Source organism: Aeromonas sp. PrichA-15 (genome assembly GCF_017939245.1).
Classification (GTDB): domain Bacteria; phylum Pseudomonadota; class Gammaproteobacteria; order Enterobacterales; family Aeromonadaceae; genus Aeromonas; species Aeromonas caviae.
In genome coordinates this window covers 1-46,210 of record NZ_JAGKRH010000058.1, presented here as the reverse complement: position 1 = coordinate 46,210, position 46,210 = coordinate 1, and the positions used below count along the sequence as shown (strand labels likewise).

General features: G+C 61.9%; 51 protein-coding genes, 1 pseudogene and 1 riboswitch. Of the genes and pseudogenes, 24 read left to right on the top strand and 28 right to left on the bottom strand.

Going from position 1 to position 46,210, the window contains the following annotated elements:
* Positions 1-224 precede the first annotated feature (224 nt).
* Together J9889_RS09895 and J9889_RS09890 are read right to left on the bottom strand one after the other, a co-directional pair.
* On the bottom strand, positions 225-599 hold the full coding sequence (locus J9889_RS09895; protein ID WP_210556563.1) for a hypothetical protein: 375 nt from the start codon (positions 597-599) through the stop codon (positions 225-227).
* Positions 600-747: 148 nt separating this feature from the next.
* Complete coding sequence (locus tag J9889_RS09890; protein ID WP_039039818.1) at positions 748-999, bottom strand: hypothetical protein; 252 nt, start codon at positions 997-999, stop codon at positions 748-750.
* 245 nt (positions 1,000-1,244) lie between these two features.
* Between J9889_RS09890 and J9889_RS09885 the strand changes: the two genes are divergently transcribed.
* Positions 1,245-1,568 carry a hypothetical protein gene (locus tag J9889_RS09885; protein ID WP_103858499.1) on the top strand — a complete coding sequence of 108 codons (324 nt, stop codon included), beginning with the start codon at positions 1,245-1,247 and terminating at the stop codon, positions 1,566-1,568.
* A gap of 85 nt (positions 1,569-1,653) precedes the next feature.
* On the opposite strand, the gene J9889_RS09880 is transcribed toward J9889_RS09885, so the two are convergent.
* The 4 genes from J9889_RS09880 to J9889_RS09865 are packed head-to-tail and all read right to left on the bottom strand — an operon-like array spanning position 1,654 to position 4,198.
* Positions 1,654-2,556 carry a hypothetical protein gene (locus J9889_RS09880; protein ID WP_210556561.1) on the bottom strand — a complete coding sequence of 301 codons (903 nt, stop codon included), beginning with the start codon at positions 2,554-2,556 and terminating at the stop codon, positions 1,654-1,656.
* An 11-nt stretch (positions 2,557-2,567) separates the two neighbouring features.
* Positions 2,568-3,335: a hypothetical protein gene (locus tag J9889_RS09875; RefSeq protein WP_210556559.1), complete on the bottom strand. Its 768-nt coding sequence runs from the start codon at positions 3,333-3,335 to the stop codon at positions 2,568-2,570.
* 12 nt (positions 3,336-3,347) lie between these two features.
* A complete protein-coding gene (locus tag J9889_RS09870; protein WP_042864495.1) occupies positions 3,348-3,890 on the bottom strand; it encodes a hypothetical protein in 543 nt (180 codons plus the stop codon).
* A 23-nt stretch (positions 3,891-3,913) separates the two neighbouring features.
* On the bottom strand, positions 3,914-4,198 hold the full coding sequence (locus J9889_RS09865; protein ID WP_024943298.1) for a DnaJ domain-containing protein: 285 nt from the start codon (positions 4,196-4,198) through the stop codon (positions 3,914-3,916).
* A gap of 267 nt (positions 4,199-4,465) precedes the next feature.
* Between J9889_RS09865 and J9889_RS09860 the strand changes: the two genes are divergently transcribed.
* Positions 4,466-4,876 (top strand): EF-hand domain-containing protein, encoded by a 411-nt coding sequence (locus J9889_RS09860; protein WP_041212307.1) that lies wholly within the window; start codon positions 4,466-4,468, stop codon positions 4,874-4,876.
* A 76-nt stretch (positions 4,877-4,952) separates the two neighbouring features.
* On the opposite strand, the gene J9889_RS09855 is transcribed toward J9889_RS09860, so the two are convergent.
* Genes J9889_RS09855 through J9889_RS09840 form a run of 4 tightly spaced genes read right to left on the bottom strand, consistent with a single transcriptional unit; the run spans position 4,953 to position 8,709 of the window.
* Positions 4,953-5,477 (bottom strand): protein disulfide oxidoreductase, encoded by a 525-nt coding sequence (locus tag J9889_RS09855; RefSeq protein WP_210556557.1) that lies wholly within the window; start codon positions 5,475-5,477, stop codon positions 4,953-4,955.
* Positions 5,478-5,480: 3 nt separating this feature from the next.
* Positions 5,481-6,221, bottom strand: a complete 741-nt coding sequence (locus J9889_RS09850) for a DsbA family protein (protein ID WP_210556555.1) — start codon at positions 6,219-6,221, stop codon at positions 5,481-5,483.
* Between the two features lie 10 nt (positions 6,222-6,231).
* The gene (locus J9889_RS09845; protein ID WP_210556553.1) at positions 6,232-8,274 is read right to left on the bottom strand and encodes a protein-disulfide reductase DsbD domain-containing protein; all 2,043 of its coding nucleotides are present in this window, start codon (positions 8,272-8,274) and stop codon (positions 6,232-6,234) included.
* A gap of 54 nt (positions 8,275-8,328) precedes the next feature.
* Positions 8,329-8,709: a hypothetical protein gene (locus J9889_RS09840; RefSeq protein WP_210556551.1), complete on the bottom strand. Its 381-nt coding sequence runs from the start codon at positions 8,707-8,709 to the stop codon at positions 8,329-8,331.
* Between the two features lie 163 nt (positions 8,710-8,872).
* Between J9889_RS09840 and J9889_RS09835 the strand changes: the two genes are divergently transcribed.
* From J9889_RS09835 to pspG, 4 genes are all read left to right on the top strand, one after another.
* Positions 8,873-9,601, top strand: coding sequence for a 1-acylglycerol-3-phosphate O-acyltransferase (locus J9889_RS09835; RefSeq protein WP_210556549.1), 729 nt, complete (start codon positions 8,873-8,875; stop codon positions 9,599-9,601).
* A 206-nt stretch (positions 9,602-9,807) separates the two neighbouring features.
* On the top strand, positions 9,808-10,470 hold the full coding sequence (pspA, locus tag J9889_RS09830; RefSeq protein WP_042864494.1) for a phage shock protein PspA: 663 nt from the start codon (positions 9,808-9,810) through the stop codon (positions 10,468-10,470).
* Between the two features lies 1 nt (position 10,471).
* On the top strand, positions 10,472-10,678 hold the full coding sequence (locus tag J9889_RS09825; protein WP_128272301.1) for a PspC domain-containing protein: 207 nt from the start codon (positions 10,472-10,474) through the stop codon (positions 10,676-10,678).
* A 47-nt stretch (positions 10,679-10,725) separates the two neighbouring features.
* Positions 10,726-10,944 (top strand): envelope stress response protein PspG, encoded by a 219-nt coding sequence (gene pspG / locus J9889_RS09820; protein WP_010672797.1) that lies wholly within the window; start codon positions 10,726-10,728, stop codon positions 10,942-10,944.
* A gap of 50 nt (positions 10,945-10,994) precedes the next feature.
* Here the strand turns inward: pspG and J9889_RS09815 are convergent, their stop codons facing one another.
* Both J9889_RS09815 and rarD read right to left on the bottom strand, forming a co-directional pair.
* Positions 10,995-11,330 (bottom strand): GIY-YIG nuclease family protein, encoded by a 336-nt coding sequence (locus J9889_RS09815; protein WP_202016060.1) that lies wholly within the window; start codon positions 11,328-11,330, stop codon positions 10,995-10,997.
* A complete protein-coding gene (gene rarD / locus J9889_RS09810) occupies positions 11,327-12,220 on the bottom strand; it encodes an EamA family transporter RarD (RefSeq protein ID WP_210556547.1) in 894 nt (297 codons plus the stop codon). Before rarD ends, J9889_RS09815 begins: the two co-directional genes overlap by 4 nt.
* 102 nt (positions 12,221-12,322) lie before the next feature.
* On the opposite strand from rarD, the gene J9889_RS09805 reads away from it, so the two are divergent.
* A complete protein-coding gene (locus tag J9889_RS09805) occupies positions 12,323-12,913 on the top strand; it encodes a uracil-DNA glycosylase family protein (protein WP_103858504.1) in 591 nt (196 codons plus the stop codon).
* Here J9889_RS09805 and J9889_RS09800 read toward each other — a convergent pair.
* Positions 12,910-13,767, bottom strand: a complete 858-nt coding sequence (locus J9889_RS09800; RefSeq protein WP_103858505.1) for a DMT family transporter — start codon at positions 13,765-13,767, stop codon at positions 12,910-12,912. The genes J9889_RS09805 and J9889_RS09800 overlap by 4 nt on opposite strands.
* Positions 13,768-13,858: 91 nt before the next feature.
* On the opposite strand from J9889_RS09800, the gene J9889_RS09795 reads away from it, so the two are divergent.
* Positions 13,859-14,776 (top strand): LysR substrate-binding domain-containing protein, encoded by a 918-nt coding sequence (locus J9889_RS09795; RefSeq protein ID WP_042079379.1) that lies wholly within the window; start codon positions 13,859-13,861, stop codon positions 14,774-14,776.
* 96 nt (positions 14,777-14,872) lie between these two features.
* Here J9889_RS09795 and znuB read toward each other — a convergent pair whose 3' ends face one another.
* Both znuB and znuC read right to left on the bottom strand, forming a co-directional pair.
* Positions 14,873-15,652, bottom strand: a complete 780-nt coding sequence (gene znuB, locus J9889_RS09790) for a zinc ABC transporter permease subunit ZnuB (RefSeq protein ID WP_103858506.1) — start codon at positions 15,650-15,652, stop codon at positions 14,873-14,875.
* A gap of 9 nt (positions 15,653-15,661) precedes the next feature.
* Complete coding sequence (znuC, locus tag J9889_RS09785; RefSeq protein ID WP_039039733.1) at positions 15,662-16,426, bottom strand: zinc ABC transporter ATP-binding protein ZnuC; 765 nt, start codon at positions 16,424-16,426, stop codon at positions 15,662-15,664.
* A 94-nt stretch (positions 16,427-16,520) separates the two neighbouring features.
* On the opposite strand from znuC, the gene znuA reads away from it, so the two are divergent.
* Positions 16,521-17,459: a zinc ABC transporter substrate-binding protein ZnuA gene (gene znuA / locus J9889_RS09780; protein WP_103858507.1), complete on the top strand. Its 939-nt coding sequence runs from the start codon at positions 16,521-16,523 to the stop codon at positions 17,457-17,459.
* A gap of 76 nt (positions 17,460-17,535) precedes the next feature.
* Positions 17,536-18,210, top strand: a complete 675-nt coding sequence (locus tag J9889_RS09775; protein WP_041212317.1) for a transglutaminase-like cysteine peptidase — start codon at positions 17,536-17,538, stop codon at positions 18,208-18,210.
* Here J9889_RS09775 and J9889_RS09770 read toward each other — a convergent pair.
* Both J9889_RS09770 and J9889_RS09765 read right to left on the bottom strand, forming a co-directional pair.
* Entirely contained in the window at positions 18,205-19,146 is a 942-nt protein-coding gene (locus J9889_RS09770) for a TAXI family TRAP transporter solute-binding subunit (protein ID WP_042014953.1), read from the bottom strand. The two genes, J9889_RS09775 and J9889_RS09770, sit on opposite strands and share 6 nt — an antisense overlap.
* Entirely contained in the window at positions 19,143-20,444 is a 1,302-nt protein-coding gene (locus J9889_RS09765) for a LapD/MoxY N-terminal periplasmic domain-containing protein (RefSeq protein WP_103858509.1), read from the bottom strand. The genes J9889_RS09770 and J9889_RS09765 overlap by 4 nt, the downstream gene beginning before the upstream one ends.
* Before the next feature lie 270 nt (positions 20,445-20,714).
* Here J9889_RS09765 and mepM point away from each other — a divergent pair, with 270 nt between their 5' ends.
* The gene (gene mepM, locus J9889_RS09760; RefSeq protein WP_041212320.1) at positions 20,715-22,052 is read left to right on the top strand and encodes a murein DD-endopeptidase MepM; all 1,338 of its coding nucleotides are present in this window, start codon (positions 20,715-20,717) and stop codon (positions 22,050-22,052) included.
* A 63-nt stretch (positions 22,053-22,115) separates the two neighbouring features.
* On the opposite strand, the gene J9889_RS09755 is transcribed toward mepM, so the two are convergent.
* Positions 22,116-23,060, bottom strand: coding sequence for a D-2-hydroxyacid dehydrogenase (locus J9889_RS09755; protein WP_043152907.1), 945 nt, complete (start codon positions 23,058-23,060; stop codon positions 22,116-22,118).
* Between the two features lie 161 nt (positions 23,061-23,221).
* Between J9889_RS09755 and J9889_RS09750 the strand changes: the two genes are divergently transcribed.
* The 3 genes and pseudogenes from J9889_RS09750 to J9889_RS09740 all read left to right on the top strand — a co-directional run bounded on the left by J9889_RS09750 (position 23,222) and on the right by J9889_RS09740 (position 26,209).
* On the top strand, positions 23,222-23,803 hold the full coding sequence (locus tag J9889_RS09750) for a YjaG family protein (protein ID WP_042864483.1): 582 nt from the start codon (positions 23,222-23,224) through the stop codon (positions 23,801-23,803).
* 225 nt (positions 23,804-24,028) lie between these two features.
* A pseudogene (locus J9889_RS09745) lies at positions 24,029-25,372 on the top strand (potassium channel family protein).
* 237 nt (positions 25,373-25,609) lie between these two features.
* Positions 25,610-26,209 (top strand): Yip1 family protein, encoded by a 600-nt coding sequence (locus tag J9889_RS09740; RefSeq protein ID WP_029314835.1) that lies wholly within the window; start codon positions 25,610-25,612, stop codon positions 26,207-26,209.
* Between the two features lie 114 nt (positions 26,210-26,323).
* Here the strand turns inward: J9889_RS09740 and J9889_RS09735 are convergent, their stop codons facing one another.
* Entirely contained in the window at positions 26,324-26,656 is a 333-nt protein-coding gene (locus J9889_RS09735; protein WP_039039727.1) for a hypothetical protein, read from the bottom strand.
* Between the two features lie 383 nt (positions 26,657-27,039).
* Between J9889_RS09735 and J9889_RS09730 the strand changes: the two genes are divergently transcribed.
* Positions 27,040-28,533 (top strand): histidine-type phosphatase, encoded by a 1,494-nt coding sequence (locus J9889_RS09730; RefSeq protein WP_103858510.1) that lies wholly within the window; start codon positions 27,040-27,042, stop codon positions 28,531-28,533.
* A gap of 52 nt (positions 28,534-28,585) precedes the next feature.
* On the opposite strand, the gene J9889_RS09725 is transcribed toward J9889_RS09730, so the two are convergent.
* Entirely contained in the window at positions 28,586-29,461 is an 876-nt protein-coding gene (locus J9889_RS09725; RefSeq protein WP_103858511.1) for an EamA family transporter, read from the bottom strand.
* 96 nt (positions 29,462-29,557) lie between these two features.
* On the opposite strand from J9889_RS09725, the gene J9889_RS09720 reads away from it, so the two are divergent.
* Positions 29,558-30,016, top strand: a complete 459-nt coding sequence (locus tag J9889_RS09720) for an Lrp/AsnC family transcriptional regulator (protein ID WP_210556545.1) — start codon at positions 29,558-29,560, stop codon at positions 30,014-30,016.
* An 81-nt stretch (positions 30,017-30,097) separates the two neighbouring features.
* On the opposite strand, the gene J9889_RS09715 is transcribed toward J9889_RS09720, so the two are convergent.
* The 4 genes from J9889_RS09715 to treR form a co-directional block, all read right to left on the bottom strand.
* Positions 30,098-30,718, bottom strand: coding sequence for a sugar O-acetyltransferase (locus tag J9889_RS09715; RefSeq protein ID WP_043152895.1), 621 nt, complete (start codon positions 30,716-30,718; stop codon positions 30,098-30,100).
* Positions 30,718-32,382, bottom strand: a complete 1,665-nt coding sequence (gene treC, locus J9889_RS09710) for an alpha,alpha-phosphotrehalase (RefSeq protein ID WP_103858513.1) — start codon at positions 32,380-32,382, stop codon at positions 30,718-30,720. Before treC ends, J9889_RS09715 begins: the two co-directional genes overlap by 1 nt.
* A gap of 88 nt (positions 32,383-32,470) precedes the next feature.
* Entirely contained in the window at positions 32,471-33,901 is a 1,431-nt protein-coding gene (gene treB, locus J9889_RS09705; protein WP_113978228.1) for a PTS trehalose transporter subunit IIBC, read from the bottom strand.
* A 186-nt stretch (positions 33,902-34,087) separates the two neighbouring features.
* Positions 34,088-35,035 carry a trehalose operon repressor TreR gene (treR, locus tag J9889_RS09700; protein WP_041211765.1) on the bottom strand — a complete coding sequence of 316 codons (948 nt, stop codon included), beginning with the start codon at positions 35,033-35,035 and terminating at the stop codon, positions 34,088-34,090.
* A 134-nt stretch (positions 35,036-35,169) separates the two neighbouring features.
* On the opposite strand from treR, the gene J9889_RS09695 reads away from it, so the two are divergent.
* The 3 genes from J9889_RS09695 to ansB all read left to right on the top strand — a co-directional run bounded on the left by J9889_RS09695 (position 35,170) and on the right by ansB (position 37,614).
* Positions 35,170-36,120 (top strand): AEC family transporter, encoded by a 951-nt coding sequence (locus J9889_RS09695; protein WP_113978225.1) that lies wholly within the window; start codon positions 35,170-35,172, stop codon positions 36,118-36,120.
* A 111-nt stretch (positions 36,121-36,231) separates the two neighbouring features.
* Positions 36,232-36,426, top strand: a complete 195-nt coding sequence (locus J9889_RS09690) for a heavy metal-associated domain-containing protein (RefSeq protein ID WP_042864882.1) — start codon at positions 36,232-36,234, stop codon at positions 36,424-36,426.
* A 129-nt stretch (positions 36,427-36,555) separates the two neighbouring features.
* The gene (ansB, locus tag J9889_RS09685) at positions 36,556-37,614 is read left to right on the top strand and encodes an L-asparaginase 2 (RefSeq protein ID WP_210556543.1); all 1,059 of its coding nucleotides are present in this window, start codon (positions 36,556-36,558) and stop codon (positions 37,612-37,614) included.
* Positions 37,615-37,708: 94 nt separating this feature from the next.
* On the opposite strand, the gene J9889_RS09680 is transcribed toward ansB, so the two are convergent.
* Positions 37,709-38,695 (bottom strand): sodium:calcium antiporter, encoded by a 987-nt coding sequence (locus J9889_RS09680; RefSeq protein WP_246878069.1) that lies wholly within the window; start codon positions 38,693-38,695, stop codon positions 37,709-37,711.
* Between the two features lie 89 nt (positions 38,696-38,784).
* A riboswitch (yybP-ykoY riboswitch) is annotated at positions 38,785-38,891 on the bottom strand.
* A 189-nt stretch (positions 38,892-39,080) separates the two neighbouring features.
* Between J9889_RS09680 and J9889_RS09675 the strand changes: the two genes are divergently transcribed.
* Positions 39,081-39,668 carry a superinfection exclusion B family protein gene (locus J9889_RS09675; RefSeq protein ID WP_041213974.1) on the top strand — a complete coding sequence of 196 codons (588 nt, stop codon included), beginning with the start codon at positions 39,081-39,083 and terminating at the stop codon, positions 39,666-39,668.
* A 64-nt stretch (positions 39,669-39,732) separates the two neighbouring features.
* Here J9889_RS09675 and J9889_RS09670 read toward each other — a convergent pair whose 3' ends face one another.
* From J9889_RS09670 to J9889_RS09660, 3 genes are all read right to left on the bottom strand, one after another.
* On the bottom strand, positions 39,733-40,191 hold the full coding sequence (locus J9889_RS09670; protein WP_041211864.1) for a methylglyoxal synthase: 459 nt from the start codon (positions 40,189-40,191) through the stop codon (positions 39,733-39,735).
* 250 nt (positions 40,192-40,441) lie between these two features.
* The gene (gene bfr, locus J9889_RS09665; protein WP_010675778.1) at positions 40,442-40,921 is read right to left on the bottom strand and encodes a bacterioferritin; all 480 of its coding nucleotides are present in this window, start codon (positions 40,919-40,921) and stop codon (positions 40,442-40,444) included.
* A 131-nt stretch (positions 40,922-41,052) separates the two neighbouring features.
* The gene (locus J9889_RS09660; RefSeq protein ID WP_039039715.1) at positions 41,053-41,259 is read right to left on the bottom strand and encodes a bacterioferritin-associated ferredoxin; all 207 of its coding nucleotides are present in this window, start codon (positions 41,257-41,259) and stop codon (positions 41,053-41,055) included.
* Positions 41,260-41,397: 138 nt separating this feature from the next.
* Here J9889_RS09660 and J9889_RS09655 point away from each other — a divergent pair, with 138 nt between their 5' ends.
* The 4 genes from J9889_RS09655 to J9889_RS09640 all read left to right on the top strand — a co-directional run bounded on the left by J9889_RS09655 (position 41,398) and on the right by J9889_RS09640 (position 46,086).
* Positions 41,398-41,712, top strand: coding sequence for an HlyU family transcriptional regulator (locus J9889_RS09655; RefSeq protein ID WP_041211748.1), 315 nt, complete (start codon positions 41,398-41,400; stop codon positions 41,710-41,712).
* Positions 41,709-43,781 (top strand): GNAT family N-acetyltransferase, encoded by a 2,073-nt coding sequence (locus J9889_RS09650; protein ID WP_113978222.1) that lies wholly within the window; start codon positions 41,709-41,711, stop codon positions 43,779-43,781. The genes J9889_RS09655 and J9889_RS09650 overlap by 4 nt, the downstream gene beginning before the upstream one ends.
* Positions 43,782-44,148: 367 nt before the next feature.
* Entirely contained in the window at positions 44,149-45,279 is a 1,131-nt protein-coding gene (gene coxB / locus J9889_RS09645; protein WP_223933336.1) for a cytochrome c oxidase subunit II, read from the top strand.
* A 9-nt stretch (positions 45,280-45,288) separates the two neighbouring features.
* Complete coding sequence (locus J9889_RS09640; RefSeq protein ID WP_246878068.1) at positions 45,289-46,086, top strand: cbb3-type cytochrome c oxidase subunit I; 798 nt, start codon at positions 45,289-45,291, stop codon at positions 46,084-46,086.
* The last annotated feature ends 124 nt before the right edge of the window (positions 46,087-46,210 follow it).

Genomic DNA, 46,210 nt, shown 5'->3' with positions numbered 1-46,210 from the left:
AACGCCCAGGTGGGCGAAATCCTGGCTGGCGTGAAGGTGATGAACAAGCTGATAGGGCTTGGTATGCCTGTTCGCCAGCCAGTGAATTGAGTGGTATCAACGGGTTGGGGAACGGCCATCCAGCGACGGATTTGATCAACAACGCCGTGAATCAGTGAAAAAGGAGCCGGCAAGGCTCCTTTTTTGTGATGGGCAGGTTGCTGAGCGAAGGCGGGGGAGTAGCCCTAGTTGTCGAAATTCCACTGTATGGGCAGCTCAAGATCGAAAACAAGCTGATCCCCGTCGAGGTGAAAGGCCACGCTGGTCTGGTGCTGGTCGTATTCGTCGATAAGGCGGCAGCTCTCGGAAAAGTTGGATTCGTAGCCAAGGCGGGCAGTGCCGCCGGTGCGAGCCTCGTCGAGTTCCACCCCCAGCACCCGCAGGGGATCCTTCTGGCTGAGCTTGACCCGGCTGTCACCCACATCCACCAGCCGCTCCAGCAGGGGGAAGAAGTCCTGCTTGTTGGCCTCGATGGCCTGGGCGATGGCTTGCTCCAGCTCGGTGGCGCTGGCAAGGGCGGGATCCAGCGTATAGCGGGTCTGGATACTTTCCTGAGTCATATAGTGCTCCTTGGGGCAATGAACCTGCGTCGGCCATCAGCACGGTAGGCGGTGAACAAGGTGTGCTGCGCCATTAAATGAGGTGGTGATTCATTCTGGTGGATAAAACCATCATAAAAAACCGATGAAGGCAGCATATTGCTTTTTGTCAGGCGGGAATGCGGCCATTGCGCACCAGGGCCCGGCGGATATTTTTGCACATCTTGCCGAAGCGGTTGAGCTCGTCGAAGCTGGGCGGGATGCCGCGATCGATCTGATATTGCCAGTAGCAGAGGTCCGTATCCACCAGCTCCATCAGCTTCTTGGGGCAGCCGATGCAGGTGTTGTCCGGCCCGCATTTGAAGGTATCCGGTTGATAGAGCGGAAATTCCGCCTTCACGGCGTCGATGATCTGCTGCATGGCGGTCATGCGGTCCGGCTTTCTGCTCACGGCTCGTTCCCCGGCGGCTTGTATGGGGGAGTCATTATATCCCTGACAAAATGTGGGCCAATGACGCTTAGGAGGTAGTCCGCCTTGCGTGCACGCCACCGCGCACCGGATCCTGCGCCTGCTTCCCCCTGGTGGCCTCTTCTGTCTGGCGCCGTTTCGGGTCATGATGAAAGCCCCGAACGAACCACTTTTTGACTGACCCCTCTGGAGGTGTGATGAGACCCTGTGCCCTGCTGTTGCTTTTTCCCCTGGTGTGCCAGGCCGAGGTCAGCCCGAGTGAACCCGTGCAGGAAGGTACCCTGGCCAATCAGCAGCTGATCCGGGATGCCATGGTGGGGGTCGCATCCTGGGTGGCCACCAAGGGGTGTGACGCGCCGGAGCGCTTCGTGCCCGTGGTGCTGCAACTTCCCGAGGGGGAGCCGGGCAGTCGCCACTGGCAGGAGCGCTGGACGGTGACGGGCTGTGGCAACGACTATCCCGTGGTGATCGATTTTCGGGAGACCGGGATGCAAAGCGCCATGTGGACCATTGCCCGATAGGGTCGGCGCCGCCATCTGCGAGCTGCAAAAATGACAACGCCCGGCAAGCCGGGCGTTGGAACAGAGTGAAGGGGAAAGCCCGTCATCAGAAGTCGTGGTAGAGGGGCCAGCCGAGCAGGGGGTGGCGGATCCCGGCGCGCATCTCCATGTTGTCGAGCTTCTCCGGCGAGGCGTCCTCTTTTTGCAACTGCTGGTACTGACGCACAAACCCCAGGGTATGCAGCAGGTTGGGCACAAAGCCAGGGCTCAGCTCCTGTCGCAGGGCGGCGGCCATGTCGGCGGGGAGCGCGCTAAGCATCAGGGTGAGCTGGGCGGCGAGGTAGTCGGTGTCGTACCAGCCCTCGTCGAGCTCAATCTCCCGCGCCAGCTTGCGCTTGAGATCCTGCTTCACCTTGAGGGGGGCTGCACCGCTGCCCTTGCCGCAGAGGATGCGGTAGAGCAGCGCCTCGGCCAGCTTGTCCTCCATGGTGGGGTGGTCGCTCTCACAGGCGAAGAAGTGCTGGTCGATGAGCGCCATCAGGCGGCTCTTGTTGTGCTCGGTCAGCGCCTTCTCGTACTCCTGCCACCCTTGCCACTCCTCCACATCGGGGGGGCTGGAGATCTTGTCCAGCAGGCGCGCATCCACGTCACCGTAGAGGCTGTTGCCAGCCTGCTTGGGGCTGACGGTGATGAGCATGGACCAGCCCTTCTGGAACGGCTTGATGGGGCCTTCCGGCGCCTGCAACAGGGCCAGTGCCTTGGCCGGATCCCGTTGGGAGAGCTCCTGCAGACCGAGGCTCACCACGCCGATGACGTCGTGGGCGGCCTGCTCCAGCAGGTGCATCTTGTACTTGTTGTAGTACTTGTCGGCGAATTTGAGGCTCATCAGCACCGCCTTGCCTTTGATGGCGGCGAGCTGCTGCTGACTCAAGAGTTCGTTGTCGCGGCCAAAGCGCAGCACCTGGGTCAGAAAGGGGCCCTGGTTGGCATCGCGAATGACTAACTGCATGAATGGGCTCCTTAATCCAGAAAGCTGAACATGTCGTCGACGTCGCCGTACTCGTCTTCCTCGACCTTGTTCTTCTCTTTGGCCTGCATCACCAGCTCGGCGGCAAACTTGTTGATGATGCCGTCCCAGGTGGAGTGCTCGTTGAGCAGCAGCGACTTGATGGATTTTTCCACCTCGGGGGCCAGCTCGCGAATGAGCATCAAGAGGCTGCGCGGGTCGTCCAGCGCATAGTCGTGGCTGTCTTCGGCCTGCTGGCGCTCGCTGTAGCGCAGGGACTCTTCGAGATCTTCCTCTTCGGCGTGCAGCACGTCGCGATAGCCCTCGTCCTCTTCATAGCGATCGCCGCGATAGAACTCGATAAAGGGGATGGCGAGGTAGAAGAGACCGGCCGGATCTTCGGCCACGCACTCGAGGATCTCCCGCTGCTTGGCTTCGCTCTCCTGGGTGCGGATCAAGTAGTTGAGGAAGTCGAAGGTGTGCTGTTGCAGCTCGTCGGCGTTGTTCTTGATCGCCTCTTCCCAGTAGAGGGGCTGCTGGCAGACTATGTCGCGGATCCGCTCCGGGGTCATCAGCTCGGAGATGATGGAGGGGAAGGAGATGTCGTGCTGGCCGTTGATCTGGGTCAGGGTAACGATATCAATGTTTTCAATCACTTCTGCCAGCTGGTCGTCAGACATGGTCTTGGCGATCAGCTCGAACTTCTCGCTGGCCTGCTTCGGCTCGATGACGGCCAGCTCTTTGATCTCGATGGCGGTAATTTCTATCAGACTGTTGCTCATGCCTTGCCCCAATTAGAAACGGACTTCGTCGTACATATCCTGATCGCCGTCGTCATCACCATAGCGGTCACTGCCGCCGTGGTAGTCGGCGTCGGCATCTTCCCCGTCTTCCTCTTCTTCGTCCCGCAGCTCGTAATCGTCATCAGCGCGGTGGCTGCCGCGGGGCAGCGGGTTGTCCAGCAGGAACAGCACGGCGCAGGCTTCCATCAGCTGATCTTCGCTCTGGGCCCGCACCGCCTTGACCAGCGGCAGGATGGCATTGTTGAAGCCGACACTCACCTTGAACTCGTCCCAAGAGGGCTGCTCGCCGCTGGCGAGCCACTTGTTCCACTGCGACTTGGCCTTGGGCGGGAACTGCACCCGGCCATAGAGGGCAAGCGGCAGGTATTCGGGCATGAACTCCAGCATGCTCATGTCGGCCAGCAGCAGGGCCTTCATCTTGTCGGTGAACTGCTCGAGCCCCTTGGGGTCGTCCTGATCCCGGTAGGATTCGATGTTCTCGCTGGCATCGCTTTGCAGGGCCTTGAGCCGTGCCTGGTCCCATTTTTTTTGCATAGTCGCTCTTCTTGCCTGGTGGCTCAGGGGTAGAACTGGTCCCACATCTCCTGCATGGCAGCAGCGGGATCGGTCACGATGACGTTGTTGAAATCCTTGATAAAGGCGGCCCGCTGTTTCGGATCGGACAGCACTTCATAGGCCTGCTTTACCTGGTGCAGCCGGGCGGCTGCCTGCTCTTTCTCTTCTTCGCTCGCCCCGTGCAGCTTGTCGGGGTGGTACTGGTTCGACAGCCGTCGATAGGCTTTTTTGATGTCGTTTTCACTGGCGTTGGACTTGACGCCCAACACCCGGAAGTAGTTGTTCATGACGGATCCTGCCTCACTGGCATGGTGGAATTCATCCTGTGTCGACCTGGTGGCGCAACGTCGGCAAACCAGGCTCGGCAAAAACCGGAGATTTTAACGGAAAGCCGGCGCCTCTGCCATGAAAGTGCGGTCTTTCTGTACGAAAAGAGCGGGCGGTGCGAGATGGCGGCGGGGCTACACTGGCAGAGGGGGGCGGCAGGCCCCGGCGTTGCCCGACCCCCTCTTGTCCGAACCATCCGGATTCTGCCGTCACAAGGAGTCATCGCCATGGTCAAGTCCGCGTTTTTCGTGCTCGCGCTGGCAGGCAGTGCCGCCTCTGCCAGCGACATATTGCCCGTCTCGCCGCTGATGGGGGATGTCACCAGGGCCCAGTTCATGGAGCGCGCCGCCCAGCGCTTCGCCTTGCAGGACAAAAACGGTGACGGCGTGCTGTCGGTTGCCGAGAAAGAGGCCAACCTGGCAAAGCTGGCTGGCGTGATGCAGCAGGCAGGCAAGCCGGTCCCGGAGCGGATGAGCCAGCTCAAGCCGTCGCGGGAGACCACCAGGGCCCAGTTCATGGCGCGGCAGGAGGCGCTCTTCTCTCGCCTGGACAAAAACGGTGACGGGGTGATCGGGGAGTCTGAGCGTCTCGACATCAAGGCCAATCTGGAGAAGCGGGCGATGGAGGCCGCCCAATAGGGCGGGTTGTCAGCCCTCTGATGAAAAAGAGCCCGGTAGCGATACCGGGCTCTTTGCATCTCTGGCATGAAGGGGACTACCAGCTTGCCCAGAGCAGCCGCAACCTGAGCCCCCAGGCGCTACTCCAGCCGGTGGTGCTGCTCACCAGAGCCCCATCCTTGATGACGAGGAAGGTTGGTGTCACCCCCACCTGCCAGCGGGCGGCCAGATCCCCGGACTCGTCGTTGTGGGTGGGGAAGGTCAGCCCCTTCTTCGCCATCCCGGCGCGCAACGGCTCATCGCTGCCGGAGCGCAGGGCCACCGTCAGCACATTTTCGCCCTCCTGCCAGAGCTGCTCCACCGTGGGAGTGGTGAAGCGGCACACCCCGCACCAGCTGGCCCAGTAGTAAACCAGCAGGGGCTTGCCGCGGCTCTGCTCGGCCAGAGTGGTGGTGGTGCCGTCCTGCAGGGTGAAGGGGGCCTCCATGGCCCCCGTCGGCAGGGTGGGGCTGCGCCACAGATCCACCAGGGTGGTGATGACGAGCGCCATCAGCAGCAGCCAGAGCGCCTCCTTGCCCCAGCGGCGCCAGCGGGGGGCCTTTATGCCTGCATCCTCGGCCATGGCTTAGCTCCGCTTGGCCAGCTCGGCTTTCACCAGCTGCTCCAGCTCGTCATAGGGAATGGCACCCGGTACCAGCTGGTTGCCGATAAGGGTCGCCGGGGTGCCTTGCACGCCGAGCAGGGTGCCGATGCGCAGGCTGTTGCGCAACTCTTCGGTGGCCTTGCCTGCGGGCTTGAGGGTCAGGTTGTCGGTGGCGGCCAGCGCCTTGTTGATGTCCGTCTCGGTCAGCATCCCCTGCTTGCTCATGAGCTTGTCGTGCAGGGGGAGGAAGCGGGCAGGATCCTGTTGCCACAGGGTCAGGCTGTACTGGGCTGCCTTGGCGGAGGTCTGCCCCTTGAACGGCAGCAACTTGATCACCAGCCCCAGATCGTCCGGATAGGCCGCGAGCAGCTTGGCGACCGCCGGGTCGAACTGCTTGCAGTAGGGGCAGTTGTAGTCGGTGAACAGCACCAGGGTCAGCTTGGGATGCTTGGCGCCGAGGCGCGGGCTGGTGGGGCTGTTGAACAGCACATCCTGGTTGCCCTTGATGAAGTCACCCATCTGGGCCTGCTGGGTCGCGGCGTTCTGTTTCTCCCAGGATTCGGCTGCCTCGTCGAGGATCCCGGGGTTGGCGATCAGGGTCTCGCGAATGAGCTCCTTGATGCGGGCCTCCTGCTCCGGGGTGAAGGGGGCGGCGTGCAGCGTGGGGGTGCCCGGGGTGGCGGCGACCAGGGCGGTGCAGAGGGTCAGGGTTCGCAGTCTCATGGCATTCTCCTTAGAAATGGGTGGCATCGGCCTGAACGAGGCCGGCCTTGTGCAAGCTGTCGAGCAAGTCGGCCTTGTCCAGCAGGGGAGAGAGGACCTCCCCTTCCGGCAGGCCGGGCCCGTAGATCTGGTTGAAGGGAACGGCGGCTGCGCCACGCTGGCGCAGGAAGGCGGAGATGGCATCGCTCGGCCGGCTCCAGTCGCCGCGAAGGGCCATCACGTCCGGGGCCGACAGGGCGCGCTGCACCTCGTCACGCAGCAGCACGTTGTATTTGTTGGCCTTGCAGGTGACGCACCAGTCGGCGGTGACATCCACGAAGACCCGCTTGTTCTGGGCCAGGGCGTCGGCGATGGCCTGTTCGGAGAGCGGCTGCCAGGCGATGCGATCGACGCTGCCACCCCCTTTCACCGTGAGGGCGCCCCCCAGCAGCAGGGCGCCGCCGATGAGTGCCGAGAGGGAGAGGGCCAGCGTGAAGCCGCGCAGGCCATAACGCCAGAGGATGCCCATCAGCAGCGCCAGCACCATGGCGGCCATCAGCCAGCCGGTGGCCGTGCTGCCCAGATGGTTGCCGAGCAGGCTCGCCAGCCAGAGGCTGGAGCCCAGCATCATCAGCCCGAGCAGGATGCGCAGTTGCCCCATCCAGCGCCCCGGTTTGGGCAGCCAGAGGGCGAGGCGCGGCAGGGCCGCCACCAGCAGCCAGGGCAGGCTCATGCCAATGCCGAGGGCCGTGAATATGAGCCAGAGCTGGCCGAGCGGCGCCGCCAGGGCAAAGGCCACCGCGGTGCCGAGGAAGGGGGCCGAGCAGGGGGTCGCGAGCAGGGTGGCGAAACTCCCTTGCAGGAAGTGGCCACCGAGCCCCTCGCCGCCGCGGGTGGCGAGGCGAGTGCTGAGACTGCTGGGCAACCTTATCTCGAACAAGCCCAGCAGGTTGGCGCAAAACAGCAGGGTGACCAGCACCATGAAGCCGATGAAACCGGCGCTCTGGAACTGGATCCCCCAGCCGACCGCCCCTTGTGTGGCGCGCAGCAGGCTGCTCATGGCCGCCAGCACCCAGAAGGAGGTGATTATCCCGGCGCTGGCGGCGAGGAACTGCTTGCGCACGCCTCCTTGTTCGCTCTCTTGCTGCTGCAGCACGGTGCCGAGTTTCAGAGCCAGCACCGGCAGCACGCAGGGCATCAGGTTGAGGATGAGACCGCCGAGCAGTGCTGCCCCCAGCAGCCAGAGAAGTGGCTGCTCCGGGGCCGGCAGGGCGAGGGGATCGGCGATGGTGGCGCGGGTCTGCCAGGCCTGCTCGCCGCTACCGAGCAGCAGGCCGAGGGATTGACCGCGCAAGTCTGGGGCATCCCCCTGCCAGCCATCGCTGACCGGCACCCGGGCAATCAGGGTGTTGCCGCTTACCTCGAGCGCGGGCTTGCCGAACTCGGCCCCCTCCAGCGCATCGAGGAAGAGCGCAGGCGCCTGCCACCCCTCGACCCGCTCGGCCCGCAGTTGCAGCTGGTTGTGCTGGTAGCCGAGCTCGACCCGGGTGTCGGCGGGCAGCGTCTGTGGCAGGGTGCTCATGGCCCGGGCCCAGGCGAAGTCGAAACCGGCCGGCGCCTGCCCATCCGCCGCCAGGGTGAAGGGGTAGTCGGTCAGGATGCAGACATTGCTGCAGGTGGAGAGGCGCAAGGTGCCCTTGAGCGGCTGCCCGGCCGGGTAGCCCAGGCTCAGGGGGAAGCGTACCTGCTCCTGATAGCCCTGGGTGTTGAGCCCGGCCACCTCGAAGGGGCGCGGCGTGGGCCAGTGCCACTGGAAGTCGCCGACCGGCTCATCCCACAGTATCTGGGGCGCTATGCCCCCTTCACCCGGGCTGTGCCAGTAGGTCTTCCAGCCTGACGCCAGCTGGACATCGAGCAGGATGCGGGTTTGATCCGGGACGCTGCGGTCGGCTTGCAGCCTGACCTTGGCGTGACTGTTCTGGGGGCGGGTGAGCCACCCCGTATCGCTGGTCAATCCGCTGGATTGCCACAGCAGGCTGCCCAGTAGCAGGGCCGCCTTGAAGAGATTCGACATGTGTTGGGTCTCGCAAAAAATGAGTGACAGCAGGCTGAAGAAGCGCGGCTGAACTCATTCCCGCCAGATGCAGAGGGTGAGGTGCAGTCGCCGCTCCGGCGGCGAGACATTGATGGGGGGAGGCAGTGCCGGCGCGCGCCGTGACAGGGGCACCAGCAGGGCAATCACGAAGGCGATGGCGAAGAAGAGTTGCTCCACGCACAGCAGACTGGCGGCGCTCAGCCACTTGCCGTTGAGCTGGCAGCTGTTGGGCTGCACACTGGCGGGCGTGCCCTTGTCAGCCTGGTCGTCGGCTGAGGCGAACTGGGGCAGGGTCTGGCAACTCACGGCGTGATCGAGCAGGGCGAGGGGGGCCAGCGGCTGGGCCGCGCAATTGAGCACCAGCAGGCAGACCAGCAGCAGGAGTCGTGTCGCCGCGCGTTGTTGCAAAATCATGCTCGCCCCGTTCATCAAGATGGCCACATCCTAGCGGGCAATGGCGGGTGGGGCAAGCCGGGGTGGTCGGTGACGTCCGGGGCTGGTCGGTTCTGTCTGGCGAACGCTTGTTCGCTAAAAGGGGGACCAGTATACTGCGCCGAGTCAAATTCCGAGGTGTTCGATGCTCAAACTTGCCCGTGTGCTGCTGCTGGCACTGCTGCTCGTCTTCTGGTTCCTGTTCGGCCTGTTGCTTTGTCTGGTGCGCCCGCGCCACCCGAACAATGTCTATGTCTTCGCCCGCATGTATCATGCTGTCTGCCCGCTGATCGGCCTCAAGGTCCGGGTGACGGTGGCCGACGAGGTCAAATCGGTGGGACCGGCGGTCTATGTCTGCAATCACCAGAGCAACTACGACATCTTCACCGTGACCGGTGCCGTGCAGCCCGGCGTGGTGGCGGTGGGCAAGAAGAGCCTGCTGTGGCTCCCCTTCTTCGGTCTCATCTTCTGGCTCTCCGGCAACGTGCTGATCGACCGCTCCAACCGCTCCCGCGCCATCGGCACCATCGGCCAGGTGGTGAATCGCATCAAGCATCGCGGCACCTCCATCTGGATGTTCCCGGAGGGGACCCGCTCCCAGGGGCGTGGTCTGCTGCCGTTCAAGGCGGGGGCCTTCCACACTGCCGTCCAGGCCGAGGTGCCCGTGGTGCCCATCGTCTGCTCCAGCTACTTCGGTCAGGTCGATCTCAACCGCTGGGACAACGGCGAGGTGCTGCTGGAGGTGATGGCCCCGGTGTGCAGCAAGGAGCACGGCGCCGCCGGCATCCGCGAGCTCTCCGACACCTGCCGGGAGAAGATGGAAGCCAAGCTGGCGGAGCTGGATGGCAAGCTCGGCCATCGGCCGGCGGCCTGAGCCCGGTTGCAGAGAAGAGAGGGAGCCGCTGGCTCCCTTTTTTATTGGTGAAAATCACCATCTTGTTGGTTTTTTTCACCACGTTGTATCCAATGGACATCCATCGTTAACTTTCATCTAATTGTAAATAAAGGAAAAAATATTCTGGCACGGCTCTTGTAATGTCATGGGAAGAGAGTGACACCCCATCAACAAGGAGCCAGACCATGAGCGTATTCAGCCGCCTGACCGACGTGATCAATGCCAACCTGCACAGCCTGCTCGACAAGAGCGAAGAGCCGGAGAAGATGCTGCGGCTGATGATCGAGGAGATGGAGCAGGTCCAGGTCGAGATGAGAACCCAGGCCGCCCGCATCATCGCCGAACAGAAACAGTTGGAGCGCCATCAGCAGGCGCTGCGCAACCAGATCCAGGAGTGGGCAGCCAAGGCCGAACTCGCCATCCAGAAGGGCCGCGAAGATCTGGCCCGTGCCGCCCTCACCGAGAAGCTGGCGGAGATGAAGCAGTGCGAGCGGCTGGAAGAGGACAAGGCGCGGGTGGCCGAAGTGCTGGCCCAGCTCACCGCCGACAGCGAGCGACTGGCGGCCAAGCTGACCGAGGCGCGGGAGAAGCAGAAGATGCTGACCCTGCGCGAGCAGACCGCCCACAGCCGCATCCGCGCCCGTGCCCAGGTGGACAACCAGCGCATGCACGAGCTGGTGGCCCGCTTCGACGGCTTCCAGAACCGGGTCGATCAGCTGGAGGCCCAGCTGGAGGCGGCGACCCTGGGGCAGAATCCGTCCCTCGAGGCCCAGTTCCGCGAGCTGGAGCTGAACGACGAGATTGAGCGGGAGCTGGCCCGGCTCAAGGGTCAGAAGGTGGAGGCATAACATGACACCCTGGCCCAAGGATCTCGCCCATCGCAAGCTGACCGGGGTCTGCGCCGGTCTTGCCAGAGGGCTGGGGGTGTCCAGAGTGACGGTGCGGGTGGTGGCCCTGCTCGCCCTGATCCTGATGCCGCCGCTGGCCCTGGCGCTCTATCTGGTGGGGGGGCTCGTCATGCCTCCCCGCCGTGAACTTCAACGCTGGCTGGGGTGATCTCCGGATCGCTCCGTCGGCAAGTGCAAGCCCGTGAGGAGCACAACATGCTGGAATTTATCGTCTTGATCCTGGTGCTGATCGGCATGGCGCTGACCGGATTCACCGTGCTGGCCATGCTGCTGGTGAGCGGGGTCTTCGTGCTGTTTGGCGCCCTGGCCGGCATGTTTGCCCTCATCATCAAGCTGGCGCCCTGGTTGCTGGTGGTGCTGGTGGTGTGCTGGCTCCTCAGCAACAGGCGCAAGCAGTCGAACACCTACCGTTAAGCCTCCCTGATTTCGCATCCTTCCTTGGCCACTGCTTGCAGTGGCCCTTTTTATGGGGGCGACACAGGGTCGGTGTGCGGGGTGGCAAGCCAGGAAAGGCTCCAGCCGTGCCACAACGCCGGCTCGTGCACCAGGCGCTCCTTGAACGCCTTGCTCTGCTGCTTGAGGCGGTACTCGAGGCGCAGCGCCTCGCGTTTGCCGGGGACCTCCTGCTGCCATACCAGGGAGAGGGGGCCCTTGCCGCGCAGGGCTCTGGCCCCCTTGCCGTTCTGGTGCTGACGCAGTCGCCGCTCGGGATCCGTGCTGATCCCCGCATAGAGTGCCCCGGTGCCGGTGCGCACCAGATAGACAAACCAGCGGGAGGGAGTGGTGGTGGCGAGAGTCACGAGGTACGCCACCTGGCCCGCTGGCGCCCAAGCCGGTGCAGGGGCAGCAGGCTCACCAGCAGGCCGGCCCAGACGAAGGTAAAGCCCACGGATTTCACCGGATCCGGGATCTCGCCAAACCAGAAGAGGGCGAGCAGGAAGGCGAGGCTCGGCTCTATGTATTGCAACAGCCCCACCGTGCTCATGGGCGTGCGCGCCACCGCATAGCAGAAAAGCCCCACCGGCAGCAGGGTGGCGGGGGCACTGCCCATCAGCAGCAGGCGCTCGGTCCAGTCACCGGCCATAAACTGGCTGGTGCCCTGCAAGGTCAGCCAGACGATGATGAGAAGGGCGACGGGCAACTGCACCAGGGACTCCAGATAGAGGCTGGTACCGGCGTCCAGTCTCACCTTCTTCTTGATGAGGCCGTAGAGGGCGAAGTTGGCCCCCATCACGAGGGAGAACCAGGGCAGCTGGCCGTAGGAGAAGAGCATGTAGGCGAGCCCCGCCAGGGCGAGCGCCACCGCCAGGTGTTTTTGCGGGGTGAGCTTCTCTTTGAGGAAGAGCACCGCAAAGGCGATGTTGAAGAGCGGGGTCATGAAGAAGGCGAGGCTGGTGGCCAGCACCTGGCCTGTGGTCAGGCACCAGGTGAACATGCACCAGCTGATGGACATCACTGGGCCCGCCAGCAGCACGAGGCCGAGCTGCCGGGGATCGCCGCGCAGGGCCGCCCAGGGCACCCGATGGCCGAGCAGCAGAAAGAGGCCTCCCAGCAGCACCACGGACCAGAGCACCCGGTGGGAGAGCAGTTCCCACATGTTGACCTCGGGCATGAACTGGTAATAGAGGGGCAGCATGCCCCACAGCACGAATGAGAGGGCCGCGCTGCCGGTGCCCATCCAGTTCTTCATCTCTCTCCGTTTATTAAACTAAACAATGGCGGCTGCATGATAAGTATCCGCCGCCACTTTCACAAGCGGGAGCGGGGAGAAAACTCTGGTACTATCGGGTCCATGAACCGACTCGATATCCTGTTTGAACAGATCCGGGCCTGCCGCCTGTGCGAGGCCCACCTGCCGCTCGGCCCAAGGCCGGTGATCCGCGGCAACGAGCGCGCCCGTCTGCTCATCATCGGCCAGGCCCCCGGCACCCGGGTACACGCCAGCGGCATCCCCTGGGACGACCCCTCCGGCGATCGGCTGCGCCAGTGGCTCGGGGTGGACAAGAGCGTCTTCTACGACGAATCCCGCATCGCCATCATGCCCATGGGGCTCTGTTACCCGGGCCGGGGCAAGTCGGGGGATCTGCCCCCAAGGCCGGAGTGCGCCCCCACCTGGCACGACAAGGTGCTGATGCTGTTGCCCAACATCGAGCTGACCCTGCTGATCGGCCAGTATGCACAGGCTTACTACCTGCGGGAGGCGGCGAAAGGGTCGCTGACCGAGACGGTGCGACACTGGGCGGACTATGGCCCGGCCTGGTTGCCGCTGCCGCACCCGTCACCGCGCAACACCCTCTGGCTCAGGAAGAATCCCTGGTTCGAGCAGGCCGTGATCCCCCATCTGCAGCAGAGGGTCGCCCCCCTGCTTGACCCGGCAGGCTAGAGCGCCGGCTCGGCCTGCGGCTTGGGCTTGCTGCGGGCCATGGCGACCAGCGGCAGTATGATGCACAGGCACCCCAGCAGCAGCGGCAGCCCCGGCTGCTCGTCAAACAGCCAGACCCCGATGGCGACTGCCATCAGCAGCCCGGTGTACTCCGCCGAGGCGATCTTGCTCGCCTCCGCCTTGCGATAGGCCATCACGCACAGCCCCGCATAGACCATGATGAGCGCCGAGGAGCCGAAGGCGGGCCACCACATCTGCCACTGCCAGTCGCCCCCTTCCCACCAGGCCAGCGCCAGGATGAAGGGCATGCTCAGCACATTGGTGAAGAACAGGGTCTGGGCGATGGGCTGCTGGAGCGGGATCCGCTTGATCAGCAGATTGTTGACCGCCAGGGAGAGCGCCACCCCCAGGGCCGCAAGGGCGGCCCAGTTCACCTCGGTGGGGCGCAGCACGATCAGCACCCCGACAAAGCCGATGAAGGCGGTCAGCACCTTCTGGCGCGAGATTGCTTCCCCCGCCAGCCACACCGCCAGCGGCACCATCATCAGCGGCGCCGCATAGAAGAGGGCGTTGGCGGTGGCGAGCGGCAACCGGGTGAGGGCGATCACCATCAGGCAGACGCCGACGGCCCAGATATGGGCTCGCAGCAGGTGCCACTTGAGCGCCACCGGCGGGTTGCGACGCCATGACCAGAGCAGCCAGGGGGCCAGCAGGATGGCGGCGGAGAGCTGGCGGAAGAAGACGAACTGGAACACCGGCTGGTCCGGCTCCAGCACCTTGACCAGGGCGTCGGAAAAGACCGCCACCATATTGCCCAGCACCAGATAAAGGATGCCGATCCCCACTGCATTCATACCACCTCCCATGTTTGATGAGGGAAGGGTAGCCCGCGTGCCGTTATCCAGTAAAATGATAAAAAGTCACCATGCATGAGAATTTTGGATAATGAAGCTGCCCCCCCTGCGTGCCGTTCAATACTTCGAAGTGGTTGCCCGTCTGCTGAGCTTTTCCCGCGCGGCCCTGGAGCTCAACGTCAGCCAGAGCGCGGTGAGCCACCAGATCCGCCTGCTGGAGGATTTCCTCGGGGAGCGGCTGCTACTGCGTCAGGGGCGACTGCTCTCCCTGACGCCCCAGGGGGAGACCTATTTCGAGGGGATCTCCGCCGGGCTGGTCCAGATAGCCCAGAGCAGCGAGCAGTTGCGCGGCGGCGGCGAGATGCGGGTGCGGCTAGCTGTCTACAGCTCCTTTGCGGTGAAGTGGCTGATCCCCCGCCTGGCCGGGCTGCGCCAGCTCCATCCCGAGCTGGATCTCAGTCTGGAGATGGTGGCGGAAGACCCCGAGCTCTCCGACAGGGTGGCGGACGGCTTCATCACCGTCTCCCCCGAGGGGCCCGGGTACCTGCACGATCTGCTCTATCGGGAGCGGCTGATGCCCGTCTGCAGCCGGCGCCTGTGGCAGCAGGTGGAGGGGGAGTGGCCCGCGACCCTGTGGCAGTTGCCGCTGCTCTCCATCCAGGCGATCTACAAGGAGAAGGGAGAGGACTGGCGGCGCTGGGCCGAGGTGGGGGGCCTGACCATTCCCCCCGAGGCGAGGGTGCACCATTTCAGCCATATCCTGCTGGCGCTGGAGGCGGCGAACTGGGACCAGGGGATGGCGCTCATCAACGACTACATGCTGCAGCCGGAGGACCCTCGCCTGGTGCGGCTGCCGTTGCACGCCCTCGAGACCGGCGACAACTTCTATTTCGTCTGCAAGCGCTCGCGCGCCCATGAACCCGCCATCAGCCGGCTGCGCCAGTGGCTGTGGCAGGAGTCGCAGGCGAGCCTGAGGCCCGGGGAAAACGAGCCCCTCAGGCGCGTCTGAACCGACTTGGTACGAAGAGGCTGGCGGCGCAGACCACGACGGACTGGCCTGGATTGCGGGGGCTGATGGCGCTGGCGAGACCAGCGCCATCGATCTTCACGTTCGCTTGAACTGGCTCAGTACAAACAAGGTGGTGGCGCAAACCACCACAGATGGACCCGCCGGGGTGTCCTGATACCAGGAGAGGGTCAGCCCGCCGAGTACGGCGAGGCAGCCGATGAGGGCCGCAAAACCGGCCATCTGCTCCGGGGTCTGGCTGAAGCGGCGGGCGGTGGCGGCGGGGATGATCAGCAGGGAGGTGATGATGAGCGCGCCGACGAACTTCATCGCCACGGCGATCACCAATCCGATCAACAGCATCAGCACGCAGCGCAGCACCTCGACCCGCACCCCCTCTACCCGCGCCAACTCTTCCGAGATGGTCATGGAGAGCAGGGGATCCCAGAGCCGCCACAGGGTGAGCAGCACCAGGGCGCCGCCGCCGTAGATCCAGAGCAGATCCATGGGCTGTACCGAGAGCAGGTCGCCGAACAGGTAGGCCATCAGATCCACCCGCACGTTGTCCATGAAGCTCAGGGTCACCAGGCCGAGCGACAGGGCGCTGTGGGCCAGGATGCCGAGCAGGGTGTCGGTGGCCACCTGCTGGTTGCGGCTCATGATCACCAGCAGCATGGCCATGGCGAGGCAGCAGACCACCACCGCCAGGGTGAGGTCCACCTGCAGCAGGATGCCGAGCGCTATGCCGAACAGGCAGGCGTGGGAGAGGGTGTCGCCAAAATAGGCCATCTTGCGCCACACCACGAAGCTGCCGAGGGGGCCGGCCAGCAGGGCGATGCCGAGGCCGGCCGCGAGGGCGTATAACAGAAAGCTGTCCACGTGAAGATCCTAGTTGTTGCGAGAGGGCAGGCGGATGACGGGAGCCTGCGGTTCATGATGATGGTGTTCGCCATCGCAGTGGTGATGGTGGGTATAGACCGCCAGCACCTCCCGCTCCGGCCGCCCGAACAGGCGGGCAAATTCCGGGTGGCGGGCCACGCTCTGTGGCTCGCCGTGGCAGCAGACGTGGCGATTGAGGCAGATCACCTCGTGAGTGCTGGCCATCACCAGGTGCAGATCGTGGGAGACCATCAGCACGGCGCAGTGGAACTCGGCGGCCAGCTGGCTGATGAGGGCATAGAGCTCGATCTGGCCCGTGATATCTACCCCTTGCACCGGTTCGTCCAGCACCAGCAGCTCGGGTTTGACCAGCAGGGCGCGGGCCAGCAGCACCCGCTGCATCTCGCCACCGGAGAGCTTTTGCATCCGGTTGTCCAGCAGATCCTGGGCACCGACCCGATTGAGCGCCTCCTCGATGGAGAGGCGGCTGTTCTTGCCAAGTTGCAGGAAGCGGCGCACCGTCAGGGGGAGGGTGGGGTCCAGATAGAGGCGCTGGGGTACATAGCCGACCCGTAGATCGCGGCGGCGAACGATGTCCCCCGAATCTGGGCTGAGCAAGCCCAGCACCAGCTTGCTCAGGGTGCTCTTGCCCGCCCCGTTGGGGCCGACCAGGGTGGTGATTTTGCCTTTGTTCAGGGTAAAGGAGACCTTGTCGAGCACGAGTCGTCCGTCAAATGAGAGACAGACCTCTTTCAGCTCCACCAGTTGGGTCATGACAGCTCCGGGGTTTACAGCCTGTGAGAGTTATAATATAACAGCGACGTTGGTTTGTTATATTATCACACACACACACCCTGACGAGACCTCTATGCGAATTCTTGCTCTGATCACTGCCCTGATGGCGGTGAGTCTGCCTGTCCGTGCCCTCGAGGTGCTGACCACCATCAAACCCCTGGGCTTCATCGCGGCGGCGATCACCGATGGCGTGAGCGAGCCCGGGGTGCTGCTGCCCACCGGCGCGTCGCCCCACGATTTTTCCCTGCGCCCTTCCGATATTCGCAGCATCAACGAGGCCGATCTGGTTGTGTGGGTCGGTCCCGAGCTGGAAGGCTTCATGGCCAAACCCCTTGCCCGGCATCCTCATGTATTGACCCTGACCCAGGTTCCCGGCATGCCGCTGTACAACTATGCGACCCAGGGCGAGCATGACGAGCATCACCATGATGACAAGGATCATGACCATGCCGCCCACGACCACGGCGCGCACGACGAGAGCCATGAAGGGCACCACCACGAAGGGGTGGATCCCCACATCTGGCTGGGTCCAACCCAGGCCAAGGTGATTGCCAAGGCGATCGCGACCGAACTGGGCAAGCTGGATCCTGCCAACCAGGCGCGCTATGCCGCCAATCTCGCGGCCTTCGAGGGCAAGGTTGACGCCCTGGACAAGGTGATCGCCGTGCAGATGAAGGCGGTGGATCAGAAGGGCTACTTCGTGTTCCACGAAGCCTATGGATACTGGGAGCGCCACTACGGCATGAGCTCCAAGGGACACTTCACCGTGAGCCCGGAGCGTCGCCCGGGAGCCAAGACGCTGATTGACATCCGCAAGGCGCTGGAAGAGAAAAAGGCGAGCTGCATCTACGCCGAGCCGCAGTTCTCCCCGGCAGTGATCGAGTCGGTCGCCCGCAATACCGGGGCCAAGGTGCTGCTGCTGGACGAAGTCGGCGAGCAGGTGCCGCTCGGTCCGGACGGTTATCCGCAATTCATGCAGCAGTTGGCGGACGCCTTCGCCCAGTGCCGCTAAGCCTTGCCCAACATTGACGATAGAGGCGACGCGGCCAACTATACTGACCTCCAGCATCTGATATGGAGTGTCAGTCATGAAATGGTTGCTCGTCTCTGCCTGCACGCTGACCCTGCTGGGATCCGGCATACAGGCATCCGGTCTTTCCGAACACATCGCCAGCCCGGAACTCAGGGCAAAAATGCAGGCGGTCTATGGCGCGAGAGCGATCCAGCGGTCCGAGGCCTTCTCTCGTCTGCTGACGCCAAGGGCCGGAACGACGGACCAGCAGAAGCTGGAGCTGGTGAACAACTACTTCAACAACCTGACCTACAGCGAGGATCCCAGACTGTGGGGGGATGATGATTATTGGGCCAATCCGCTGGAGTTCATCGGGGCGAGAGGTGGGGATTGCGAGGACTACAGCATCGCCAAGTACTACACCCTGATGGAGCTGGGGGTCGACGAGAAGAAGCTGCGGCTGGCCTATGTGAAGGCAATTCGTTACAACCAGTTCCACATGGTGACGTTGTACTTCCCGACCATCAAGTCAGATCCCCTGGTGCTGGACAACATCAATGGCCGCATCCTGCCGGGGAGCAAGCGCAATGATCTGCAGCCGGTTTACAGTTTCGATGCCAAAAGCATCTGGATCATGAAATCCCGCCGCGAGGGAACCCTGGCGGGGAGTGCCGATCGCCTGGCCCAGTGGACCTCGATGCAGAGCCGGTTCTCCAGCGAGCATCTGCGCTCCCCCCGTCGCCAGCTATAACTTGCCCGCCGCCTTCAACTCCTCGAAATATTTTCCCGCGCCCGGATGCTGTTCGACACTCAGCACCGGGCCTATTTTGTTGCGCGCCTTGTGAAACAGGTTCGCATAGCCATAGGTCTGTTCGTTGAAACTGGTTTGCTGGCTCAGCATGGCCCGGGTCAGCCGATAGACCTCGTCATCGGGAGTGGCGGCATTGGTCACCAGGGTGGCGGCGATGGCGAAGGTGGGGGTTGCCTTGAGGTTGCCCGGGTAGATGCGTGCCGGCACCTGGCTGCGCTGGTAATACCTGACCCCTTTGAGCAGCTGGTCCCTTACGGGCCCCTCGATCGCCAGGAAGCGCACGGCGCAGCGCTTGGCGGTGTCCAGCACGATGCGGTTGGGATGACCCATGACAAGGCCATAGGCATCGATCTGTTTATTGCACAACGCTTCGGAGAGATTGGCGACGCTCTTCAAATCGAGATCCTGCTCCTTTGCGCCCAGAACATTGAACAGGGCCAATGCCGTTTGACGAGTCCCTGAACTCTTCAGGCCCATGTCGATGGGGGCCAGCTTGAGCTGCTCCAGGGTGGTGATATCCCCATCGGCTCGCACCACTATGGTGAAAGGTTCGGCGTGGGTGGCAAAGAGCGCCCTCAGCTCGGGTTGTGGCTGGGCAGCGAAAGGCCCGGTGCCCTGGCTGGCCTGATAGAGCCAGTCGGACTGGACGAGCGCATAGGGTACCTCTCCCGTTTTCAGCTGGCGGAGATTTTCGATGGACCCGGAGCTGGCCTGTAGTTTGCAGGGCATCGTGGGGTCACTTTTTTTGGCCAGTCTGCAGAACTCCTTGATGACCTGGTAATAGATGCCTTGCTCCCCCCCTGTGCCTATGGTCATGGTGGTCGCGTGCAGGGTCGGTTGCCACAGCAGGGCGAGCAGCAGCAGCGGGATCCTCATGATGCATTCTCCTGAGTGGCATAACCATCGATGCCCCAACTGCGCAGCATGTCCACATCGCTTACGTCGCCGGCTTCCGCCAGCAAGGTGTAGCCGGAAGCATGGAGGCATTGGGAGAGCAGGTTCCAATAAAGGGGGGACTGGGTGAGCTGGCAACTGATGAAGACGGGTCTGATGGGGTCGAGCCTGGCCAGATTGTCGTTGTTCATCGGGATGTTGCTGAATGCCAGCTCAATCCCCTGGGACTGGAGTGCGGTCAGTCGTTCCTCGGCCAGGGGGGGGAAGATCGCCAGATCCCAGCGCCAGTCCAGCGTCTTGCCACGAGCGCTGGTCAGCACGGGGGCAAACTGCGCCCAGTCTGGGTGGCCGAGCAGGCTGAGAGGCAGCTGGAGCCCTTCCGCCTTCTGGGTCAGCCAGTTGTTGAGCAGCCCCCGAATTTCATCCGGCGAACTGTCCGTGGTGGGGGGGTGCTTGGGTAGCAGGCGGCTGTAGAGCCTGATACTCCCCTGAGTGGAGAAGAAATGCTGCTGATAGGTGTTGCCATCGGTGTCGACCAGCCCAACGAGCTTCTGGTGGGTCGGGAGAGCGTCGTGCTTGCCAAGCTGGGTGATCTTGAGCCGCTGTTGCAGCAGGTCCCGCTTGCGTTCAGAGACCAGCTGGTTGATGGAGACAACGACTTCCTGCAATTCGCGAAGCCACGGGGTTGGCAGGTTGCCGCTGAACTGGCGTTTGCGGATCCGGGCCAGTTGCAGACTGATCTGTTCGAGGGGGCGCAGCAGGCGGCGGCACACCCAGGTGATCACCAGGCTGAACACCAGCAGGCCGGCGAGCAGCGCAAGTCCGGTACGACTGATGGCGTTCCACAGATGCTGGTAGGCGTAACCCTTGTGTCCCTCGAGCGTGAGGGTACCGAGAATGCGCCAGCCGTCGGTCAACTCCTGCTCAATCTTGACCGGTGGCATGTCGATAACTGAGGGGAGCCAGCCTGGAACATTTTGCTGTGCGGTGTGGAACACCTTCTGGAACAGCACCTGGCCATCCGGATCCAGCAGAACGACGGAGTTGACGAAGCCTCCGTCGAACATGGCGTTCACTATGGTCTCGGCAAGGACCTTGTCATCTTTGAGCAGAGTGCCCTGCAGCACCAGCCCCAGTGCGGTGATGGCGGTTTCAAGGTTGGCCGACATCTGGTCGAGAATAGACTGTCGTACCGTCGTGATCTCCAGCACGAGCAGCAGCGCGGCGCCGATGGTGAAGAGGATTAGGATGATTACATTTAACAATTTTGCCAATGACATACCCACTCCATGGAGATGTTTTTGCAACATTTTCTGGGCCGGAGAGCACCACAACCGGACTTGGTTCTTAAAAATAGAAAAAAATGGCTGAAAATGACGATCATTTCTGCCCATGCTGGAAGGTTATGCATAAAATGTGAGTTTCGTGCATGGAGCTATGAACTTTTTGTAAGTATTTAGGTCTAAAAGCCAGATATTCGGTTTTCATAATAAAAACTCATAAAAACAGACCCACAACCACCACCCTTAGATCTAATAACAGGATAGCGGATGAAACGTCTCCGTCCCTTGGTAGCCCAGGCTGCCAATTGGGAACCCCCGGTTCCCCGCAAGCATTTCTATGCCATGCTATTGCTCACGGCCATGACGCTGTCAGCGGTAGCCGTATTGCCAGCTCCCGGTGACATCCTGGAGCGGCCACTGCGTCTGGAGTTGCCGATCGCCACCACGGGCACCGCAACCAACGAAGACAACACCGACTTCAACGACATTCCGGATCACGAGCTGGTCGAGTCAGCCGCTCCCGAAGACGACATCCCGGCGGATGCCACGCCTCAATGGCAAGATTACCGGGTTCGCAATGGCGAGAACCTGACCACCATCTTCAACAACCTGGGGCTGTCCACCACCACCCTCTACAAGGTGCTGGATGCGGATGCCAAGAACAACCTGGCGCGTCTCAAACCCGGTCAGACCATCGAGTTGCTGATCGATCAGGACAACATTCTGCAGCAGTTGAAGATCCGCCTGAACATCAAGCAGACCCTGGTGCTGGAGCGTACCGACGACACCTATAGCGCCAACATGCTCAATGAAGAGGTAGAGTGGCAGCAGAAGAGCTATGACGGTGTCATCAACGGCAGCTTCTACGTCAGCGCCCGCAATGCCGGTATCCCGGCCAACCACATCCAGAAGATTGCCAACCTGTTCCAGTGGCGCCTCAACTTCGCCAAGGATTTGAAAAAAGGTGACAAGTTCAAGGTGCTGGTCCGTCAGGAGACGGTCGACGGTAAGAGTACGGGCAATACCCAGTTGCTGGGGGTCGAGGTGTTCAGCCAGGGCAAGGCCGTGTCAGCCTGGTTGTCGGAAGATGGCAACTATTATGACGGTCAGGCAAACAGCCTGGAGCGCGGCTTCCGCCGTTATCCGACTCACAGCCGTTACCGGGTCAGCTCCAGTTTCAACCCGAATCGCCGTCATCCCATTACCGGGCAGGTCCGGCCCCATGAGGGGACCGACTTTGCCCTGCCGGTAGGCACGCCCATCATGGCGACCGGTGATGGTGTGGTCCTCAAGGCAACCAGCCACCCGCTGGCAGGCACCTATGTTGTGATCAAGCACGGCCGTACCCTGATGACCCGTTATCTGCACCTGAGCAAGCTGCTGGTCAAGCCGGGTCAGAAGGTGAAGATGGGTGACAAGATTGCCCTCTCCGGCAACACGGGCCGCTCCACCGGTGCTCACCTGCACTACGAGGTGCGCATCAACAACCGCCCGGTGGATCCCATGAAGATCAAGCTGCCGATGGCGGAGCCGCTCTCCGGTAAGGACAAGCGTCAGTTCCTCGCCAAGGTGAAGAGCTACCGCAAAGAGATGGAGGCGGGCTGAACGGCTCCCTCCTGACGAAAAAGGCCCCGCAAACTGGCGGGGCCTTTTCATTGCAGAACGGCTTCAATAACCCTTGTCAAAGTCGATCCTGCCGTCCAGCTGCTGACCATCGATGAAGCGGATGTAGTTGCGGATGAAGATCTGGGCCACATCTTCCGGGAAGCTGTAGGCGCTGTTGTGGGGCGTCACGATGAGATTGGGCTGGTGCCAGAGCGGGCTGTCAGCGGGCAGGGGTTCCTGCTCGAACACATCGAGCACCGCCATGGCGGGCTTGCCGGCTTGCAGTGCCGCCAGCAGATCCCCCTCATGGACGGCATTGCCCCTGCCGACGTTGAAGAAGATGGCGCCCGGTTTGCAGTGGCCGAAGCGTTCGGCGGTGAAGAGATGGCGTGTCTCGCGGGTGGCGGGCAGCACGCTGACGATGACATCGGCCTGGGCCAGCATCTTGTTGAGTGCCGGCAATTGGTACACCTGATCGAACCCGGCACGCTCACGGCCACTGTGGCTGATGCCGAGCACCCTCATGCCAAAATGTTTGCCGGTGTGGGCGATATGCTGCCCTATGCTGCCGGTGCCGAGCAGCAGCAGCGTCTTTCCCTTCAAGCCCTGATAGGGATGGCTCTGCCAGACGCCCTGTTGCTGCTGCTCGCGATAGAGTGGCAACTGGCGGGTCAGGCTGAGCAGATGGCCGAACACATACTCGCTCATCAAGGGGCCGAAGATGCCGCGGACATTGGTGAGCAGGTAGTCGCGGCGGCAACTGGCGTCCAGCAGCACGTCGACCCCGGCATAAGTGGACTGGAGCCAGCTGAGCTTGCCGGCCTTGGCCAGCAGCGGCTTGGCCCGGGCAGGCTCGGCCATCAGGATATGAGCGTCACCGATAAGCTGTTCGGCCTCGGCCTGATTGTCGGCCCGAAGAATGTGCAGATGGGGAAGATGGGCCGCCTTGAGCAGGCGTTCATAGTGGCTGTTGTCCTGACTCAACAGCAGCAGGGTACGTTGGCTCATACTCTTGTTCCTTATCGTGTTTATGGCAAGGCGAGAGGGATGCTGTCTCCATCTTACCCCAGTTGATCGGGCAAGATAGTCGAGCAGGGCGCTTTTTCATTTTTAGACGGGGCCCTCGTGGGCTACAATCTGCCCCACATTTTGCAAAGGATCCGACTCCAGTGTTTGGTGACAAGTTTTATAAGCGACTGGCCGAGCTGCAGCCCTGGCAGCAAACCGTCTATACCCTGGCGCTGGCAGAGCGCATGTACCCCAACTATGTGCTCTTTACCCAGGCCTCCGGTTTCGGGGATGCGAGGGCATTCCGTCACGCGCTGGATCAGATGTGGAACTACCTGACGGTCAAGGGATCCCGCGTCAATCTTGGTGCCATTCTGGAAGCGTTTGAAGTCTACATTCCCGATCCCCGCAAGTTTGAATCCTACGGCGCCTATCCGGCACTGGACGCCTGCGTGGCGCTGGGTTGTGCCTACAACTCGGTGATCTGCCGGGTGGGGGAAGAGGCCAACGACGCCAGCCATGCGTCTGTCGGCACGGTCGCCGGCTTCATAGAGATGCTGGAAGAGCGGGATCTCAGCGATGAGGAGCTCTATGAGCACGAGTACATGGAGGCCGAGCTGGAGTTCCAGGTCGAACTGCTCAAACGGGTGGCCCATGAACGGGACAGCGATCGCATCCTTGCCATCCGCGCCTTCGCGGCCCAGGACGGCGTCTCCAACATCGGCATCAGCCTGGAGGCGTAACGCCATCGCGTACTGCCCATAGAAAAAGCTCCCGGTCGGGAGTTTTTTTTATCTCTGAGCGTTCATTTTTTGGTGTGTGAGAAAGCATTTATGCATTTTTTTCAAATGGTTAACTTTTTTTCTCCTGATTCTTAGGGGCCATTCGTTGCTGTTGTAAGCTCGCTTCTATTGGTTGCACTTGACAGAGAATCACCGACGAGAACAACTCCATTACTGAGGTCATCTATGAATGCAACAGAGCTTTGGCTGCTTTCCCCCGAGCAATTCAACGAGTGACGGCGTGAGAACGATTATCCCCGTATCTGGGCGCTGCTGGTGGCGTCGCTGCCCCATTTCGACGACTGGATGGCGGAGCAGAAGATAGAAAAAAGCGTGATCTTCCAGATCGGCATCGCCCGCTTCATCAGCTCCCGCTGCGTGCTGAGCCTTTGTGTCTACATGAGCGACGACAAGGTCCGCCTGTATGAGAGCGCCTCGAGTGCACTGGAATCCCTGCGCAAGAGCGGCCTCATCCGCTCGGAGACCCGTTTCGAGCCTTACAGCATGTGGCTGGCGGGAAAACATGGCAATGACGAGGTGAAACGGGTGCAAAGCCTGCTTTCGGTCTCGGAGAACAACAAGGGGGAGGCCCAGGTGCTGGGCAAGCATCGTTTGCTCAACATCGGCGGTGTTACCCTCAAAAGCCCCATCATCTCCGGCCGGTTGCTCGATTTTACCTGTCTCGACGAGCTCTCTCTCGATGGGGCCGTCAACAACTCCAAGGTTTATCTGTGGCACTGCTCGGCCAAGGGGGTCAGGGTCAATGGCGGGGTGATCGGGCTCGATCTGTTCGACTCCCTGCTGTGGGACCACAGGGCCTGGGCCAAGAAGCGGGAGCTGGCGCTGGAGGACGGGGTCTTTCAGGACTTCACCATAGAGTGCGAGGAGATCCGCTTCCACTCCTCCCGGGCGGTGCTGAAAAACTTCAGCGTCAGCGCCAAGAACTTCGATGCCACCATGGAGCACACCAACCTGGACAAGGTGGAGGTGGTCTACAACGACAATGGGCGGATCGACCACAACGAGGCGAGCAAACTCTATCGCAATGCCAAGCGTCTCTTCTCCAGCGTGGGTGACACCGTCGACGCCGGCGAGTGCTACTACAAGGAGAAGCTGCACGAGATGAAGTCCCTGGCGAGCCCGCGGGAGCTGTTCCGGGAGCGCTGGTTGCGCAGCGGTCCGATGACGAAGTGCTGGCTCTCCCTGTTGTGCTATCTCAAGTACGCGGGCAAGTTCATCAGCTTCATCACCTGGGGGTTTGGGGAGCGTCCCATCAGAAGCCTGCTGATGTCGATGGGGGTGATCCTGCTGGCGACCCTGACCTATTTCCTGGCACCGGAGTCTGCAACCCACGGCCATCTGGGGCGCTCCCTCTATTTCAGCATCGTCACCTTCGTGACCCTGGGTTATGGGGACATCTCCCAGACCTCCTCGCCGCTGCAACTGCTGTCGGCCATCGAAGCCTTCTGCGGCATGTTCCTGACCGGTCTCTTCCTCGCGGGTTTTGCCTCTAAAACCAAGCAGTATTGACGGGAGCGCCGACGGCGGGTGCCATCAGTGCCCGCCTCCGGTGCCCTCCTGCTGTCTTCCCATCCCTCCCGGCTGTCCCGGCGACCTTGCTTGACGCAGCGGCGGTGGAGCGACTTTATTTAAAGTCATCGCATGCCATGACAAGCGATGGCGCCACCAGCGCCCGGACATGACGCAATCAGAGGAGAAAGCCCGGTATCGATCCGCCAACCACCGATGTAGAGAAGGAATAACGCTATGATATTGAATCACTTATGGGGATTGTATGCCCATCCCCACACCGAATGGCATACCATAGACGAGCGGCACGACAGCTTCAGAAACAGTCTGACCCACATCCTGCTCGTGGCCCTTATCCCTCCCATCTGCGCCTACTATTCCGCCGTTCACATCGGCTGGAGCATCGGGGTCGGCGATCCCATCACCCTGACCGCCAACAGTGCATTCAAGCTGTCGGTCGCCATGTACGTGACCCTCATCATCGGCGTGCTGGCACTCTCCTATCTGGTGCACTGGATGGGGCATACCTTCGGCTCGGATCCCAGCTACACGACCTCGCTGGAGCTGGCGGCCTACACCTCCACGCCACTCTTCATGGTGGGCTTCTCCGCTTTCTTCCCGCATCTCTGGTTCGTGATGCTCATCGGTTTGGTCGGGCTGACCTATTCCGTCTACCTGCTCTATATCGGCGTGCCCATCCTGATGCACATCACCAAGGAGCAGGGATTCATCTACGCCAGCTCAGTGGTGACGGTCGGTTTGGTGCTGCTGGTCTGCGTGCTGGCTGCCACGGCCATCCTGTGGGGATCCGGCTTCGGTCCCGTCTTCACCCAGTAGCCGTGTATGCCGACGGCAACGACGACAAGGGCGCCTTGATGGCGCCCTTGTCGTTGATCTCTCACCTGGTCGGCGTGTCTTTGCCAGACCCGGGAGGGACGTCGTCTGCGTTGATCAGCGGGGATTGCCGCTGCCGATGCCGAACGGGATGCGGTAATCGCTGCTCTGATCGCCGAGGCTGACGGTCAGGTTGCCCTGGGCGCGGCTCGGGATCTGTACCTGTTGGGTACCCATCAGGTTGGCGTGGACGGAGGCCACCAGATCACCGGATTCATCGCGCACCTCCAGCATGGGGTTGGCCTTGCCGGCCATGGCGGCGCTGGCATGCCAGTTCACGAACAGCACACCCGGGGTGGCGTTGAAGTCGGCGGGGACGGAAGCCTGGGCAACACCGGCGCTCATCAGGCCTGCAACGGCCAGCATCTTGATCACGTTTTTCATGTTCATTCACTCTCTTGGTTTTTATGTCATTGGCAAGGCCTGACAGGACTGCATCAATGCATCCTTGCAAGAGGTCATTCAAATGGTGTGTTGTTTTGTCACGGATGTTTGTCACCCATGTGTATGGGGGGCTGCCATGAACGACCAGTTGTTTTGCGGCTTGGCGCTCCTGCCTAAGCGATGTGTGAATATTAAGCGCCTCACCCGGTCATTGTTAGCGAGATAAACTGGCCTACACGTTCAAAAAATGTGAATGATGTTTTGTGGGGAGGAAGCAGGCAGGTTGGAGGGGGGTCACCCTTCCGGAGAGAGGTGCATGTCCCAGACCTGACACCGGATTGTCACATCCGGTGCGTACTGTGCGGCTTCATTTTCACACTTGTTCAAGGATGACTATGTTTCGCGTTTCCTCCCTTGCCGCCTGCGTGGCGGCCACCCTGCTGAGCGGCTGCCATTCGGGCAATGACTCCTCCTCGCCCGCCGTCGGCGACTATCAATACAGCACCAAGGCGGTCTATGCCGCCCGTCAGGCAATGAACAGCTATGAGGTTGCCCCTGAAGGCTTTAGTCCCGTCTTCACCGAACTGGTGGCACGCCACGGCTCCCGCTCGCTGTCCAGCCCCAAATACGACGTGCTGACCAAGCTGGTGTGGGAGGAGGCCGCGAGACAGGGGGCCTTGACCGAGCTGGGCCAACGGCTCGGCGCCAAGGTGGACGCCGTCACGGCCGCCAACCAGACCCTCGGCTATGGCCTGCTGAGTGCGCTCGGCAAGGAGGAGCACGCCAACCTGGCGACCCGGCTCGCCGAACGGCTGCCCATCCTGCTGACCGCTGAATCGACTCCCCTCTGCCTCAAGGTCGAGACATCGGGCAAGGATCGCGCCAACGAAAGCGCCTACTTCTTCATGCAGAGCCTGGCCAAACGGGTCTCTCTGGTGACAGACAGCCCCGACTGTTACGTAAGCCAGGAGAACCCTTCCGAGATCGACAAGGGGCTGCGCAACAAGTTCGAGCTCTACTTCCACAAGACCGAGCCGCAGGGGGAGTACACCCGGTATCTGCCCACCTTCCAGGCCTATCAGGCCTTTGTCGGGGACGAAGACAACGGGGTGGCTCCCGCTCCCGAGCTGACCGAGGCCCTCGATGCGCTCAAGGCCCTGCCCAGGACCCGGGTGATGGCCCGCGAGATGCTCGAGCGTCTCTACAGCAAGGCCTTCGTCGACGAGCTGGCCGCCGGGGTGGATTACGTGGCGGTGAATCCGGAAGACGGCGGCAAGACCCATGTGCGCGACGAGGTGGACGCCGCCCTCATGCTCTACAACCTCTTCATCATCGGCCCGGGGATGATCCGGGAGGCGCAGGCACAAGGCGGGTCCTGGGATCTCGAGCAGTTCATCACGCCAGAGGAGTCTGCCTGGTTCTCCTACCTTTCCGATGCCGAGGACTTCTATGAGAAGGGGCCGAGTCTTGCCAGCCAGAGCGCCACCTACGCCGTGGCCCAGCCCCTGCTTGACGGCCTCTTCAACGAGGTTCAGACCCAGGTGGTGGAAGAGGCGGGTGAGCATGTCGCCAAGCTGCGCTTCGCCCATGCGGAGACCCTGATCCCGCTGGCGGCCCTGATGAAGCTGGAAGGGAGCCGCCAGAGCGCCCAGCCCGGCGTGCTGATGAGCCAGGAAAACAACGAATGGCGTGGCGGCTGGGTCTCTCCCTATGCGGCCAACATCCAGTGGGATGTCTACCGCAACGAGGCCGGCCGGGTGCTGGTGAAGATGCTTTACAACGAGAAGGAGCTCGCCTTCAAGGCAGGTTGCGCCCCCATTGCTGTGGGCAGCTTCTTCTATGACTTCGGCGAGCTCAAACGCTGTTACGACTACTCGTCCTGACGCGCTCGTACCATCCCCGGGGCCGGTCATCGCCGGCCCCGATTTTTTTGGTTCAGGCGGAGCCGGCTTGTCGACGACCCGCCTGCCAGGTGGTGCCCATGGAGGCGGCGATGATGGCGGTTATCCCGAGCCATTGGGACGGGGGCAATTGTTCGCCCAGCCATACCAGTCCCATCAAGGCTCCCATGGCCGGTTCACCGCTGGTGAGAATGCCGTAGCTCTTGAGGGGAAGGCGGCGCAGGGCAAACATCTCGAGAGAGTAGGGGATGGCGCTCGAGAGCAGCCCCACCCCGATGATGGTGAGGATCACGGGGACGGTGAATGACGCCTCGATCGCACCCTCCAGCCCGAAGGGCAATACCAGCAGGGTGCCCACCCACATGCCCAGCGCCGGAGCCTGTGAGCCCAGCAAGGCTCCTGCCCGCTTTCCGGTGAGCATATAGAGCCCCCAGAAGAGGCCAGCCCCGAGAGCCAGTGCTGCACCCAGGGGATCGATGGCCTGCTGTGTTGCCCGCAGGGGCAAGAGCAGCAGCAGCCCGGCGATGGCCAGTATCAGCCAGATGAAGTCTGCCCGGTGGCGTGAGGAGAGCAGGGCCACCGTCAGGGGGCCGATGAACTCGATGGCCAGGGCAACGCCGAGGGGAATGCGTGCGATGGCGAGATAGAAGAGCAGGTTCATGGCCCCAAGCGACAGGCCGTAGGGGATGGCGCCCAGCAGGGTGCGTCGGTCGAGGGGGGCACGCCAGATGCGAAACACCAGGGAGAGAAGGAGGGCGGCGCACCCCAGCCGGAACAGGGTCGTGCCTGCGGCTCCGAGCAGGGGAAACAGGGATTTGGCTAGGGAGGCGCCGAGGGTGATCGACAACATGGCGAGCAGGACGGCCAGAAGAGAGGAGAGGGCATTGGGATTGGGTTGCATGGTGTTCATACCGAGCAGGACGATGGGCAGTAAAATATATCTGGAGACTTGGGTAAAACCGGTCTAATACTGGCCTTGTGCGATAATTTTTATCTAATGAACCCCATGACCGACAAATTTGATCTGCTCATCCTCGCCGAGCTGCAACAGGATGCCCGTCTGCCCACGACGGAGCTGGCCCACAGGGTCGGTCTTTCCGCCCCAGCTTGCTACCGCCGCGTCCGCGCCTTGCGGGAGTCCGGTCTCATCAAGCGGGAAGTGGCGCTGGTGGCACCGTCCACCATGGGCTGGCCCATCACCATGCTGGTGCTGGTGACCCTGGAGCGGGATCATGGCCGCATCGTCGATGAGATGATCGCCAGCCTGCAGCGGGAACCCGAGGTGATGGATCTCTGGTATGTGACGGGGGAGCAGGACTTCGTGCTGCAAGTGGCCGCCAGGGACATGCAAAGTTACGAGCAGTTCACCCGTCGGGTGCTCCATGCCAGGGATCAGGTACGCAGTTTCAAGACTCTGGTGGCCATGGGACAGCACAAGCGTTGCGGCGCCTTGCTGCCCGGGTAAAGAGGGGGTTGCGCCGAAGCCTTGCCGGCAGAGCGCCGTCAGGGAAAGGAACAGGGGCAGGTACGGCCTGCCCCCTCTGTGTCAGCCTGGTTCCCCGGGCGCCAGCTCCTCTGCCGTCATGGGGCGCAAGACCCGGCAGGGATTGCCGACCGCCACTACGCCTGCCGGAATGTCTCTGGTGACAACGGACCCCGCCCCGATGACGCTGTTGTCCCCTATGGTGACGCCCGGGCAGATGACGACGCTGCCCCCAATCCAGACGTTGTTGCCGATACGCACCGGTTTGCCGAACTCCACCCCCTTGATGCGCGGCGCTACCGCCACCGGGTGGGTAGCGGTGTAGATCTGCACTCCAGGGGCCAGCAGCACGTTGTCGCCTATGTGTACCTCGCACACATCCAGGATGGTGCAGTTGAAATTGGCGTAGAAATTCTCGCCGACAAAGATGTTGGCGCCATAGTCGCAGAAGAAGGGGGGCGTGATGAAACAGCGTTCTGCGCGGCCACCCAGCAGGCGGGTGAGGCGCTCATCCCAGTCAGGGGCATCGGTTCGCTCCCGGTTCAGTTCTCCCAGCAGGGCGCGGCACTGCTCCCGCGCAGCCCGCAGTTCGGGGTCCCCTGCATCATAGGGCGCTCCCGCCACCATCTTCTGCCACTCGGGGCCACGCACGGCGGGCCGCTGCACTGTTGTTGCGTCAGTCATCATTGCTCCATCAGCCAGATCAGGGATTCGTAAGGGCGCAGCTTGCAGGATTGCGGGCGGGCCGGGCTATCCGGGTAGTTGCCAAGCAGCAGCCGCGCCTCCCCGCTTTGCAGCTCGGCAGGCAAGGCAAACTCCACCGGCTCGCCGTAGAAGTTGCTCACCACCAGCAGGGTCTGACCGTGGGCGCGGCGGGCATAGGCCCAGATCTGCGGGTGCCCGGTCAGCAGCTCCTGATAATCCCCCTGAGTGAAGATGGGGTGCGCCTTGCGAAGGGCGATGAGATCCCGATAGTGCCAGAACACCGAGTGCTGGTCGGCGAGCGCCGCCTCGGCGTTGATCTCGGGGTAGTTGGCGGCTGGCTTGAGCCAGGGCGTCCCGCTGGTGAAACCGGCGTTGGGGGCGGCACTCCACTGCATCGGGGTGCGCGAGTTGTCCCGGGACTTGGCGCCGAGAATGGCGAGGATCTCGGCCTCGCTCATCCCTTCCGCCTGCTTGATGGCGAAGATGTTGCGGCTCTCCACATCCTGATAGTCGTCGATGTGCTGATAGCCGGGGTTGGTCATGCCGATCTCCTCCCCCTGATAGATGTAGGGGGTGCCTTGCAGGCCGTGCAGCGTGCTGGCCAGCATTTTGGCGGCGACCACCCTATGCTCGCCCTCATCGCCGAAACGGGAGGCGATGCGCGGCTGATCGTGGTTGCACCAGAACAGCGCCGACCACCCCTTGCCATGCATACCGCTCTGCCAGTGGTTGAAGATGCGCTTGAGTTCGAGGAAATCGAACGGGGCCTTGGTCCACTTGTCGCCGCCCGGGTAATCCACCTTGAGGTGATGGAAGTTGAACACCATGGAGAGCTCGGAACCATCCAGCGCGCCATAGCGCTGGCAGTGTTCCAGGCTGGTGGAAGACATCTCGCCCACCGTCATGGCCCCCACGGGGGCGAAGACGTCGCGGCTCACATCCTGCAAAAATTCGTGGATGCGCGGCCCGTCGGTGTAGAAGCGGCGGCCATCCCCCACCTCGTCGTCAGGGAATGCCTGATCCTTGGAGATGAGGTTGATGACGTCGAGGCGGAAACCGTCGACCCCTTTCTTCGCCCAGAAATGGATGATCTTCTTCACCTCGGCGCGCACGGCCGGGTTCTCCCAGTTGAGATCCGCCTGCTCGCGGGCAAAGAGGTGCAGGTAGTACTGGCCGGTGGCCGGATCCAGCTCCCAGGCGCTGCCGCCAAACTTGGATTGCCAGTTGTTGGGCACGCCGCCGTCCACCGGATCTTTCCAGATGTAGTAGTCGCGATAGGGGCTGTGCTTGTCCCCCAGCGCCGACTTGAACCAGGCGTGCTCGGTGGAGGTGTGATTCACCACGATATCCATCACGATGCGGATGCCGCGCGCATGGGCGGCGCCCAGCAGGGCCTCGAAATCGCTCATGGTGCCGTAGGCGGGATCTATGTTGAGGTAATCGGCGATGTCGTAGCCGTTGTCCACCTGGGGGGAGACGTAGACCGGGGTCAGCCAGAGGGCATCGACCCCCAGCGTCTTGAGATAGTCGAGGCGGGCCATGATCCCCTTGAGATCACCGGTGCCACGGGCGCCGGAATCCTGAAAGCTTTTGGGGTAGATCTGGTAAATCACGGCGCTTTGCCACCAGGGTGTCTGTGTCATGGTTGGTTCGCTCATTGGTTGAAACCGGATTAGTTGGAACAGGGCAACGATAAAGGGCGGAGCCAGGGCTCCGCCGAGGTTGTGTGGATCAGGCCGTGGCCAGATCCAGCTTGCCGGCAGCCTGCTGGCGCTTGTAGACCAGCAGGGTCAGCAGGGCGGGGACCACGATGGCCACCAGCATGGCGACGGCGTAGATGCCCCAGTATTGCGGCTGGATGGAGAGGATGCCCGGCAGGCCGCCCACCCCGATGCCGTTGGCCATCACACCGGTGAAGCCGCAGATGAGAGCCGCACAGCTTGAGCCCACCATGGCGCACAGCATGGGGAACTTGTACTTGAGGTTGATGCCGTACATGGCCGGCTCGGTCACCCCGAGATAGGCGGAGATGGCGGCCGGGACCGAGATCTCCCGCTCGTTCTCCTTGCGGCTGATCAGGATGATGCCGACGACCGCAGACGCCTGGGCGATGTTGGAGAGGGCGATCAGCGGCCAGATGGGGGTGCCGCCCATGCTCTGCATCAGTTGCAGGTCCACCGCGTTGGTGGTGTGGTGGATGCCGGTGATGACCAGGGGCGCATAGAGGAAGCCGAACAGGGCGGCGCCGATGGGGGCAAACGAACCCGTCATGGCCGCCTTGGCGGCAAAGCCGACGCCGTCACCAATCCAGCGGCCGAACGGACCGATCAGGGCGTGGGCCACGATCACCGCCAGCAGCAGGGAGATGAAGGGCACAATCACCAGGTAGAGATAGGCCGGGATGATGCGCTTGAGGCTGGTCTCCACCCAGGCGAGGAAGACACCCGCCAGCAGGGCCGGAATGACCTGGGCCTGATACCCTACCTTCTGGATGACGAAGAGGCCGAAGTCCCACACTTCCGGGGTCTGCTGGCCGATGCCATAGGCGTTCATCAGTTGCGGCGACACCAGCGTGATACCCAGCACGATGCCGAGGATCTCGGAGCCGCCCATCTTCTTCACCGCAGACCAGCAGACACCCACCGGCAGGAAGTGGAAGATGGCTTCACCCAGCAGCCAGAGGAAGGCGTGCACCTGGGCCCAGAACTGGCTGATCTCGGTGAGGGTGTGGGTGCCGTCGTCGAACATCTTGATGTCGCCGATGACGTTGCGAAAGCCCAGGATCAGACCACCGGTGATGATGGCGGGCAGCAGGGGGACGAAGATCTCCGCCAGGTGGGAGATGCCGCGCTCCAACGGGTTCATGTTGTGGCGGGCGGCCTGCTTGGCGGCCTCCTTGCTGCCACCGCTCACGCCGATCTCCTGGGTGAGCGCCTTGTACCACTGATCCACCTCGTTGCCGATCACCACCTGGAACTGGCCGCCCTGGGTGAAGCTCCCCTTCACCGAAGGGATGGTCTCGATGGCCTTGGGGTCGGCCTTGGCCGGATCGGCCAGCACGAACCTGAGCCGGGTCAGGCAGTGGCTGACAGTGGTGATGTTCTCTTTGCCGCCGATCCGCTCGATCAGCTGCGCCAGATGCTGTGTGTTGACTTTTGACATGAGCCTTCCCTCTGTGACTCCATGAATAATGGTCGTGTCTTTACCGGCTGGCCAAGGACCGCCCGTTTATTGGTATCGTTCCCAATCAGCATGAAGCCAGTGGCTGGCATCGGCAATGGGAACGTTCCCAATTCGTGGCGCTGGTCACAAAAAGCGCAAAACGCCGGGAATGGAGGAAAAGATAGACTACAGGGGCTGACAGGGGGCGATGGTCGCTCTGGGGGGCTGCCCCTCTTCAATCTGATCGAGCAGCTGTCTGGCGGCCAGTATACCGGCATCCTTGTAGCCGAAATCCAGGCTGAGGGTGTTGGCAAAGAGGAAAGTCAGCATGGGATTGCTGCCAAGGCCGCTCACCAGGATGTCGGTGCGACCCTGCTCCTGCAGGTATTTGGCGGCGCCGATGGCCAGGGTGTCGCTGGCACAGACCATGGCCTGAGTGGTGGGGGTGAGCAGCTCGGCCGCGAGCCGATAGCCGCTTTGCAGACCGAGATCCCCGAGGGCGCTGCGGGGCGTGCGCCCCTGTTCCCGACAGTAGTCGAGGTAAGCCTGATGCCGACGCAACCCGGTGGTGAGATCGCTGCGTTCCACCCCGAGATAGGCGACCTCGGTCAGGCCACGCTCCCCGAGGTGGGCAAGCACGGCGCGCACCGCCCCGTCATCGTCGAAGCAGACCGACGAGAAGCCGGGGCGCTCGCGGGCCATCAGCACCAGTTTCTCCCTGAGCGGCGCCATGGCGGCATAGTCCAGATCGTTGAAGGCAAACAGGATGATGCCGTCCACCCCGCGCCGTTCCAGCACCGCCAGGTGCTCGCTCACCTTGGCGGGGGAGAACTTGCTCTCCATCAGCACGGCGTCGTAGCCACGCTGGTAGAGGGTCTCCAGCATGCCTCGCACCGCCTGGTTCTCGGAGCTGGAGTCGAGGCGCGACACCACGATGCCGACCACCTGCTGGCTCTGGCTGCGCATGGCCCGCGCCGATTTGCTCGGCACGAAACCGTGCTGGGCGATCACCGATTCGACCCTGGCCCTGGTCTGGGCATTGACCTTGGGATCCTGATTGAGCACCCGGGAGACGGTCGACTTGCCGACCCCGCTGAGGCGAGCGATATCGAGGATGGTCAGTTTCTTTTCCATGGGGGATCCGTGACAGGGGAGGGCGACAACCGGGATGCAGACATTGTTGTGATTAACTCCTGTGAATACAAGCCCATGGCGTTAGAATGCCCTTTCCCAGGCGACTTTCTTCGCCGTTGCACAGGACGCGCATCATGGATCTGTTGGCAAGTCTGCACTTCTCTCTCTCCATCACGGGCCCCATCTGTCTGGTGCTGGTACTCGGCATCTGGCTCAAGCGGCTGGGTCTCTTGCCCGACAGCTTCGTCGAGTCCGCCTCCCGTCTGGTGTTCCAGGTCACCCTGCCAGCTCTGTTGTTTCTGAGCATGGTGCGCACCGATTTTTCCACCATGCCGAGCCCCTGGCTCATCCTCTACGGCCTGCTCGGCACCCTCGCCGGTTTCCTGGTGCTGGAGGTGCTGGCGGCCCGTTTCATCAGCGAGCAGAAACTGCGGGGCATCTTCGTGCAGGGCAGTTTTCGCGGCAACATGGGGATCATGGGGCTGGCCTATGTGCAAAACGCCTACGGCCCGGAGGGGATAGGGGCCGCCGCCCTGCTGGTGGGCTCCATCACAGTGCTCTACAACATCCTCGCGGTGATCACCCTGACCCGCAGCCTGGGGGGCGGAAAGGGGCTCGCCCCCATACTCAAGGGGATCGTCAAAAACCCCCTCATCATCGCCATTCTGGCGGCCCTGCCCTTCGGTCTGCTCGGCATCGAACTGCCCCAGCTGGTCATCAGCACGGGCAACTATTTCGCCAACATGACCCTGCCGCTGGCCCTGCTTTGCACCGGCGCCAGCCTCAACCTCAAGGCCCTGCGCGGCGGCGCCATGCTGACTGGCTGGGCCACGGTCAACCGGTTGTGCTGCATCCCCGTGCTGCTGGTGCTGGGGGCCTGGGCGCTCGGCTTCAGCCCTCAGGCCCTCGGCATCCTGTTCCTCATCAGCTCTACCCCCACCGCCGCCGCCAGCTATGTGATGACCCGTGCCATGGGGGGTGACAGTGCCCTCGCGGCCAACATCATCGCCACCACCACCCTGGGCTCGCTCGTCACCACCAGCCTGGGGGCCACCCTGATGAACTACCTGGGACTGATGGGGTGATGGGGCGCCGCCATGATGCACGACCCGGGGTTGACGGGATCGGCATTCGCCCTTGACCTTGCCGGAGGCGGCAGCTTTAGGTTGAGGTCACATCGACAGAGGAGAGAGCCCATGACCATCGAACTCACCGTTACCGGCATGTCCTGCGGCGGCTGCGCTGCCAGCCTGCAAAAGGCCTTGCTGGCTCAGCCGTCAGTCCGCACCGCCACGGTCGACTTTGCCAGCCGCCAGGCCGTCATCGAGAGTGAGCTGAGCAAAGCCGAGTTGATCGCCCTGATCGAGGCGAGAGGCTTTCAGGTAGAGTGAATTATCACTTAATTGGTATAAATCAGACTAATATTCTGTTTACTTCTTTTTATTGGTGAGAGTGATCACTTAAATCCCGTTTGAAAAGAATAAAAATGCTGCAATTCCCTCATCCAAAAGGATTGCAGCATGACCCTTCCCATTCGCAAGACCCTGATCGCCGCCGTACTCGGCCTGACCCTCTCCCCCATGGCCATGGCGCTGCCCAGCGTGTACATTCTGGCCACCGGCGGCACCATCGCCGGGGCGGGCCAGTCCGCCACCCAGTCCAACTACGAGGCAGGCAAGGTGGCCATCGAGACGCTGATCGCCGCCGTGCCCGAGATGAAAAACGTGGCCGACGTGCAGGGTGAGCAGGTGGTCAAGATCGGCTCCCAGGACATGAACGACGAGGTGTGGCTCACGCTCGCCAAGCGCGTCAACGCGCTGCTGGCCAGGGATGACGTGGACGGCATCGTCATCACCCACGGCACCGACACCATGGAGGAGACCGCCTACTTCCTCAATCTGACCGTCAAGAGCGACAAGCCGGTGGTGCTGGTGGGCGCCATGCGCCCCTCCACCGCCATGAGCGCCGACGGCCCCATGAACCTCTACAACGCCGTGGTGACTGCCTCCGACCCCGCCTCAAAGGGACGTGGCGTCATGGTGGCGATGAACGACACCGTGCTGGATGCCCGGGACGTCACCAAGACAAACACCACAGGAGTGCAGACCTTTGCTTCCCCCAACTTCGGCCCGCTCGGCTACCTCCACAACGGCAAGATCGACTACCAGCGCAGCCCGGCCCGCCAGCACACCAGCAAGACCCCGTTCGATGTGAGCAAGCTCGACAAGTTGCCCCAGGTCGGCATCGTCTACAGCTACGCCAACGCCTCGGATCTGCCGGCCAAGGCCCTGGTGGATGCCAAGTTCGACGGCATCGTCAGCGCCGGGGTGGGCAACGGCAACCTCTACCACACCCTGTTCGACACCCTGGCCAAGGCGAGCAAGGACGGCATTCGCGTGGTGCGTTCCGCCCGCGTGCCGACCGGCTCTACCACCCTGGATGCGGAGATCGATGATGCCAAGTACGGCTTCGTCGCCGCCGAGACCCTCAACCCGCAGAAAGCGCGGGTGCTGCTGATGCTCGCCCTGACCCAGAGCAAGGATCCGGCCCAGATCCAGCGCTGGTTCCAGCAGTTCTGAGACCTCGGATCGGTCTGATTGACACTACCCCGTGAGATGAAGGGCAGGATGGGATCCTGCCCTTTCTTGTTGCGCCAGAGGCAGAGGCCGGCCCTCAGCTCATCATCAGCCAGCCGCAGAAACCCAGGTAAACCAGCCCCACCAGGGCGAGCCTGCCCGCCGTCATCCGCTCCCGACTGAACCCCCTCCACAGCAGCGCGACCGCCAGCAGCGTCACCAGGGAGGAGGCCATCATGGTGCTGTCCAGCAGCCAGGGGGTGAACAGCAGGCAGAACGCCTTGGGAATGGTGCCCTGGATCATCATGGCGCCGGAGATATTCGCCAGTGCCAGCCGGTGCTTGCCCTGCCGCACCCAGATGAGCACGTTCATCAGCTCGGGCATTTCGGTGGCCACCGGGCTCAGCAGCAGGGCGGCCACTACCGGAGAGAGACCGAACAGCTCGCCCATGTTCTCCAGCTGGTGAACGAACAGCTGGGCCGCCAGCGCCACCACACCGAGCGCCACCAGGGTTTGCAGCAGCACCTTGCCGAGCGCCGGGATCCTGGTGTGCGGATCCAGCTTGAGGGGGGAGGGCAATTCGGCATCGTGGCTGTCGGTCTGTTTCAGCTCACGTCGCACATAGAGGAGGTACATCAGCACGAACAGGGGGGCCAGCCAGGTTTTATCGGTGAAGGCCATCATGCCAAGCAGCACGGCCAGCAGGAAGATACCGGCAAACCAGGCCTGATCGCGGCCTATCTCGCGCTGCACCTCACCATGAATGACCCTGTGCCCATGGTCCAGGCACAGCAGCAGGGTCACGCCAACGGCTGCATAGCCAAGGGTGGAGAGCACCAGGGGACCGCCGAGGGCCGCACCTATGCCTATCTGCTGCTGGGCGGGGGCATCCCCCATCAGCAGGGCGGTCAGGGTGACGATACATTCGGGCAGGGCCGTGCCGAGGGCCGCCAGCAGAGAACCGGTGGCACTTTGGGACAGTTTGAAATGATGGCCGGTCCATTCGATGCCGTTGACGAAGTATTCGCAGGCCAGATAGATGGTGACGGCAGAGATCAGAAATAACAGCAGGGTGATCAGCATGATGAGTAACCGCCAGGCGAGCAGAACAACCGATGGACCCGATACGGCTCGCCCGGCTGGCGTGCATATCGGGGCCAAAGGTCTTGCAGGACGATAGGTGCTATCGCCGCCCATGCCATGGATCTGCGGATCCAAGAGTGTTGACATGGGCCCTGCCCGGATTTCGGGCGGGTTGCTACTCCCCAGTGACAGTGCGGGCTTTTTACCAAGTGGCTCGGTGAGGCGCAAGACCAACAGGGGATGATCCGCGCGACAAGTTGTAAAAGGATGTGACAACCCTCGACTCTCCCGTCCGGGATCCTGATCTTTTTACGGGGATCCTTGTGCTGGCACAGCGATTGCTATGAGTTGGCTACTGTCCACATTGACTTGGGAAGGGTGAACGATGAAACGGTGGATCCAACATTTTTACCAGCTTAATCGCCTCAACTGGCTGATGGTCTGGCTGCTGCTCTGCTGCAGCATCATCCTGCTGTTTCCGGCCGGATTGATGAAAGGTGCCGTGAGCCAGTGGGCCACGGCTCATGCGGCCTGGCTTGGAGTCGGCATGTTGATCGCCATCTCCTATTTCTGCAGTCAGGGCTTCCTGATCGCCTGGGAGTGGGCCTGTGACGAGTGGCAGTCCCGCCGCCAGCAGGATCAGCTGGCCCAGATGATTGGCTTCCTCGACTTCAACGAGAAGGCGGTGCTGCGGGAGTTCGTACTGCAACGGAAAAGCGTCATAAACCTGCCGATCACCGAACCCGCCGTCAAAAACCTGATGGATGCCGGCGTGCTCACCTACGCCTACGGCAAGCCGGCGCGAGAGAAGGAGGACGAGAACCAGATCCGCGCCCTGATGATCGCCCTGCCGGCTCGCCCTCTGCTGACCTACAAGGTTCTGGGACTGTCGCGGGGCAAGATGAGCGACGAGCAGGTGGAGCAGATCATGAATGCCAGGCCCAAATTCGCGCAGAAAAGCCTCCAGCGCTGACCTTCTCCCCCCATGAAAGAAAAGAGCCGGACATCTGTTCCGGCTCTTTGCTGTCTGGCGTTGCTTATTCGGTTCTGGCCTTGAGGTAGCCGGCGTAGTCGGGCACCTGGACGCTGAATGCCTGCTGCATGTGCGGGCTGTCCATGATGAAGTCCGCCGTCGCCTCGTTGGTGGCGACCGGGATGTTCCAGACGGCCGCGAGGCGCAGCAGGGCCTTGACGTCAGGATCGTGGGCGGCGGGATTGAGGGGATCCCAGAAGAAGATCATCACGTCTATCTTCCCTTCGGCGATGAGGGCGCCGAGCTGCTGATCCCCTCCCATGGGGCCGGAGAAGAGGCAGGTAATGGGCAGCTGCGCCTTCTTGCCGAGCAGGGTGCCCGTGGTGCCGGTCGCATAGAGATGGTGGAGCTTGAGCTCCTCCTTGCGGCGCAGCACCCAGTTCAGCAGAGGGGCTTTCATGTTGTCGTGAGCCACCAGGGCAACCCGTTTGTGGGGCGCCATCTCGCGTGCAATCAGTTCCATGGAGGTCATCCGTAGCAAAATGATGGGAATGGGGTCGTATCCTAATCGAAAGCGGCGCCTGCCGCTGCCCCATGCATCGTAACTGTGATCCCGGAGGCGGTTCAATCCGGCGCCTGCCATCCTGACAGCCTCTGGCCTGCCTTGTCAGCAACCAGGTTGGCTACCGTATCGTTGGGCAAGATCTCTGCCGCTGGTGCCATGAAAAAACCCGCCAGGGCGGGTTGGGATTGTCTCTTGATGTCATCTAGATTCAGGATGACTCGGCATGGAGCTGGGATTGCTGGTAGTTTTCCAGACCGATGCGGGCGATGAGATCGAGCTGGGTTTCCAGCCAGTCCACATGCTCCTCTTCATCCTCCAGGATCTCCTGGAACAGGTCACGGCTGACGTAGTCCTGCACGGACTCGGCATAGGTGATGGCGACTTTCAGGTCGGGGATGGCGTCCATCTCCAGAGACAAGTCACAGCGCAGCATCTCTTCCACCGTCTCACCGATGCGCAGCTTGCCCAGATCCTGCAAGTTGGGCAGCCCTTCCAGAAACAGCACCCGCTTGACCAGCTCGTCGGCATGTTTCATCTCATCGATGGATTCGTGATACTCCTTGTGCCCCAGCCCCTTGAGGCCCCAGTCATCATAGATGCGGGCATGCAGGAAGTATTGGTTGATGGCAACCAGCTCATTGGCCAGCACCTTGTTGAGGTGGGCAATGATTTTGGGATCTCCTTTCATCGACATTACTCCTCGTGTTCGAGCCTAGGCAACGATCACTAGAGCTTAGTCCAGAAACATGACCATAACGTGATGGGGAAAGTCGTCCCCTGGAGGGCAGAAGGAGAGATGAAGACGAGAAGTCGGCGGTTTTACGCCACTTCGTAATAGAGCGGTGCCTGCTCTGACTCCATCTTGTCGATTTCGGTAGCGATGATCTCCATCGCCATGCGCACACATTTACCACATTGAGTACCGACTTCCAGCGACTGTTTCAACTGTCGGAATTCAGTCTTGCCTGCCTGTACCGCCTTGCGGATCTGGTTATCTGTGATGCCGCGGCACAAACACACGTACATAATCTGGACCTCATGCTGGAATGAGATGAAATCTAAATGAGAATGGTTCGTAGTGCAAAGAACGAATGGTAATAAGATCCCGTGCTTGCCAGTGATTCCACCCTTGGGGAGAATGCCTTCATCAGAGAGGATGCGAACATGTTCAAAAAACTATTCAATGCCCTGTTCAAGGGAGAGATCGCCCAGAGCCCCGAGGTTGAGCCCATCGAATACATGGGCTATCTCATCTATCCCGAGCCCATGGCGGAAGGGGGGCAATACAGGCTGGCAGGTCGCATCACCAGGGAGATAGACGGGCAATTACAGACCCATCGCTTCATCCGCTCCGATCTCTTTGCCAACCCGGCGGATGCCGAGCGCTTCATGGTGCAAAAGGCCCATACCTTCATCGACCAGATGGGGGAGCGCATGTTTGAACCCCGTGTGAAGCCAGACGCCAGCCCAGCTCCATGATGTCAGCCGAGCTGCTCGCCTTGCGCCACGCTATCGCTCATGCCGGCGAGCGACGTCTGATCTGGCTGGAAGGGGAGCAGGATGACTGCATCGTTCGTGCCGAATCCTTGCTGTGGGGGGCGGTGTTCTGGCTGGGGCAGGGTCCTGAGCGTCATGTTCCGCAGCCTGCCGCCAAGGCGCTTCAACGGCTCGGTCAGGAGTGCGACACCCTGGTATTCAATGCCTTCAGTGGTTTTCACCCCGATGCATTCGGTGCCTTGGCGGGGACATTGAGGGCTGGGGGGCTCTTGCTTCTGCTGACCCCGCCGCGGGAGGCATGGCCGACCTACCCAGACCCTGATCGTCAGAGGCTGGTCGCCCAGCCAGAGGAGGTCGATCGTGCCGGGCAGGGGTTCATCTCCCGTCTGGTACGGTTGCTGGAAGAAGATCCGGCGCGAGATCTGACGCCTGCCTCTTGTGATATTACCTGGCAGCCTCTCGACGGGGACCGGCCGCTAAGCGCGGATCAGGCCCGTGCGCTGCCCGCCATCCACAACGTGTTGCACGGCCATCGCCGTCGCCCCCTGGTGCTGAGCGCCGATCGCGGTCGTGGCAAGAGCGCCGTGCTGGGGCTGGCGAGCGCCGACTTGCTGAGTCGGGATCCGGCCTTGACGATAGCGGTGACTGCCCCTTCCCACGCTACAGTGGCGACACTTTTTGCCCATGCAGAGCGCGCGCTGGCAGAGATGCCTGAGCGGCTGGCCGGTCTGAGCTATGTGTCCCCTGATCGGGTGGCTCAAGGAGACGTGCTGGCGGATCTGCTGCTGGTAGATGAAGCCGCCGCCATCCCGACCCCACTGCTGGAAGCCATGCTGGCCCGTCACAGTCGCATTGTCTTCGCTACAACGGAGCACGGCTATGAGGGGACGGGGCGCGGCTTTCATCTGCGCTTCAAGAGGGTACTCGATGAGCAAACCCCGGATTGGCAGGAGCTGCACCTGGTGGAGCCCATTCGCTGGAGCCTGAGCGATCCGCTGGAGCCTCTGATCTTCCGGCTCCTTGGTCTGAATGCCGACATATCGGCACCTCATCCCCCGACATCACCGACCTGGCGCCTGGTCGGACAAGATGAGCTGGCCCGTGATGACGCGCTGCTCAATCGGGTGTTCGGCCTGCTCGTGCTGGCTCACTACCAGACCAGCCCCAGTGATCTGCGGTATTTACTGGAGGGGCCGGATCTCGACATTCATCTGATGGAGCAGGGACAGGAGTTGCTCGGGGTGGCGCTGGTCGCGCGGGAGGGCAATATCCCCCCTGATCTGGCGCACGCAATCTGGGCCGGACGAAGGCGCCCTCGTGGACATCTGCTTCCCCAGTCGCTGCTGGCCCACGCCGGTTTCGTGACGGCGGGGGAGCGCTCTTATGCCAGGGTGATGCGCATCGCCATCCATCCTGCCCTTCATCGTCTCGGGCTGGGGTCTTGGTTGCTGGACAAGCTGGTATCACATTATCGGGTATTAGGGGTCGATTATCTGGGATCTGCCTTCTCCGCCAGTCCAGATCTGCTGCCATTCTGGCTCAAGGCGGGATTGAAGGTGCTGCGTCTTGGTCTGCAGCGCGATGCGGCCAGCGGCAGTCATGCAGCTTTGCTGCTGATGCCGTTGCAATCGGAATATCACGCCGAGCTGGCGCAATGGCGACAGCGTTTCATGAGCCAGTTGCCGGCCCTGCTGGCGGGTGAACTCAAGAGGCTGGATACCGAACTGGTCTGGCTATCCCTCAGAGGCGGACCTGTCACTCATGTGCCGGATCTGGATGAATTCGAGCATCGGGAACTCGATTGTTTTGCCCACCATCACAAGCCATTCGAATTGTGCCAGGCGACACTGCAACGCTGGCTGCTCCGGCGAGTGATGATGCTGGACGGGTTGAGTCAGGATGAACGACGGTTGCTGATCGCCACCATCTGGCAATATGCGTCCTGGTCCGAGCTGGCTGCCCGACAGGGTGTCGCGGGCAAACCCGCCCTGATAAAAGCATTGCGCTCCCTGCTGGCCAGACTACTGGCTCAGCAAGCCCCAGCGGGCTGACCCCGCCTCTGGCACGGCAGAAAACCACGGAGCCCGGGAGGAACCAATGGCCCCTCCCGGGTTCTGCACATCGATTCGACTCACCATGGCTGAAGCTCTCTCCGTTCAAGGCGCGGCCACCCCGGGACCCGTTTCTCCCTCTTCCCTGCTCGCGTTTTGCCCATTGCCACTGCTCTGATGAGCCTGGTCAGGGCTGTCTGCATTTTGGTTTTTTCTGAATATGGACTAATACTTGAATGTGAAATGAATTTTAATAAATGCATTATTTTCAGATGGTTAGCGTTGGGTGTATGGAATGCAGGCCATCTTCTCCAACGTGCACAGGGAGTGCAATGTGAGAAACGATGCAGCTCAGGCAGGTGCCGGAATGATGATGTGGTTCATCAGCAGCAGCGCCTTTGCCAATGAGATCCGGTTCAACATGACGCGCGGGGCGACCGCCATCAGCCAGCAGGTCTATGACCTGCACATGACGATTTTCTATATCTGTTGCGTCATCGGTCTGCTCGTCTTCGGCATCATGTTCTGGTCCATCGTGCACCATCGAAAATCGCGCGGTGCCAAAGCCGCCCAGTTTCACGAAAGCACCCGCATCGAGTTGCTGTGGACGGTCATCCCCGTGTTGATACTGATCGCGATGGCGGCACCGGCAACCTCGACCCTGTTGAAGATGGAGGATACCTCCAAGGCCGATCTCACCGTCCTCGTCACGGGCTCGCAATGGAAATGGCATTACAAATACCTAGAGTATCCAGTGGCGTTTTATTCCCTGCTGGCGACCAGCAAACAGCAGATCTCCGGTGATGTCCCCAAGGGCGGCAATTATCTGCTGGAGGTGGATAACCCTCTGGTATTGCCGGTCGGCAAGAAGATCCGTTTCCTGATGACCTCGGACGATGTCATTCACTCCTGGTGGGTTCCCGCCTTCGCCGTGAAAAAAGACGCCAATCCTGGCTACATCAACGAGTCCTGGACCCGGATCGACAAGCCGGGCACCTATCGTGGGCAGTGCGCCGAGCTGTGCGGCAAGGATCACGGTTTCATGCCTGTGGTTGTGGTGGCCAAATCCGCAGAGGAGTTCGAGAAGTGGATTGCCAGAAAGGGAGACGAGCAGGCAACTGCCAAGGCACAGCAACAGGCGCAGGCAGCGGAGACCATGACGTTGCCACAAGCCATGGCACAGGGGGAGAAAGTCTATCTGGGGCACTGCGCTGCCTGTCATCAGCCCGCGGGTACCGGATTGCCCGGCATCTTCCCGGCGCTCAATGGCAGCAAGGTGACCACACAGGCGGAACATCGGGCCCAGCATCTGGACATCGTCCTGCATGGCAAGAGCGGCACGGCGATGCAGCCTTTTGGCAAACAGTTGACGGCGCAGGAACTGGCCGCCGTCATCACCTATGAACGCAATGCCTGGGATAACAAGACCGGCGACCTTGTGCAGCCAGCCGAGGTGCAGTCCCTTCTCAACCCGGCCAATCCGGACAAGGACAAGTGAGGCGTCGGCATGAGTGATGGAATCACGGATACCCCGCACAGCGAACATGTCCACCAGCCAGCGGCCGGTCTGAGGCGCTGGCTCTACACCACCAATCACAAGGACATCGGTACCCTGTATCTGTGCTTTGCTCTCACCATGTTCTTTACCGGTGGCGCCATGGCCATGGTGATCCGGGCAGAACTGTTCCAGCCCGGACTGCAACTGGTGGAACCCCTGTTTTTCAACCAGATGACCACGGTACACGGCCTTATCATGGTCTTTGGTGCCGTTATGCCCGCCTTCACCGGCCTCGCCAACTGGCTGATCCCCATCATGATTGGGGCCCCTGACATGGCGTTGCCCCGCATGAACAACTGGAGCTTCTGGATCCTGCCGTTTGCTTTCCTCATCCTCCTGTCGAGCCTGTTTATGGAGGGAGGCGGCCCCAGTTCTGGCTGGACCTTCTATGCCCCCCTGTCCACCCAGTACAGCGGCAACAGCACGGCCCTGTTCGTCTTTGCCATTCACATCATGGGGATCTCCTCCATCATGGGGGCCATCAACGTCATCGTGACCATCTTCAACCTGCGGGCGCCGGGCATGGGTTGGATGCAGATGCCGCTGTTTGTCTGGACCTGGCTCATCACGGCGTTTCTGCTCATCGCTGTCATGCCGGTGCTGGCGGCTGCGGTGACCATGGTGCTGACGGACAAGTATTTCGGGACCAGTTTCTTCGATGCGGCCGGTGGGGGGGATCCTGTCCTGTTTCAGCACATTTTCTGGTTCTTCGGGCACCCGGAAGTCCAGGGCGGGATCATACCCTGAGATTTAATGGAACTTTCTGATTTTTCAGCGATCTGATCGGGTGTTCTCATCTTATTGGAGCCACCCGTTATGGACTTCTTCGCCCACTTATCGCTCATCGAAGACCCGCGCAGTTCTGTCAATC

Bases quoted from the DNA above. Each gene is read 5' to 3' on its own strand.
- J9889_RS09680 (WP_246878069.1), bottom strand. From the start codon at position 38,695: ATGCTGATCACCCTGCTGTTATTTCTGATCTCTGCCGTCACCATCTAT.
- J9889_RS09735 (WP_039039727.1), bottom strand. From the start codon at position 26,656: ATGAACATGAAAAACGTGATCAAGATGCTGGCCGTTGCAGGCCTGATG.
- J9889_RS09840 (WP_210556551.1), bottom strand. From the start codon at position 8,709: ATGATTTTGCAACAACGCGCGGCGACACGACTCCTGCTGCTGGTCTGC.
- J9889_RS09875 (WP_210556559.1), bottom strand. From the start codon at position 3,335: ATGAGCAACAGTCTGATAGAAATTACCGCCATCGAGATCAAAGAGCTG.
- J9889_RS09740 (WP_029314835.1), top strand. From the start codon at position 25,610: ATGATATTGAATCACTTATGGGGATTGTATGCCCATCCCCACACCGAA.
- coxB (WP_223933336.1), top strand. From the start codon at position 44,149: ATGATGATGTGGTTCATCAGCAGCAGCGCCTTTGCCAATGAGATCCGG.
- J9889_RS09695 (WP_113978225.1), top strand. From the start codon at position 35,170: ATGGATCTGTTGGCAAGTCTGCACTTCTCTCTCTCCATCACGGGCCCC.
- J9889_RS09885 (WP_103858499.1), top strand. From the start codon at position 1,245: ATGAGACCCTGTGCCCTGCTGTTGCTTTTTCCCCTGGTGTGCCAGGCC.
- J9889_RS09860 (WP_041212307.1), top strand. From the start codon at position 4,466: ATGGTCAAGTCCGCGTTTTTCGTGCTCGCGCTGGCAGGCAGTGCCGCC.
- mepM (WP_041212320.1), top strand. From the start codon at position 20,715: ATGAAACGTCTCCGTCCCTTGGTAGCCCAGGCTGCCAATTGGGAACCC.
- J9889_RS09865 (WP_024943298.1), bottom strand. From the start codon at position 4,198: ATGAACAACTACTTCCGGGTGTTGGGCGTCAAGTCCAACGCCAGTGAA.
- J9889_RS09675 (WP_041213974.1), top strand. From the start codon at position 39,081: ATGAAACGGTGGATCCAACATTTTTACCAGCTTAATCGCCTCAACTGG.
- J9889_RS09880 (WP_210556561.1), bottom strand. From the start codon at position 2,556: ATGCAGTTAGTCATTCGCGATGCCAACCAGGGCCCCTTTCTGACCCAG.
- J9889_RS09870 (WP_042864495.1), bottom strand. From the start codon at position 3,890: ATGCAAAAAAAATGGGACCAGGCACGGCTCAAGGCCCTGCAAAGCGAT.
- J9889_RS09770 (WP_042014953.1), bottom strand. From the start codon at position 19,146: ATGAGGATCCCGCTGCTGCTGCTCGCCCTGCTGTGGCAACCGACCCTG.
- J9889_RS09720 (WP_210556545.1), top strand. From the start codon at position 29,558: ATGACCGACAAATTTGATCTGCTCATCCTCGCCGAGCTGCAACAGGAT.
- J9889_RS09845 (WP_210556553.1), bottom strand. From the start codon at position 8,274: ATGTCGAATCTCTTCAAGGCGGCCCTGCTACTGGGCAGCCTGCTGTGG.
- J9889_RS09895 (WP_210556563.1), bottom strand. From the start codon at position 599: ATGACTCAGGAAAGTATCCAGACCCGCTATACGCTGGATCCCGCCCTT.
- J9889_RS09765 (WP_103858509.1), bottom strand. From the start codon at position 20,444: ATGTCATTGGCAAAATTGTTAAATGTAATCATCCTAATCCTCTTCACC.
- bfr (WP_010675778.1), bottom strand. From the start codon at position 40,921: ATGAAAGGAGATCCCAAAATCATTGCCCACCTCAACAAGGTGCTGGCC.
- J9889_RS09725 (WP_103858511.1), bottom strand. From the start codon at position 29,461: ATGAACACCATGCAACCCAATCCCAATGCCCTCTCCTCTCTTCTGGCC.
- treB (WP_113978228.1), bottom strand. From the start codon at position 33,901: ATGTCAAAAGTCAACACACAGCATCTGGCGCAGCTGATCGAGCGGATC.
- J9889_RS09855 (WP_210556557.1), bottom strand. From the start codon at position 5,477: ATGGCCGAGGATGCAGGCATAAAGGCCCCCCGCTGGCGCCGCTGGGGC.
- J9889_RS09795 (WP_042079379.1), top strand. From the start codon at position 13,859: ATGAAGCTGCCCCCCCTGCGTGCCGTTCAATACTTCGAAGTGGTTGCC.
- J9889_RS09805 (WP_103858504.1), top strand. From the start codon at position 12,323: ATGAACCGACTCGATATCCTGTTTGAACAGATCCGGGCCTGCCGCCTG.
- J9889_RS09715 (WP_043152895.1), bottom strand. From the start codon at position 30,718: ATGACTGACGCAACAACAGTGCAGCGGCCCGCCGTGCGTGGCCCCGAG.
- J9889_RS09660 (WP_039039715.1), bottom strand. From the start codon at position 41,259: ATGTACGTGTGTTTGTGCCGCGGCATCACAGATAACCAGATCCGCAAG.
- ansB (WP_210556543.1), top strand. From the start codon at position 36,556: ATGACCCTTCCCATTCGCAAGACCCTGATCGCCGCCGTACTCGGCCTG.
- treR (WP_041211765.1), bottom strand. From the start codon at position 35,035: ATGGAAAAGAAACTGACCATCCTCGATATCGCTCGCCTCAGCGGGGTC.
- J9889_RS09800 (WP_103858505.1), bottom strand. From the start codon at position 13,767: ATGAATGCAGTGGGGATCGGCATCCTTTATCTGGTGCTGGGCAATATG.
- pspA (WP_042864494.1), top strand. From the start codon at position 9,808: ATGAGCGTATTCAGCCGCCTGACCGACGTGATCAATGCCAACCTGCAC.
- J9889_RS09690 (WP_042864882.1), top strand. From the start codon at position 36,232: ATGACCATCGAACTCACCGTTACCGGCATGTCCTGCGGCGGCTGCGCT.
- znuA (WP_103858507.1), top strand. From the start codon at position 16,521: ATGCGAATTCTTGCTCTGATCACTGCCCTGATGGCGGTGAGTCTGCCT.
- J9889_RS09890 (WP_039039818.1), bottom strand. From the start codon at position 999: ATGCAGCAGATCATCGACGCCGTGAAGGCGGAATTTCCGCTCTATCAA.
- J9889_RS09730 (WP_103858510.1), top strand. From the start codon at position 27,040: ATGACTATGTTTCGCGTTTCCTCCCTTGCCGCCTGCGTGGCGGCCACC.
- rarD (WP_210556547.1), bottom strand. From the start codon at position 12,220: ATGAAGAACTGGATGGGCACCGGCAGCGCGGCCCTCTCATTCGTGCTG.
- znuC (WP_039039733.1), bottom strand. From the start codon at position 16,426: ATGACCCAACTGGTGGAGCTGAAAGAGGTCTGTCTCTCATTTGACGGA.
- J9889_RS09640 (WP_246878068.1), top strand. From the start codon at position 45,289: ATGAGTGATGGAATCACGGATACCCCGCACAGCGAACATGTCCACCAG.
- J9889_RS09850 (WP_210556555.1), bottom strand. From the start codon at position 6,221: ATGAGACTGCGAACCCTGACCCTCTGCACCGCCCTGGTCGCCGCCACC.
- J9889_RS09650 (WP_113978222.1), top strand. From the start codon at position 41,709: ATGATGTCAGCCGAGCTGCTCGCCTTGCGCCACGCTATCGCTCATGCC.
- J9889_RS09775 (WP_041212317.1), top strand. From the start codon at position 17,536: ATGAAATGGTTGCTCGTCTCTGCCTGCACGCTGACCCTGCTGGGATCC.
- J9889_RS09755 (WP_043152907.1), bottom strand. From the start codon at position 23,060: ATGAGCCAACGTACCCTGCTGCTGTTGAGTCAGGACAACAGCCACTAT.
- J9889_RS09835 (WP_210556549.1), top strand. From the start codon at position 8,873: ATGCTCAAACTTGCCCGTGTGCTGCTGCTGGCACTGCTGCTCGTCTTC.
- J9889_RS09670 (WP_041211864.1), bottom strand. From the start codon at position 40,191: ATGGAACTGATTGCACGCGAGATGGCGCCCCACAAACGGGTTGCCCTG.
- J9889_RS09825 (WP_128272301.1), top strand. From the start codon at position 10,472: ATGACACCCTGGCCCAAGGATCTCGCCCATCGCAAGCTGACCGGGGTC.
- pspG (WP_010672797.1), top strand. From the start codon at position 10,726: ATGCTGGAATTTATCGTCTTGATCCTGGTGCTGATCGGCATGGCGCTG.
- J9889_RS09655 (WP_041211748.1), top strand. From the start codon at position 41,398: ATGTTCAAAAAACTATTCAATGCCCTGTTCAAGGGAGAGATCGCCCAG.
- treC (WP_103858513.1), bottom strand. From the start codon at position 32,382: ATGACACAGACACCCTGGTGGCAAAGCGCCGTGATTTACCAGATCTAC.